Annotated in this window: 52 protein-coding genes, 1 tRNA gene and 1 pseudogene (2 of these 54 cut by a window edge); 35 read left to right on the top strand and 19 right to left on the bottom strand. The window is 40.4% G+C overall.

All coding sequences use genetic code 11. The annotated features are described in order from the left end of the window. A protein-coding gene (locus BMX02_RS07315; protein WP_091690039.1) for an RNA-binding protein crosses the window boundary here: on the bottom strand, positions 1-277 show its 5' portion. The gene continues 209 nt to the left of window position 1, outside the view; only the first 277 of its 486 coding nucleotides appear in the window; it begins with the start codon at positions 275-277; the stop codon falls past the left edge of the window. Positions 278-641: 364 nt separating this feature from the next. Here BMX02_RS07315 and BMX02_RS07310 point away from each other — a divergent pair, with 364 nt between their 5' ends. The 6 genes from BMX02_RS07310 to BMX02_RS07280 all read left to right on the top strand — a co-directional run bounded on the left by BMX02_RS07310 (position 642) and on the right by BMX02_RS07280 (position 10,321). Then, positions 642-1,958: a KamA family radical SAM protein gene (locus tag BMX02_RS07310; protein ID WP_091690038.1), complete on the top strand. Its 1,317-nt coding sequence runs from the start codon at positions 642-644 to the stop codon at positions 1,956-1,958. 176 nt (positions 1,959-2,134) lie between these two features. Beyond that, positions 2,135-5,311, top strand: coding sequence for an isoleucine--tRNA ligase (ileS, locus tag BMX02_RS07305; protein WP_091690037.1), 3,177 nt, complete (start codon positions 2,135-2,137; stop codon positions 5,309-5,311). A 15-nt stretch (positions 5,312-5,326) separates the two neighbouring features. Then, positions 5,327-5,950, top strand: coding sequence for a 6-hydroxymethylpterin diphosphokinase MptE-like protein (locus BMX02_RS07300; protein ID WP_091690148.1), 624 nt, complete (start codon positions 5,327-5,329; stop codon positions 5,948-5,950). A gap of 429 nt (positions 5,951-6,379) precedes the next feature. Beyond that, positions 6,380-7,903: a catalase gene (locus tag BMX02_RS07295; protein ID WP_244624957.1), complete on the top strand. Its 1,524-nt coding sequence runs from the start codon at positions 6,380-6,382 to the stop codon at positions 7,901-7,903. Positions 7,904-8,411: 508 nt separating this feature from the next. After that, positions 8,412-9,539 carry a DUF373 family protein gene (locus BMX02_RS07285; RefSeq protein ID WP_091690034.1) on the top strand — a complete coding sequence of 376 codons (1,128 nt, stop codon included), beginning with the start codon at positions 8,412-8,414 and terminating at the stop codon, positions 9,537-9,539. 17 nt (positions 9,540-9,556) lie between these two features. Next, the gene (locus BMX02_RS07280) at positions 9,557-10,321 is read left to right on the top strand and encodes an MTAP family purine nucleoside phosphorylase (protein WP_091690033.1); all 765 of its coding nucleotides are present in this window, start codon (positions 9,557-9,559) and stop codon (positions 10,319-10,321) included. Between the two features lie 69 nt (positions 10,322-10,390). Here the strand turns inward: BMX02_RS07280 and BMX02_RS07275 are convergent, their stop codons facing one another. Beyond that, a complete protein-coding gene (locus BMX02_RS07275; RefSeq protein ID WP_091690032.1) occupies positions 10,391-11,326 on the bottom strand; it encodes an RAD55 family ATPase in 936 nt (311 codons plus the stop codon). Positions 11,327-11,496: 170 nt separating this feature from the next. Between BMX02_RS07275 and BMX02_RS07270 the strand changes: the two genes are divergently transcribed. The 5 genes from BMX02_RS07270 to BMX02_RS07250 all read left to right on the top strand — a co-directional run bounded on the left by BMX02_RS07270 (position 11,497) and on the right by BMX02_RS07250 (position 15,371). Next, positions 11,497-13,974 carry a DUF5814 domain-containing protein gene (locus BMX02_RS07270; protein ID WP_091690031.1) on the top strand — a complete coding sequence of 826 codons (2,478 nt, stop codon included), beginning with the start codon at positions 11,497-11,499 and terminating at the stop codon, positions 13,972-13,974. Between the two features lie 94 nt (positions 13,975-14,068). After that, the gene (locus tag BMX02_RS07265) at positions 14,069-14,440 is read left to right on the top strand and encodes a DUF3467 domain-containing protein (RefSeq protein WP_091690030.1); all 372 of its coding nucleotides are present in this window, start codon (positions 14,069-14,071) and stop codon (positions 14,438-14,440) included. 177 nt (positions 14,441-14,617) lie between these two features. Continuing rightward, entirely contained in the window at positions 14,618-14,842 is a 225-nt protein-coding gene (locus tag BMX02_RS07260; protein WP_091690029.1) for an LSM domain-containing protein, read from the top strand. A 26-nt stretch (positions 14,843-14,868) separates the two neighbouring features. Then, on the top strand, positions 14,869-15,222 hold the full coding sequence (locus tag BMX02_RS07255; protein WP_091690028.1) for a helix-turn-helix transcriptional regulator: 354 nt from the start codon (positions 14,869-14,871) through the stop codon (positions 15,220-15,222). A 71-nt stretch (positions 15,223-15,293) separates the two neighbouring features. After that, positions 15,294-15,371: transfer RNA gene (locus tag BMX02_RS07250), tRNA-Glu, on the top strand. A 723-nt stretch (positions 15,372-16,094) separates the two neighbouring features. Here the strand turns inward: BMX02_RS07250 and BMX02_RS07245 are convergent. Continuing rightward, the gene (locus tag BMX02_RS07245) at positions 16,095-16,385 is read right to left on the bottom strand and encodes a GIY-YIG nuclease family protein (protein ID WP_167879262.1); all 291 of its coding nucleotides are present in this window, start codon (positions 16,383-16,385) and stop codon (positions 16,095-16,097) included. A 174-nt stretch (positions 16,386-16,559) separates the two neighbouring features. On the opposite strand from BMX02_RS07245, the gene BMX02_RS07240 reads away from it, so the two are divergent. From BMX02_RS07240 to BMX02_RS07220, 5 genes are all read left to right on the top strand, one after another. Further along, positions 16,560-19,865: a DEAD/DEAH box helicase gene (locus BMX02_RS07240; RefSeq protein ID WP_091690026.1), complete on the top strand. Its 3,306-nt coding sequence runs from the start codon at positions 16,560-16,562 to the stop codon at positions 19,863-19,865. A 2-nt stretch (positions 19,866-19,867) separates the two neighbouring features. Then, positions 19,868-21,790: a hypothetical protein gene (locus BMX02_RS07235; protein WP_091690025.1), complete on the top strand. Its 1,923-nt coding sequence runs from the start codon at positions 19,868-19,870 to the stop codon at positions 21,788-21,790. Further along, a complete protein-coding gene (locus tag BMX02_RS07230) occupies positions 21,787-22,596 on the top strand; it encodes a phospholipase D-like domain-containing protein (protein ID WP_091690024.1) in 810 nt (269 codons plus the stop codon). The genes BMX02_RS07235 and BMX02_RS07230 overlap by 4 nt, the downstream gene beginning before the upstream one ends. Before the next feature lie 188 nt (positions 22,597-22,784). Beyond that, entirely contained in the window at positions 22,785-25,904 is a 3,120-nt protein-coding gene (locus BMX02_RS07225; protein ID WP_091690023.1) for a hypothetical protein, read from the top strand. 320 nt (positions 25,905-26,224) lie between these two features. After that, positions 26,225-27,673, top strand: a complete 1,449-nt coding sequence (locus BMX02_RS07220) for a radical SAM protein (protein ID WP_091690022.1) — start codon at positions 26,225-26,227, stop codon at positions 27,671-27,673. Between the two features lie 460 nt (positions 27,674-28,133). On the opposite strand, the gene BMX02_RS07215 is transcribed toward BMX02_RS07220, so the two are convergent. Beyond that, positions 28,134-28,607: a recombinase family protein gene (locus tag BMX02_RS07215; protein ID WP_091690021.1), complete on the bottom strand. Its 474-nt coding sequence runs from the start codon at positions 28,605-28,607 to the stop codon at positions 28,134-28,136. Here BMX02_RS07215 and BMX02_RS07210 point away from each other — a divergent pair. Together BMX02_RS07210 and BMX02_RS07205 are read left to right on the top strand one after the other, a co-directional pair. Continuing rightward, positions 28,580-28,954, top strand: coding sequence for a hypothetical protein (locus BMX02_RS07210; protein WP_167879264.1), 375 nt, complete (start codon positions 28,580-28,582; stop codon positions 28,952-28,954). The genes BMX02_RS07215 and BMX02_RS07210 overlap by 28 nt on opposite strands. Before the next feature lie 9 nt (positions 28,955-28,963). Then, positions 28,964-29,281, top strand: a complete 318-nt coding sequence (locus BMX02_RS07205; protein WP_143052426.1) for a hypothetical protein — start codon at positions 28,964-28,966, stop codon at positions 29,279-29,281. 144 nt (positions 29,282-29,425) lie between these two features. Here the strand turns inward: BMX02_RS07205 and BMX02_RS07200 are convergent, their stop codons facing one another. From BMX02_RS07200 to modA, 3 genes are all read right to left on the bottom strand, one after another. Then, positions 29,426-30,115 (bottom strand): hypothetical protein, encoded by a 690-nt coding sequence (locus tag BMX02_RS07200; RefSeq protein WP_091690018.1) that lies wholly within the window; start codon positions 30,113-30,115, stop codon positions 29,426-29,428. A 67-nt stretch (positions 30,116-30,182) separates the two neighbouring features. Then, positions 30,183-30,815 (bottom strand): recombinase family protein, encoded by a 633-nt coding sequence (locus BMX02_RS07195; protein WP_091690017.1) that lies wholly within the window; start codon positions 30,813-30,815, stop codon positions 30,183-30,185. A gap of 501 nt (positions 30,816-31,316) precedes the next feature. Further along, positions 31,317-32,129, bottom strand: coding sequence for a molybdate ABC transporter substrate-binding protein (modA, locus tag BMX02_RS07185; protein WP_091690016.1), 813 nt, complete (start codon positions 32,127-32,129; stop codon positions 31,317-31,319). Positions 32,130-33,182: 1,053 nt separating this feature from the next. On the opposite strand from modA, the gene BMX02_RS07175 reads away from it, so the two are divergent. Further along, entirely contained in the window at positions 33,183-33,923 is a 741-nt protein-coding gene (locus BMX02_RS07175; protein ID WP_091690014.1) for an SH3 domain-containing protein, read from the top strand. A gap of 67 nt (positions 33,924-33,990) precedes the next feature. Here BMX02_RS07175 and BMX02_RS07170 read toward each other — a convergent pair whose 3' ends face one another. From BMX02_RS07170 to BMX02_RS11645, 5 genes are all read right to left on the bottom strand, one after another. Continuing rightward, complete coding sequence (locus BMX02_RS07170; RefSeq protein ID WP_091690013.1) at positions 33,991-34,518, bottom strand: hypothetical protein; 528 nt, start codon at positions 34,516-34,518, stop codon at positions 33,991-33,993. 263 nt (positions 34,519-34,781) lie between these two features. After that, on the bottom strand, positions 34,782-35,258 hold the full coding sequence (locus BMX02_RS07165; protein WP_091690012.1) for a hypothetical protein: 477 nt from the start codon (positions 35,256-35,258) through the stop codon (positions 34,782-34,784). A gap of 190 nt (positions 35,259-35,448) precedes the next feature. Further along, positions 35,449-35,889, bottom strand: a complete 441-nt coding sequence (locus tag BMX02_RS07160; RefSeq protein WP_135643958.1) for a hypothetical protein — start codon at positions 35,887-35,889, stop codon at positions 35,449-35,451. A 1,151-nt stretch (positions 35,890-37,040) separates the two neighbouring features. Further along, positions 37,041-38,375 carry a DNA primase family protein gene (locus tag BMX02_RS07150; protein ID WP_091690009.1) on the bottom strand — a complete coding sequence of 445 codons (1,335 nt, stop codon included), beginning with the start codon at positions 38,373-38,375 and terminating at the stop codon, positions 37,041-37,043. Continuing rightward, positions 38,369-38,584, bottom strand: coding sequence for an AbrB/MazE/SpoVT family DNA-binding domain-containing protein (locus BMX02_RS11645; protein ID WP_135643961.1), 216 nt, complete (start codon positions 38,582-38,584; stop codon positions 38,369-38,371). The genes BMX02_RS07150 and BMX02_RS11645 overlap by 7 nt, the downstream gene beginning before the upstream one ends. A gap of 311 nt (positions 38,585-38,895) precedes the next feature. Here BMX02_RS11645 and BMX02_RS11880 point away from each other — a divergent pair, with 311 nt between their 5' ends. Then, on the top strand, positions 38,896-39,036 hold the full coding sequence (locus BMX02_RS11880) for a hypothetical protein (protein ID WP_167879266.1): 141 nt from the start codon (positions 38,896-38,898) through the stop codon (positions 39,034-39,036). Between the two features lie 39 nt (positions 39,037-39,075). Here the strand turns inward: BMX02_RS11880 and BMX02_RS07140 are convergent, their stop codons facing one another. Both BMX02_RS07140 and BMX02_RS07135 read right to left on the bottom strand, forming a co-directional pair. After that, on the bottom strand, positions 39,076-40,299 hold the full coding sequence (locus BMX02_RS07140) for a tyrosine-type recombinase/integrase (protein ID WP_135643963.1): 1,224 nt from the start codon (positions 40,297-40,299) through the stop codon (positions 39,076-39,078). Positions 40,300-40,469: 170 nt separating this feature from the next. Then, a complete protein-coding gene (locus BMX02_RS07135; RefSeq protein ID WP_091690007.1) occupies positions 40,470-40,922 on the bottom strand; it encodes a DNA-deoxyinosine glycosylase in 453 nt (150 codons plus the stop codon). A 225-nt stretch (positions 40,923-41,147) separates the two neighbouring features. On the opposite strand from BMX02_RS07135, the gene BMX02_RS12385 reads away from it, so the two are divergent. From BMX02_RS12385 to BMX02_RS07110, 5 genes are all read left to right on the top strand, one after another. Next, positions 41,148-41,300: a DUF3795 domain-containing protein gene (locus BMX02_RS12385; RefSeq protein ID WP_091690006.1), complete on the top strand. Its 153-nt coding sequence runs from the start codon at positions 41,148-41,150 to the stop codon at positions 41,298-41,300. 198 nt (positions 41,301-41,498) lie between these two features. Further along, on the top strand, positions 41,499-42,365 hold the full coding sequence (locus BMX02_RS07125; RefSeq protein WP_091690005.1) for an EamA family transporter: 867 nt from the start codon (positions 41,499-41,501) through the stop codon (positions 42,363-42,365). A 226-nt stretch (positions 42,366-42,591) separates the two neighbouring features. Then, positions 42,592-44,886, top strand: a complete 2,295-nt coding sequence (locus BMX02_RS07120; protein ID WP_091690004.1) for a CDC48 family AAA ATPase — start codon at positions 42,592-42,594, stop codon at positions 44,884-44,886. A gap of 179 nt (positions 44,887-45,065) precedes the next feature. After that, positions 45,066-46,340 carry a Glu/Leu/Phe/Val family dehydrogenase gene (locus BMX02_RS07115; RefSeq protein WP_091690003.1) on the top strand — a complete coding sequence of 425 codons (1,275 nt, stop codon included), beginning with the start codon at positions 45,066-45,068 and terminating at the stop codon, positions 46,338-46,340. Between the two features lie 204 nt (positions 46,341-46,544). After that, a complete protein-coding gene (locus tag BMX02_RS07110; RefSeq protein ID WP_091690002.1) occupies positions 46,545-46,763 on the top strand; it encodes a hypothetical protein in 219 nt (72 codons plus the stop codon). A gap of 209 nt (positions 46,764-46,972) precedes the next feature. Here the strand turns inward: BMX02_RS07110 and BMX02_RS07105 are convergent, their stop codons facing one another. Further along, positions 46,973-47,146: a PLDc N-terminal domain-containing protein gene (locus BMX02_RS07105; RefSeq protein WP_091690001.1), complete on the bottom strand. Its 174-nt coding sequence runs from the start codon at positions 47,144-47,146 to the stop codon at positions 46,973-46,975. A gap of 125 nt (positions 47,147-47,271) precedes the next feature. Between BMX02_RS07105 and BMX02_RS07100 the strand changes: the two genes are divergently transcribed. Continuing rightward, the gene (locus BMX02_RS07100) at positions 47,272-48,477 is read left to right on the top strand and encodes an MFS transporter (RefSeq protein ID WP_091690000.1); all 1,206 of its coding nucleotides are present in this window, start codon (positions 47,272-47,274) and stop codon (positions 48,475-48,477) included. A 13-nt stretch (positions 48,478-48,490) separates the two neighbouring features. Here the strand turns inward: BMX02_RS07100 and BMX02_RS07095 are convergent, their stop codons facing one another. The 4 genes from BMX02_RS07095 to BMX02_RS07080 are packed head-to-tail and all read right to left on the bottom strand — an operon-like array spanning position 48,491 to position 51,125. Next, a complete protein-coding gene (locus tag BMX02_RS07095) occupies positions 48,491-49,327 on the bottom strand; it encodes an MBL fold metallo-hydrolase (RefSeq protein ID WP_091689999.1) in 837 nt (278 codons plus the stop codon). Positions 49,328-49,340: 13 nt separating this feature from the next. Then, positions 49,341-49,967, bottom strand: coding sequence for a class I SAM-dependent methyltransferase (locus BMX02_RS07090; protein ID WP_091689998.1), 627 nt, complete (start codon positions 49,965-49,967; stop codon positions 49,341-49,343). A 33-nt stretch (positions 49,968-50,000) separates the two neighbouring features. Then, positions 50,001-50,744, bottom strand: coding sequence for a DNA/RNA nuclease SfsA (gene sfsA / locus BMX02_RS07085; protein WP_244624959.1), 744 nt, complete (start codon positions 50,742-50,744; stop codon positions 50,001-50,003). 33 nt (positions 50,745-50,777) lie between these two features. Continuing rightward, positions 50,778-51,125, bottom strand: a complete 348-nt coding sequence (locus BMX02_RS07080; RefSeq protein WP_091690145.1) for a DUF5518 domain-containing protein — start codon at positions 51,123-51,125, stop codon at positions 50,778-50,780. Positions 51,126-51,482: 357 nt separating this feature from the next. On the opposite strand from BMX02_RS07080, the gene BMX02_RS07075 reads away from it, so the two are divergent. The 9 genes and pseudogenes from BMX02_RS07075 to BMX02_RS07040 all read left to right on the top strand — a co-directional run. Further along, a complete protein-coding gene (locus BMX02_RS07075; RefSeq protein ID WP_091689997.1) occupies positions 51,483-52,004 on the top strand; it encodes a DUF367 family protein in 522 nt (173 codons plus the stop codon). Positions 52,005-52,027: 23 nt separating this feature from the next. After that, entirely contained in the window at positions 52,028-52,483 is a 456-nt protein-coding gene (locus BMX02_RS07070; protein WP_091689996.1) for a TIGR00725 family protein, read from the top strand. Between the two features lie 94 nt (positions 52,484-52,577). Next, entirely contained in the window at positions 52,578-52,799 is a 222-nt protein-coding gene (locus BMX02_RS07065; RefSeq protein WP_091689995.1) for a sulfurtransferase TusA family protein, read from the top strand. A 33-nt stretch (positions 52,800-52,832) separates the two neighbouring features. After that, the gene (locus tag BMX02_RS07060; protein WP_091690144.1) at positions 52,833-53,252 is read left to right on the top strand and encodes a DsrE/DsrF/DrsH-like family protein; all 420 of its coding nucleotides are present in this window, start codon (positions 52,833-52,835) and stop codon (positions 53,250-53,252) included. Between the two features lie 20 nt (positions 53,253-53,272). Then, positions 53,273-53,434, top strand: coding sequence for a rubredoxin (locus tag BMX02_RS07055; protein WP_091689994.1), 162 nt, complete (start codon positions 53,273-53,275; stop codon positions 53,432-53,434). Positions 53,435-53,470: 36 nt separating this feature from the next. Next, on the top strand, positions 53,471-54,961 hold the full coding sequence (locus BMX02_RS07050; RefSeq protein WP_091689993.1) for a glutamate synthase-related protein: 1,491 nt from the start codon (positions 53,471-53,473) through the stop codon (positions 54,959-54,961). A gap of 86 nt (positions 54,962-55,047) precedes the next feature. Continuing rightward, positions 55,048-56,022 (top strand): annotated as a pseudogene (locus BMX02_RS07045) (lyase family protein); the annotation flags it as partial. After that, the gene (locus tag BMX02_RS12120; RefSeq protein WP_342707211.1) at positions 56,002-56,403 is read left to right on the top strand and encodes a hypothetical protein; all 402 of its coding nucleotides are present in this window, start codon (positions 56,002-56,004) and stop codon (positions 56,401-56,403) included. The pseudogene BMX02_RS07045 and the gene BMX02_RS12120, both read left to right, overlap by 21 nt. After that, positions 56,400-57,671, top strand: partial view of an FAD-dependent oxidoreductase gene (locus BMX02_RS07040; RefSeq protein WP_091689992.1) — the 5' portion only. It continues 405 nt past the right edge of the window; only the first 1,272 of its 1,677 coding nucleotides appear in the window; its start codon is at positions 56,400-56,402; its stop codon lies off the right edge, out of view. Before BMX02_RS12120 ends, BMX02_RS07040 begins: the two co-directional genes overlap by 4 nt.

Here is a 57,671-nt window from a genome sequence, read left to right as displayed (position 1 = left end):
TGACAACGAACTTCACTGCTCCGGCATCCACTGTCACTTTACAACAGTCAAGCTCAAGCTCCAGTACACCTCTGACAGTTGGGAAAGGACGATCATCCTTTTCCTGGAAGAACAGGATATCACCATCCACTATTATGATATTAAACCAGTCTGCTGTAGCACTTTCTAACTTTCGCTCTTCGATCTTGTCAATGACATCGCCAAAGGAGGACCTAAGGGAAGTCAACAATTTGTTCTTTGCAGATTTTCGTAGTTGAACTCTGGACTTTATTTTCAACTTACCACCTTTGATAAGAAAATATTAGCTTGCACCACATTAAGCATCATTTATCCTTAAACGTTTCGCGCAGGCGATGTCGAAAGGAGCAAAGAATGAACTGAACACACAATTTAAGGAAGCATTCCAATTCCTTTCGAGCATGAACAAAAAGAACCATGGCTTATATCATATGATAGAAATACCGGAACTGTCACGATCAACAAGAAACTACAGACATCGTGAATGTTTAGCATGAGTGGCCGAATGATACATATAGTACATTGCAACTAACCCACTGCAATTAGCATAAACTGAGAAACTCAAGATAGACATATCATAGTAAGTACACCATAACCGTTCAACTTGATCGGTTTTCTAAAAAATGATTTATGGAGGTCCTAGCATAAGTGATGCTGAGAGAAAGAAGTATTCTGCATACACTCTTTCGAATTACAAAGACATTCCCCAGATAGAGGATCTAAGCCAGCAACATCTGGAAGAGATAGAAATTGCTGCACGCATACTACCTTTCCGTGTCAACAATTATGTGATCGAGGAACTCATCAACTGGAATGATGTTCCAAATGACCCGATATTTACATTGACATTCCCTAACAGGGACATGCTGCTTCCCCAGCATTATGAAAAAATGGCGGATCTTTTACGAAATGATGCCACGGAAGAAGACATACAAAATGAGATCCAGAAGATACGCCTGAGCCTTAATCCACATCCTGCAGGGCAACTGGAGAAGAACGTTCCGGAACATGATGGAAAGATCATCCATGGAATGCAGCACAAATACGATGAAACGATCCTTTTCTTCCCTGCACAGGGCCAGACCTGCCATGCATACTGTACTTTCTGTTTCAGGTGGGCACAGTTCATAGGCATGGATGACCTGAAATTTGCCAGTAGAGAGATCGAACTTCTAATATCATATCTGCAGGAACATCCGGAGATCAAGGATGTGCTTTTCACAGGCGGGGATCCCATGACCATGAGTGCAGGCCTTCTCAAAAAATATATCGAACCTGTCCTTGAAGCGGACATTCGCAGCCTTGAGAACATAAGGATAGGTACCAAATCATTAAGCTACTGGCCTCAGCGTTTTGTTTCTGATAAGGATAGCGAAGATATACTTTCTCTATTCAGCAATGTTACAGAACACAAAAAGCACATGGCACTCATGGCACACTTCAACCATCCTAGGGAACTTTCCACTGATATTGTGAAGAAAGCAATACAGAACATCCGTGCGACAGGTACACAGATACGAACCCAGTCACCCCTGATAGCACACATAAATGATGAACCTGCACTCTGGGAAGAGATGTGGAGCGAACAGGTTCGCCTGGGTTGTGTACCCTACTATATGTTCATGGTAAGGAACACAGGTGCAAAGCACTATTTTGACGTACCTATGGCAAGGGCATGGGAGATCTTCCAGAAGGCATACCAGAACGTCAGCGGTCTTGCAAGAACGGTTCGCGGACCAAGCATGTCCACCGATCCCGGAAAGATCAATATTCTCGGAGTACAGGAGATAAACGATGAAAAAGTATTCCTTCTTGAGTTCCTGCAGGGACGTGAAAGCAAGTGGGTGCGCAAGCCGTTCTTTGCGAAATATTCCCCAACGGCTTCATGGCTTAATGATCTTGAACCTGCTTTTGGGAAAGAGAAGTTCTTCTTTGAATAAGAAGAACTTGTTACCTGTATTGGTCGATGTTTAAAGGTGCACGAACTGTGCACATATACATTTTATTTTAATTTCTATTGTGGCAGTATCATACAATAATATTTAAATTGGTTACTGCATTAGGATGGTATCTATAACGTAGCCAAGAAACTGGACCTATCCGGGAGGCCACCAGCATGATAAAAGAAGTTACTGATCAGTACAATGCTAATGAGATCGAAATGAAGGTTCACGAGTTCTGGGAAGCAAATAATGCATACAGAGCAGTACGTGAACACAGAAAAGGCGCCAAGAAGTTCTTTTTTGTGGACGGACCACCATACACAACAGGTCACATCCACCTCGGTACTGCCTGGAACAAGATAATAAAGGACTCCATCCTGCGATACATGTCCATGAACGACCATGACATCCTTGACAGGGCAGGATGGGATATGCATGGACTCCCTATCGAAGTAAAGGTCGAGGGTGCGCTTGGTTTTGAGTCAAAGAAAGACATCGAGGCCTATGGTGTCGGTAATTTCATTGAGAAATGCAAGGAGTTCGCACTTCGCCAGAAGGATGACATGACCGGTCAGTTCCGTACACTGGGTGCATGGCTTGACTGGGAAGATCCATACATGACACTCAAGGATGAGTACATAGAAGCTGCATGGTGGACATTGAAGCAGGCACATGAAAAAGACCTGCTTGATACCGGAAAGAGAGTTGTCAACTGGTGCCCCAGATGCGAAACAGCTATCGCTGATGCTGAAGTCGAATATGAGGACCGCGACGATCCTTCAATTTACATCAAGTTCAAGTTAAAGGATGAAGAGAATGCATTCATCGTTATATGGACTACCACACCGTGGACCATCCCATCCAACATCGCTGTGGCAGTACACCCTGAGTTCGAGTATGCCAGAGTGAAGGCATTCAACACCGAAGGTGACAGTGAAACACTGATAATGGCTACTGAACTTGTAGAAAACGTACTTCGGATAGGAAGATATGCAGACTACGAGATCATTGAGACCATGAGCGGAGAAGACATTGCTGGTCTGGCCTATGAGCATCCTCTTGCAGACCTCGTGCCTCTCCAAGCTGAGATAGAACACAAGGTCTACAATGCAGATTATGTTACAGCAGAGAACACCGGTTGTGTCCACATTGCTCCCGGACATGGTATTGACGATTTCGAGGTCGGTGTCAAGAACGGGCTGCCCATCTTCTGCCCTGTGGGTTCCAATGGTAGCTACACAGATGAAGCAGGAAAATACACCGGCATGAACATCCGTGACGCAAACCGTGTTGTTATGGATGACCTCCTCGAGAAGGGACTGCTTATCTCCGAGAAGACCATCAGCCACAGATACGGTCACTGCTGGAGATGCAAGACACCTATAATCTACCTTGCAACCGAACAGTGGTTCCTGAAGATCGGTGAGCTCAAAGAAGCTATGCTTGAGGAGATCAAGAAGGTCAACTGGACACCCGACTGGGCAGGTTCTGCAAGGTTCAAGGACTGGATCGAAGGTGCACGTGACTGGTGTATCTCCAGGCAGCGTTACTGGGGAATCCCAATTCCAGTATGGAAATGTTCAAAGTGTGCAAAGATCGATGTGATCGGCACAAGGGAAGAGCTTGTGGAGCGTTCCGGTGCAGATGCAGATATTGAATTGCACAGACCGTATGTTGACAAGATCACTATGCCTTGTGATTGCGGCGGCACCATGGAACGTGTGGAAGATGTTTTCGACGTATGGTTCGACTCTGCAGTGGCATCCTGGGCTACACTCAGGTTCCCGCACACAAAGGAACAGTTCGATGAGTGGTGGCCTGCTGACTTTATCACAGAGGGACACGATCAGACTCGCGGATGGTTCTATTCACAACTTGGCGCCAGCATGGTAGCATTTGGAAAAGCACCATACAAGAACGTGCTCATGCACGGTTTCACTCTTGACGGCAGCGGAAAGAAGATGTCAAAGAGCATTGGAAATGTTGTGCAGCCAGCAGAGGTCATCGAAAAGTTCGGTGCTGACACCCTAAGAGCATACGTACTAGCCTCCAGCGCACCATGGGAAGACCTGAAGTTCAACTGGGACGAGATCGCAACAATACACAGGACAAACAACATCCTGTGGAATGTCTATCGTTTCCCACTTCCATACATGGCACTTGACAAGTTCGACCCACAGGAAGTTTCATACGAATCCGTTGAAGCACATTTAAGAAGCGAGGACAAGTGGATACTTTCACGCATGCAGTCCGTCATTGCAGATGTCAACAAGGCAATGGAAGAGAGATTACTGCACAAGGCAATGCGTGCTGTTAATGAATTCGTACTTGAGGACCTTTCAAGATGGTATATCCAGCTTATCAGGCCAAGGACATGGACCGAAGCAAATGATCCAGACAAACTTGCAGTTTACAGGGTGCTCTATGATGTGTTCGTGACAACTGCAAAGGTGATCGCACCATTCATGCCACACCTTGCAGAAGAGATGTACCAGAACCTTGTCAGGAATGTCGATGAGAATGCTCCTGCGACCATCCATCTTTGCGACTGGCCAACTGTCAACGAGGCACTTGTGGATACGGACCTTGAAGCACATATGAAAGCGGTACGCTCTATGGTTGAATCTTCTTCGAACGCACGCCAGAAGGTCGGACGCAAGCTCAGATGGCCTGTATCACGCATCGTGGTCAGCCCGACCGATGAGAACACCGTTGCAGCCGTTGAACAACTTCGCTATGTCCTTATGGACCAGACCAACGCCAAGTATATCGAGCTTATAGAGATAGGCGAAAGCTGGAACGAACTCGGAGTTGAAGCTGCACCAAACCCCGGAGCTATCGGACCTGTCTTCAAGGGAGATGCCGGCAAGGTGAATGCAGCTATCGCTTCAATGGACGCTATGGAACTAAAGAAGGGACTTGCAGACGGCGAAATGGAGATACCCCTTGCAGATGGCACAAATGTCACCATCACAGAGAAGATGGTGAACTTTTCCGAAACACTTCCGGAAGCTGTAGCAAGTGCTGAATTTGCAGGCGGAGTTGTCTTTGTAGATGCAAACCTTACCCGTGAGATCGAATCCGAAGGATACTCAAGGGAAGTTATCCGCAGGATACAGGACATGCGCAAGGAGCTTGACCTTGATGTTGATGACAGCATAAAGGCACACATCCAGATCGACGATGAAGGGGTCCTTGACCTTGTACTTGACTTTGAGAACTACATCGCAAAAGAAGTTCGTGCAAATGTTCTTGTGATCGGCTTAGATGTCGATACGACCGGTGAGCTTGCAAAGGACTGGAATGTCGAAGGCATTTCAATGCACATCGCGATCTCAAAGGAAGAATGAGAACGAGGTGGAATGATGGATTTTAAGAAGTGGGAGCCAGTCTACCAGAAGATCCTTGAGGACTTCGGGTTTTCCAGGGAGGATGACGAGAATTCCGCCACCCTCCTTTCCCATCTTTTAATTGGACCGAGTACTGTTGATACAGACGCACTTGAGGAACTGATCAGCGGAAAGGACGTCCTGGTATGTGGCAATGCACCAAAGCTTCTGGTCGACCTGAAGGAAGTGAACGTAGACGACTACGTGATCATAGCAGCCGATGGCGCCACAGCACACCTTATCGATAAGGGTATTGTCCCACACGTTATCGTCACAGACCTTGATGGTGATGTGGAAAAAGAGATACAGGCAAATCAGCAAGGTTCGATCATGGTTGTCCATGCACATGGCGACAATACTGAAAAGCTGCTAAGATACGTTCCACAATTCAAGAACGTCATCGGCACCACCCAGGCAGAACCTTTTGCAAACATTCATAACTTCGGTGGTTTCACGGACGGAGACAGATGTGTATTCCTTGCTTCCGAGTTCAATGCTGAAAGCATAACCCTTGTGGGTTTTGATTTCTATGATAAGAATGTGACACCAATGAAGGAAAAGAAGCTCAAGTGGGCACAGAAGCTCTTAGGGGCTTTCTGAAACTTTCTTTTTTGTGTTTACCCTTGGTGGCATTATAGCAAAACCTATACATTTTTTATAAGTAATAAACAGAGGGGGTGGCCAGGTTTTGCTCTAGCAATGCGCCACCTATTGAAACCTATAAAGAGTTGTTAACTGTTGCTTACGTTTTTTGCCATATACCCCCTGCTTACAGAATAGATAAATAATATGTAAACATAAATTTTATATCAGACAATTGGGGGCAAACTGTCTGAACATTAGAAATTAGAACACAAATAATTACTGAATAGTATGAGCGGTGGGTATGAGTTCGCTCCCCGTATCCTCGAGACAGCGGGAGAGATCGATATTATACTATTCTTTCAAGAAAGGTGAAGCATAAGAGAGATCCTTATTCTTCTCTTGCGAACACCAATTGAAGTTAGATCAACAATGGGGGAAACAAGATTGAGTGATACAAATGAGAAAGCTCCAAAGGTATTAACTACTGCCTTTGGGATCCCGGTCGGGGACGATCAGAACAGTTTAACAGCCGGAGAGCGTGGGCCTGTTCTCGTGCAGGATGTGCATTTGCTGGAGAAACTTGGACATTTTGACCGTGAGCGCATACCTGAGCGAGTGGTACATGCAAAAGGTGCAGGTGCCGGAGGTTACTTCGAGGTGACCGCCGACGTTACCAATTACACAAAAGCCAAATTCCTTTCAGAGATCGGGAAGCGTACCGAGGTCTTTGCCCGCTTTTCCACAGTGGGTGGGGAGAAGGGTTCTGCCGATGCAGCACGCGATCCACGCGGGTTTGCTATTAAGTTCTACACAGAAGAGGGAAACTACGATCTGGCAGGTAACAATACCCCTGTGTTCTTCATTCGGGACCCCTTGAAGTTCCCTGATTTCATCCACACACAGAAAAGGAATCCTGCTACCAACTGCAAGGACCCGAACATGTTCTGGGACTTCCTTTCCCTCACTCCGGAATCTATCCATCAGGTCACGATCCTGTTCTCGGACAGGGGTACGCCTGCAACTTACCGCAACATGAACGGCTACTCGAGCCACACATACAAATGGTACATTGAAGATGGGGATTACGTCTGGGTACAGTACCATTTCAAGACTGACCAGGGGATAAAGAACCTGACCCGCGAGGAAGCGGATAAATTAAGCGGCAGCGACCCGGACCATGCTACAAGGGACCTCTATGAAGCTATCGAGAGGGGAGACTACCCTTCCTGGACACTTGAGATGCAGATCATGACACCGGAGCAGGCCAAAGAATACCGGTTTGATATCCTTGACATAACCAAAGTCTGGCCACACGGTGATTTCCCGACAATCAAGATCGGAAAGCTGGTGCTGAACCGGAACCCGGACAATTACTTTGCAGAGGTGGAGCAGGCAGCCTTCAGTCCCGGTAACCTGGTGCCGGGAATCGCGATCTCGCCAGACAAGATGCTGCAGGCAAGGGTATTTTCCTACCACGACACTCACATCCACCGACTTGGGCCTAACTACCACCTGATCCCTGTGAACAGACCAAAGAACGCACCTGAGCTTAATTATCAGCGTGACGGATTCATGCGCATTGATGCCAATGGTGGTAGCGGACCCAATTACTGGCCCAACAGTTTTGGCGGACCTGAGCCATATCCGGATGCTCTGGAGCCGGAATTTGAAGTATCCGGCCCGGCAGCACGTACGCCTTATAACCATCCCAACGATTATTTTGTACAGGCAGGCAACCTGTATCGCAACGTTATGGACGATCAGGCCCGTGCGAATCTGGTAGGCAATATTGTATCACATCTATCAGGTGCACAAAAGCGTACCCAGTTAAGGCAGACAGCTCTGTTCTTCAAGGCTGACCCGGATTATGGAAGCCGGGTGGCCGAGAGGCTGGGACTTGATATAAAGGAAGTAGAGCGTCTTGCTGATATGACCAAAGAGGAACGTGCAAAAGCGACTGAAAAGTAAAACTGCAGTACGATGAAATGTTTTATAACCACCGTGAAACTGAAATATCCTGATTTCCAATCAATTCTGGTTTCACGGTGGTTACTACTACCGCTGCTATTACTTCTACTGCCATTGCCACTACACTGAAGAGAATAGCAGGAAGATTTCATTCCCAGACCTCCTTATGAGTATGCTTAGGACTTATGCAATTGGTTCAAACAATTCTTATTATTGCCTTCAAGGCAACTGATCAAACTGCTAAAGATCTTGATCCAGACATAATTAATAATTCCGGTGAACGTTACTATTTGAATTCTCAAGGTTTATTTCCTGAATCAAGAGCAGAAAAAATAATCAAGTGTATCATCAGGCATAATAATACAACATCAGATGCAATATATCAAGGCTGAGATAGCATCCTTTATATTCTTTTAATTGTAATACTTCTAAAGTCAGGTAGTGAATTTTAACACAATGGACAGAATTGAAGTGTTATTCGTACAAAGTTACATCATAAAGAGGTTTCATGCAAACTTTAGTCATATGCATTGACAGGGACAATGATCTTGGTGAAAAAGCAAATGTTATCACTCCACTCATAGGACGTGAAGATAACATCGATGCAGCAGTGAAACTTGCAACTGCAGATCCGGAGGATTCCGACAGCAATACGATATTTGGCGGTGTCAATGTTCTTGATGAACTGCTTGCAAAGGGACTGGATGCCCAGATCATCACATTTGCAGGTGACAAGAATGTGGGCGTTATATCAGACCAGAAGATATCTGCCCAGCTGGATGCATTCCTGAGCGAGAATGAGATCACAAATGCAATATTCATATCTGATGGAGCAGAGGATGAAACACTCATCCCCATCGTTCAATCCCGTATCAAGATCGATTCGGTCAAGCGTATCGTGGTAAAGCAAAGTGCAAACCTCGAAAGTACTTACTATATCCTGAAAAATGCACTGAACGATCCGAAAATATCGCAGACCTTCTTTGTTCCGCTGGGACTTGCAGCACTTATCTATGCAATTTTTCTGCTGGCAAGATACCCCGAAGGTGCAATTATTGGCATTTCGGCTGCGATCGGCATGTACATGCTTTACAGGGGATTTAACCTCGACCAGCCATTCGCTCTTTTGAGAGAGAAAATGAAGGATTCCTTTTACGAAGGCCAGATGACCTTTGTCACTTACACAATAGCTGCTATCCTCGGAGTGATCGCCACTATGATAGGAGCTGTGACGCTCTGGCAGTACTACATTACAGGAGGTAGCTGGTACTATGGAATAGTTACCCTCATTACCGTTTTCATTAATGTCACCATCTGGTGGTACGTTATAGCCATCCTTTTTGCAGACATCGGGAAAATGGTCGACCAGAAGATCAGCGAAAGTTTTACAATAAAAGAGATTTCTCCAGCCCTTTTCATAATAGCAATTGGTCTGCTTTTCTGGGGTGCAAGCACCTATATTCTCTCAGTAAGCGCTTTTACCGGCGATACGACAAGCAATGAACTGAGCCTGCAGTATTTTGTTTATTCCGTAGTCGGCGCTATACTGATCGCCCTTCTCGGCATCAAGATATCCATGACCAGTCCATCACCTGAGAAGCTCCCGAAGAAAGGAAAGGGTAAAACTAAAAAATAATAAGACCGAGTACCACAATGAAAATCGATGCAGCAGTACTTGGTGGTGTTGGATTCTCATCTTTTATAGAAGGATCTGCAAAGATCGTTAATACACCTTACGGGGATGTTGGTGTATACATCATCGAACTGAATGATAAGACCATAGCAATAGTCCCGAGGCATTCCGGAGCTGTTGAGCATGTTCCTCCCCATATGATCAATTACCGTGCTAACATCTGGGCGATAAAGGAGCTTGGTGTGGAAAAGATAATAGCCACCAATTCAGTAGGAACCATGAAAGGTCACAACATTGGCAGTTTTGTCATCCCTGATGATTTTATCGATCTCACCAAGAGCCGCATATCCACATTCTATGACAAGAACACAATTCATGTTGATATGACAGAACCATATTGCCCCCAGATCAGCAAGTGTCTTATGGATACACTTGAGAAGAAAGGGCTTGACTATACCAGAGGGACATACGTTTGTACCGAAGGACCACGCTTTGAGACCCGTGCAGAGATCAAAATGATGAGCATGATCGGGGATATTGTAGGCATGACAGGACTTCCGGAAGTTGTCCTTGCACGTGAACTGGAACTATGCTATGCATCCATTTGCACCATAACGAACCAGGCATGCGGACTGACCGAGAACAAGATAACAGCCGACGAGGTCGTTGTTGAGCTTGGCACGACGCAGGACATCCTGCTGGAAGTGCTAACCGATGTCATTGACTGCATTCCTGCAACACGTGAATGTGAATGCATGAACGCTACGCAAGGAGCACGTCTTTAAGTTAATTCTAGCCGAATTGAAGCTTTAGAATAACTAAAAGCAGAAGAAGAAGAAGAAAATAAAAATGGATTATGCAATATCCTTTGATGTATCAATATTGATGCCTTCTGAGACATTGAACTTGATAACATCTGTTTTAGGTGCCATTCCACGTATCTTTGGGATCGAAAGCTTGCTCATGATCTTATCAGGATGCCTTTCAACATCTACATCAAAGATAACATCTGATGCATTGAGAATCTCATTTTCAGCCTGTTCATCATGACTTCCTTTCAAAGAATAAAGGAATGTAATGCTGTTGGCCTCTTTTGTGGTCTCATAGAGAAGATTGATCAGACGCTTGAGAAGTCCCGGATTCACATTGAGGTTCATGAAGAACGAGAAATTATCAAAAATGATGTTGATCTCTTCGCCCTGTGAATCATTCAGGATGGTGCGTAAGTTATATTCGGCGTACTCTATGATCTTGGAATCAATGTGCCCATTACCCAGATGATCGACCATGTCTCCCATGGAAGTGAAATAATACTCACTATAGATGTCCACAAATATGACATTCGAAGGATCAAGGTTCTGGTTCATGATATCACTGCGGACATATTTAGGTCTGCGTCCAGTGGTAAAGTAATAGGTTTTACGGGACTGTGTGAACTCGTAAAAGAATACTTCAGACATGGATCTTGGATCTGCAGAGAAATAGACCATGGAGTTTAGAGGAAGGCCACCTCCAAGGGTCCTGTCCAATACGTAGATACCAGTTGGAACAACAACAGGACCATTATAGACATTCTTTTGGACGTCCCTTACCTCATTTGTTACGCGGATCTCCCCGACGGCCTTTGTTTCAGTTACAGGAGCAGTTTCCTTCGGGACGGTACGTAGCTCAAGCTTCCTGCGAACCTGGGACTCTTCTGCAAGAGATATCTCCTGTTCTGCCGCTACTTTATGTTGCGACGTCCTTGGAGTTATTATTATTTCCGTACCTACAGAAAGCTGGCTTGACATTGTTATCCCACTCCGAAATTATACGACCAGGTTAGATATACTCAATTGAATGTAGGCATGTACATGCATATAAAAGGTATGAACACATATGGCCACATGAAGTACACTCATTGTGAAATTACAAGGATTAACATTGTTTATATACAAGTACATCTCTTTGAAACCCGAAAATGACTCTGTGGACATTTCTCAAGGCTGAAAAGGCCAAGGTCATTGTAATGGCCATTAAAGACAGGAAACGTCTTCCCCAGTTTACCGGAGAGCTTATCCTGAGAAAGACAGACGCAGGACCGCGTCCACATAAGTTCCGGATCTTCAGGGACGAGAAGGATGAACTAAGGCCACCTGAAGAGTTCATAGACCTGCTACGGATGTCAGAGCGTATTCTCATCGACATCGAAAGCGAGAAGAAGGGAGAGGGAGATGTTAAGGAACTGCTTGCAGGTTTCCATCTTGGTTGGGAGCATGCACATGTGTGCAGGTTCTGCCTTTTGAAAAAGAGATTCAACTTTATCAATAAAAAATCCATCAAATACCATCATGAGCTTATTTGCGAGGAGTGTGCAAAAGAAGAACTGGACCGTGCACTTCGAAATGCCCATAGCTATTTCGGAGATGAAGCAGCAGAACGAATCCAGCAGATCATGCTCAACACACGGGACCTTGACCGCACAATAGGCATGTTGAGTCCGGAGGACCTTGACCTTGAGTACACACGGTTTGATACGATAGAGGCCCAGACACAGCTCACGCAGATCAGGATAAAGGACATCCCCCTGTCAAATAAGTTCAAAAAGATACTATTAAAGAAGTCCGATACCCTGTTGCCGGTACAATCTCTGTCGGTGGAAAAAGGACTGTTAAAGCGTAAGAACCAGCTTGTGACATCGGTAACTGCTACCGGAAAGACGCTCATTGGAGAGATAGCCGGTATTGAGAACATCATACGTGGTCAGGGGAAGATGCTATATCTTGTACCGCTTGTGGCATTGGCGAACCAGAAGTATGACCAGTTCAACAAGAGGTATTCTGAACTCGGCCTTAAGGCTTCCATAAGAGTGGGAAGTTCCAGGATACGGACATCGAAGACAAAGTCCATGCGAAGAACACTTGATTCGGACATCATTGTGGCCACATATGAAGGTCTTGACTACATACTAAGGTCAAAGGATTCCGACCTTCTGGGCCAGATCGGCACTGTTGTTATCGATGAGGTCCACATGATCGAGGATTCCGAGCGTGGCCATAGGGTGGACGGACTTATCGGAAGGCTGAAGTACGTTGCATCGGGAGCACAGTTCATCTATCTTTCAGCCACCGTGGCTAAACCGAAACTGCTTGCGAAAAGACTTAATGCCGAGCTTGTGGAGTATGAATACAGGCCTGTGCCCATTGAGCGCCACCTGCTGTTCTGCCCGGAGAGCAACAAGATCAGGCTTATGTCAAAGCTTGTGCGGGACGAGTATGCCAAAACATCCTCTAAAGGCCATAAGGGCCAGACGATAATTTTTACGAACTCACGAAGGAACTGCCATCGAATAGCTCAGGCACTTCCAATATCGACCGCCCCTTACCATGCAGGCCTTTCCATGCAGGAGAGGAAGAAGGTAGAGAGACGTTTTGAGAAAGGAGAGCTACCTGTCGTGGTCACAACAGCTGCACTTGCAGCAGGTGTTGATTTCCCTGCATCACAGGTGATATTCGAATCCCTTTCAATGGGTATCGAATGGCTTACCATGCAGGAGTTCCTGCAGATGCTGGGACGTGCAGGAAGACCGGATTTCCATGACAGGGGTGTGGTAGTGGTGCTTGCTACGCCACAGAAGAGCTATACAAGCGAGCAGAACGGCACTGAGGAAGAGGTTGCCATCAAGCTCCTTAACGGAGAGATGGAGCACACCGATGTGGAATATGGCGAAGAGGAACAGATGGAGGAGATCCTGGCTACTGCTGCGGTGACATCGTCCAAGCGTGACCTTGAGGCGATACACAAAGCTATGCTTGCAAACTATTCATTGAAGGCACTGCTTTCAAGGCTACAGAAAAAGAAGTTCCTGAACATCAAGGGGGACAATATCGCACTTACGAAGTTCGGAAGCATTGCTGCCGGACATTTCCTTTCCGTTTCAAAGGCATTCCTGATACGGGATGCAGTGCTTTCCGATCACAGGCCGGTGGAGATAATAACCAACCTGGAGTTCTTTGAAGCGGTCTATTTCAAGTACGCAGCCCAGATATCTACTGCACTGAAGATCAACATGCCTTCAAGGGTGTTCCAGGGCGCTTCCATGGACATTGTGCTTGAGGGTGAGAACCTTTCCAGGCTTGAGATGAAGATGCAGGACCAGATCCTGAACTTCGCTACTGATTTCCTGACCTGCGGTTGCAAGGAAAGTCCTTACTGCGGTTGTCCTGAGAGATTGTTCTCGGAGAAGATCATTGACCTGAGGGTTGACGGTTATGACCCAATACAGATCGTGAACTATCTTGAGGATAAGTACGGCATCACTGCCTACCCGGGAGACCTGCTGGGATACCTGGATGATGCGATACGCAACCTTGATGCTGTTGAAAGGATCGCAAAGGCTTATTCCAAAAAGGACCTGGCAAATTCGGCGAGGCATCTTAAGAAGCTTATCGTGGGATGAAGACCGCACTTTGAATTAATGATAACAAAACCTTTTAATGTATGTTAACAATTACTTTTCCAAATTAGGTACGGCTTTTGAAGGATATATGACCATGACAGAAGAGAAAAAAAATCCTGAAGGTAAAGTGACAAAGAAGTTGAAGATCGAGATCAGGAAACCTGAGGACTTCAAACAGGTTTATGCCATCGGTGCACTTGGCGGACACAGCCCTTATGATTTCAGGATCGGCTTCTACAATGACAGCCCAAAGGGATTCGACAAGTCATCTAATTCACAGGTGGTCCAGAGAAGCATTGAGACAGAAGTGATACTCTCACCTCTTGCGGCACTGGAGCTTTCCCACTGGCTTGAGCAGCACATCCGCGACTACGAGGCGATGTTTGGACCGATCACCAGAGTGCAGAAGCAGCCACCAAAAATGAAGCAGCCTGAGGATACATCCGAGATACAGGGATACATCTAAAACTAAAGCTAAACTTGAAGAAGTTAGCTGCATACTACTATAAGGACAGTTGATAAGGGGTTCTAATCGGCAGTAATAAATAGTAGGTTGGACAGTTTACCTTTTCCAATACGTAGTAATACATATTGCAGATCATATTGTTTATTATCTTTGAATAATGAGTGTGAGGATACGATCTTGTTCCCAAATAAGAAAGTTCAGAAATTGGTAGGATCTAAGGTCCAGGTAGAGATGAAAGGCAACCAGCATATTCTTGAAGGTACATTAGAAAGTGCTGACGATTACCTTAACCTTCACCTTGTGGACACTGTTGAGATAGCTGACGGACAGCGCCTGCGCTCTCTTGGTTCCGTTGTATTGAGAGGTAACAACATAATCCTGATCATCCCTGTAGAGAACTGAAAGCTTTTATTTTCCGGACATAAACCATGGAAATAGAAGAAAGAACTCTTAAACTGATAAGCGATAGCAAAGACGGTGTCTACCAGAACGAACTCTGGAAGATGCTGGAGATCGACAGCCGCAAGTGCTCAAGGGTCATCACCAAGCTGATGAACTCGGATCTGATCATCCGTGAGTCTGCGGTCAATAACGGCGCAAGGACCTATTTGATCAAAGTAGTTGCACCAGAAGAGGAATCCTATGATCTCCTTCTCGCAGGAGAGATGTTCTCCCCCTGCGCAGGCTGCAGATTAGCCTGCCAGCCCGAGATCTGCGAACTACTATCCACCTGGATCAACCAGTTAACCCTGGAAGACGAGATAAAAAAAGACGAAGAATGACCCTTCGGCCGAAAGCTTTATATTGCTAACGTACCTACTAGGGTCGCTTCAAGGTAAGCAAAAAACAGCGTGCTCCGGTAGTGTAGTCCGGTCAATCATTCCGGCCTTTCGAGCCGAAGACTCGGGTTCGAATCCCGGCCGGAGCACCAACTTCTTGTTTATAATCCCACTTATTTTGATTTAAGTTACATATTGATATGATTTATATTCTATATTAAGCATTGCTTCATTAAATTATTCTTCTCGATCAGTTTAACATATGGCATCTGATTATTGCACATGCGCGCACGCATAACTTATTCCCAAAATGCTGCGACATATTACATTTATACCTTTCAAAGTTTGAAGTATCCCAAATACCGTGATATTAAACTTATTTAATTAATTTTATAAAGTTGTAAAAAGCAAGCAGTTTTAATTTATTCAAACTGAAGGCAATACCTATTGAAAAATTGAATTTTTTACCTCAAACTATTGGGTATCCGGTTATATTATACTATGACGGATTGCTTTTTGATTTTTTTCTACATGATAGTATTCTTTCTTCTTTACATTTTTAAATATTTGATCCATATTCTGTATGTCTGTCAAACCAACTTCATCTGTGTGTTGCAAACCCATCTCATAGCTAAAATAAACCTCTTCACTGAAAATATCTATTCATTACCTACTTTTCCATGGATAAAGAACTTTAGATCTCTTAAAAGCCTTTAAATTGGATATTAGCAAAAAAGAAAACGGAATTTCTATTTCAATCAGCAATGAACTTCATTATCTAAAAAAATGCCATAGTTCATGCGCATTCTATCTCAGTCACTGCTAATGGAAATATTACTCTTATTAGCAAAGGACAATTTTACAGAAAGTACCTATCAGTCAGCATCCGGTCTTTGACCATTGCAAATGGGTATAGAACCATATTTATTCGCAAATTGGTTTATCATATATGCCTCATGTCTTTCCAGTTCAGATTTATGATACACTTTCCTGAGATAGATATTCAAAGACAGCCTCTTCGCATAGCCCGCCAAACCAAGATTCTTCCCAGAAGATTTGTGTTGCTTAAGCCTTCTACCAATATCTTCTGATTCACCAATGTAAATGATATCACTCTTACCATCAGGATAATCTAATGTCCAGTCCCATCCCCTTACATTTATCACATATACACCTGCTTTTTCAGCAAGTTTTTCATATATTGCACCGTTCCAATCAAATGGGCCTTCAAGTTTTTCAAATAAGTTTTTTAGGTGTCATGCATGGCATCTGTTTTATGTACGGCACAACTTCAATAAATTTATATGGAATGGGCCTAATTAAGTTTTGAAGGTAGTTTTATGATTGATATACTTACCCAAGACAAATTTGCTTCCGACCTCTCACATTATATAATATCCAAAGTTTCAGGAACTCATCTTAAAGATGAAACTGTTTCTGAAAAACCAAGCCGTATGTACCTTGTTGGAACTCTTGCAGCAAGAAAGAGTAGTGATGATAAAGTAGAAGATGAAAAAGCAGCATCTATACGTGCATCGAAACTAAAAGTGTCTTTTTTGGTAAAAAATAATAAAATTCAAAATAAACCTAAAATTACTATAAATGCACTTGGGAATGTTTACTATAATATCAAAAATATATCTGATGCTGAAGAAAATTTTGGCCCCAACTCAACCAAACAGGGTAAACAAAGCAAAAATCTATGGAAAAGATTGCCCTTTTCTAACACATACAAAATAGACTTATCAACTGAAAAAGAGATGCATCTCGATTTTTTTGATGTTCGTGAAAAAGCAAATTCTGATCCTTTGATTATCAGAAGTATAAATGACAATTTGTGGGCTGCAAAAGTATCGGTAAAGATTTCCGAATTTGACGATGAAAATAAATTAATTACTTTAAGCTATGAAAATACTGGAAAAGAACTTGTTAAAGATGAATCCTCAGAAAAAGCTTCGGATTCTACTAAAAAAAATGCGTTTGAAAACACTCTTTTCGATTGTAGACTTGAAGTTGATATCGACAACCTATCTACTGAAGAATTTGTTGATAATTATTCTTATGAAGGACATAAGCAACGATATTTTTATGATTTTCGAACGATGAATTGTCAGGCAAGTTGGGTGGATGAACAACAAAACAAATTTGTTACTGATCATTTTGCTCGCTTTGAACAAAAAAACATTTTACCAAGATCTAATATTTCGAATTTAAATCTCACATTTTCTAATTTGATGGAACTGGACACTTCAATAGGAACTCTGGATGCATTTGTTTCTGAAATGAAAAAATATAATGAGATCTACAAAAACAATATTCCTTCAGATGTATCAATAGATGAGTTTGAAGTTAGAAAAAGCAATGAAAATAGGCAAAGTACTTGGGGAGAACGAATATTTTATGCAGACAATTTTGAAAAACTCATTGCTCGGGTTGAAAAAGGAATTGAACTAATAAAATCAAGTAAAGATGTTCAACAATCTTTTCTTAAAACAAACAAAACATTTAACAATTACTATTCAACTAAAAATCCTTCAGTACCAAACGCTGGTTGGAGGTTGTTCCAGCTTGCCTTCTTCTTATCAAGCATCGAATCAATTTCGGAAGAAACTGATCTAGATACAACAGATGTTCTTCATGTGGATACTGGTGGAGGTAAGTCTGAGGCGTATTTTGCTCTTGTAATTTTTACTTCTTTTTATGAAAGAATTACTGGTAAAATAGAGGGAGTAAGCGCAATTGTAAAATTTCCACTTCGAATGTTATCGATTCAACAGCTTGAAAGAATCGCAAGCATCATAATTCATGCTGAAGAAATTCGTAAGCAAAATAATCAATTGTTCCCTGGTGTTCCATTCTCACTTGGGTATTATGTAGGCAGTAAAAGTGATGATTTTCCAGATTTGTATTCGAAAGTGAGAAACAATCTTTATGATCATAACAAAATAATATCTCCTGCGCCGATTTCTTCAATTTTGTCTATATGCCCATTATGTTCATCAAATTCAAAGGGCAATATTCAATTAAAGGAAGACTCTGCAAAAAAAACAATTATTCATCAATGTGATAACTGCAACAAACAATTTTCTATATACCAAAGTGATAGGGAGATTTTTAGATGGAGACCAACTGTTATTGTCTCAACCGTTGATAAGTGGGCAAGTTTGTCACAACAGAGAAGAGCTCGTAACCTCTTGGGGGGAGCTGGAAGTATGTGTCCAGATAATCATGGATTTATTCCTTCAGGGGACAAATGTGAAGACAAAAAGGAAGAAGAATTTCAATGCACTAATATTGGTGAGTTTACACCTAGTATGAGTGGCCCTCGTCTTTCTATCCAAGATGAAATGCACTTATTAAAAGAAGGATTTGGCACAATTTCTTCTCATTTCGAAGGATTGATTGAAGCAATAGTCGAGGAGAGATCTGGTCGTAAAATGAAGCATATTGCAATGAGTGCAACTCTAAACGGAGCGGAAAAACAGATCAAAGAACTTTATAATAAAAAATTCTTTGTAATTCCTGGTAGATGTCCAGAAGGTGCAGGCAGTGAAAACGATTTTTTCTTTGAACAAAGAGATGGCCCAAAAAGAATCATTTATGGCTTAAAACCAAATTTAAGGGATAACCATTATGCTTCTTTGAGAACATTGTTGCACTATGCAGAATTTATAATTACTTCACAAAAAGAACTTAATTCTAATTCATCTAAATTTTGTGCTAAGTATGGAATAACAAATAGTAAAGAGGCACAGAAACTTTTGAATCATTATCTTGTACCACTTACGTATCACATTAAAAAACAAGATGTTTATGATATGGGACGATTAAAAGATGCAGTTGTTAATGATGCATTAAAAAAGAACGAGTTTAATAATTCTGATATTCAGGGTATAGTATTGACAGGTGATAGTGAGCTCGAAGATTTAAAGAAAGCAATTGATAAAGTTCGTGATTTTGTCTTCAATTATAACCCTTCTGCAGTTGATATGGATGGAATTCAGTTTGAACCAATATATTCTAATTCTGTTGTTTCACATGGGGTTGATCTAGATGAACTTAATTTTATGGTATTCCAAGGCTTACCATATTCAACTTCAGAGTATATTCAAGCACTTTCCCGTGTAGGAAGAAAGCATTTGGGTATGATTTTACTGTGGTTTTATCCTAATCGTGTCAGAGATGAAAGTTTTTATCGAAACTTCAATAGATATCACAATTCTTTAGATCATGAAGTCCGTCCAATTCCAATAAATAGGTTTTCAAAATTAGGTTTGTTGCAGACAATGAATTCTGTTTTTTGTGCAGGTATTCTCAACTATCTATCAAATGAAAAAGGTAAACCACTTTACAAGAAAAAAGATATTTTAAATTTAAAAGATGATGATATTGAAGAACTAATAAATTTTATATACAATGTTTATGGGGATCGTATATTAGATATTGACGTTCGAACAGAGGTCGAAGAAAGACTAAACGAGATCAAACTTGGAAAAGATAAAGAGGATACTTTTTTCCCAAATATTCTCACGAAAACGGGCCATCCGTACTACCGTACACAATCTGGAATGAGGGGTATGCAAAAAAATGTAGCACTTGAGCTAAATAACAGGGATAAGATGCTGTTGGACAAAATGGAGGTGTAAATATGAAAAATAAATATATTCATGACATCGCCGAAAGTAGTTGCTTTTTTCAAGGACATAAAGGACAATTTTTTTCACGAAAATATGGTCAATATTTGAGTTTTGAAGTAAGTCTCAACTTTTATGATTTTGTAAATGATTTTAATTCTGAGAGGTATAAACCTATATTTAGTAAACTTATTAACAAAAAAATTTCACAGAGAAAGGCAGACGGTGGAATGTTCCATGAAATAATTCCTGATGATTTAATAATCAAAAAAATTAAACTTGTTGATGACGTGGATGAAGAAGGTGCATCAGGTGTTTTCAAAATTTCACCATCAAGTGCTATTTGTAAAAAAGACGGCTGCTATCAATATTTTGAAATGAATAAAGGAAGAACGTGTGGTCACAAAAACAATGATCCTTGGGAACAATTTACATTTCTTGCTTTTTGTGATGAATGTGGAAGACTTTTACCTCTTCACTATATGACAAATATTAAAGATGATTGTAAGAAATGTGGTGGTAAGGGAACACTTCTAAAGTTAGGATGGAAAGGTAAAGACAAAATTGGATCATATAAAGTACAATGTACAAAATGTCATGATGAACAAGGTCTCTATTTTTATAAATGCGATCACACAATTCGTAAAACTGGAGAAGTTTTGTCAACAAAAAAACCAAAACAATTCCGTGGGGTTCCTGCAAGATCTGGAGCAATTGTTCATCCTTATGTGATTTCAATTCCTGATTTATCAAAGAAAAGCAATACCGATAAAAAAAGTAATACTAATGACATATTATTGTCTGAAGCATTTAATTACTTTTTTAGTTCTTTGAAAGAGGAATCAAAATTAAGTCTTCCTGAATTCAAAAGTGCATTATCAAATGAAGAAGAATTTTGGAACATGTCAAAAATTAAAGAGATTTTTGAGGATGTTTGTGATGATCTTGATTTGAATCTAAAAATTGAAGAGCACAATCAACTTCATCATAACCCATTCTTAACATTTGTTCAAAGAGTATTAAAAGAGTCTAAATCTCGAATTGATGATGGTGCTGATGAGGTCAAAATTAAAAACAGATATGGCATTATCTATATTGAAAAGGTTCTTGAATCTGTACAAAACATACATTTTAGTGAAAATGATCTTCAATGCTCAAATTTACTTTATTCTGTAGATCGAAGCAAAAAAGAAGAACCTTCTTGTAAACCAGACGATTTTTCTACTTGGTTGAATAAGTTTGGATTATACAAAATTGTTCATTTTTCAGATATAAAAATTATTCAGGCACTTTTAGGAATAATTGAAGGTTCAACTAGAAGAGACCCTGTTCTTTTTAGGACGATTGAGACTGGTGCCTCAAATAAGCAGAAGCCTACCGTTTTTGCAAGGGATTTCATTACAGAGGGTGTATTGTTCCAACTTGATTTTGATAGAATATTGCAATGGTTACATGCTAATAAAGAACAAATAGGATCTACATGTGACATACAAGTTCCGAAAGGAGTTGATGCATACACACATTTCAGAAATACTGTCCTAAATGATGACAAATGTAAAGAAGCAGTTAACACTCTATTGCATACATATTCTCATATGTTGATCCAACAATCAACAATTGATACTGGGTTGGATATCAGCAGTCTTTCTGAAATCATTTGTCCGTATACCAGTTCAATTTTCATTTATTCTACAAACAGTATCAATATTGGTGGTTTAGAATTTACATACGAATACCACTTAGAAGACTGGTTTAGTAGAGTGAAAGAGTTGGCAGAAGATTGTCCTCAAGACCCTGCTTGTATGTATGATGAAGGGGGAGCATGCAATTCGTGTAGTTACATTCCTGAATTTGTCTGTTACAATTTTAACCAAGGGCTTGATAGATCGACATTGGTTGGGAACTCTGAACGCTTTGGGAAAGGTTACCTGTTATGATTATTAATCCAAATATCGAAGAAGTAATCTGTAATCATATTCAGGATTTCTTATGCGATTCAAAAGCTAGCAGCATTAAAGATATTCGTCAACAATATACTTCTTCGATACCGATTACCAAAGCAGAGTTCATAAATACTGTCAAAAATGGAATTGATAGTGGTACTCTTGCTATGGTTATTAAAAAAAATCCTTGGGAAGACTCTGTTGTTAGGCTCATAAAACCCTTTCAACTACCAAATTTTAAAACTAAAACATCAATTGTAATTTCCAGACCACGATTAAGGGAATTAAGCCTTGAAAGCATTGAAAAAAGGAATAATCAGATAGATAGTGTTGATTGTTTTCGTAAAATAATTCGTTCTACTAAGACATGTCTTCGAATTTGTTCACCATTTATAGAAGAAAATGTTTTAGATGACTCTTCTTTTCCAGATTTAAGAAAGTTGTTGTCTGATGCACTAAAAAGAGATGTGGAAATTAGATTACTGACAAGAGAACTATTCAAACGACCTAAAATCCGTGGAAATGAAGTTCAATGGTTAATTGATATGGCAACAGATCTGGGAAAAGTGGATAATTTAAAAATTATAGACTATCACTTTAGTGAAAAGCATGTAATTTCTAGTACTCATGCAAAACTCATAATTGCTGATTTTGATATGGCATATGTTGGAAGTGCAGAATTACGCATGAACAATCTCGTTGCGAATTTTGAAGTCGGATGTTTAATTGAAGGTATTCAGGTATTTGGAATCTGTGAAGTTTTTGATTTTATGTTTTCGCAAGGGAGTGTTTGGAAATGAATCAAGATGAGATTTGTTCTGTGGAATATAAATGTATTTTAGGTAAAGAAAACGAACTCCAATAGTCGATTATTTCTAAAAATACAGAGGATAAACTGTCTCCGATTTCACTGAGCATTCTTGATTCTATATTATCAAAAAAATCATCAAAAAAAGTAACCATTATATTTTCACAAGGGCCTTTCAATATGTCTGCCCTTGCATCATGTTTATTTGCATATGATTCAAAAAGTGATGTTTTGATTGGAACTTCGAGATTTCAGTTCAATGAATCGTTCAATAAAAGTACGGATGTTTATTTTTCTTTAATGTATAAAAAACTCGTTAATGGTTTGCAGTCTAGCTCATTATATTTTTATCACGATGTTTTGTGGTGTAAAGGGATTATTGATGAAGACACAAATGAAATAACTGAATTTGAAGTTTCAAAGAGGCCAAAATATGGAACTAGAAAATACAAAAATGAATATGATTCTAATGTAAGTAACAACTTATCAAATGGCAATTTTCAGACAATGCCTAAGATTGTTTCGATTCCAATTACAGATATATCTCCAGCATCTGTTATTTCTGAAAAAACGATTAAATTCGAAAAAGACAACTATCAACTAAATAATTTCAATCCGAAATTGATAATATATGAATCAATAAACGAGAGGAAGTATAATTTTGAAAATCTTATTCGCTTAATAAACAGATCTTGTGAGATGGATACTAAACTGGTTTTACATTTTTCATGGCCTTATCTTAAAGGGTTAGCATCCTTTTTGGACAAGATCAAAGACAATAATGAAATAAATATAATTCATTTGGGAAAACAATTTTGTCTTGAATCACGTAATCGTTTTGAAAAACCTCCATCTAGTATTGTTAACTTATCGTTAGAAGGAGATCTATGGGATTTATACTATCCAGAAAACACATCATTATTGTATAGCATAATTTTACCTCCGCTAAATACTAGTTCGAACTACATATCTAAAGATGATATTATTCAGTGGGATTGGCCTCTTGATGTACAGCTAAAAAATATCCGTGATCATCTTAATACTGAAAAAATTGAGAAAAAGGAAAGAAATTTGATAAGTTTTCCGCCAATGCTCAATAGTTTTCTTTTACCATCTGAAATTAAAACCAGTTGTATTAAAAATGGATCTTGGATGACTCTTCCTATAGATCAAATATTTTCTACAACTATGAAAGAAAAGAATCACTCAGTTAGTACATTTTGTGGGCTATGCTCAGAATTGAATAATTCTAGGGATATCGGGTATGAATTCAGGAATTTATTTTCAACTTCTGCAATCTCAAAACGGACACTTTTTCAAAGTTACATAGTTGAAACATTGAACAAAGGGCTCGAGATTAACAATCCAAAAACAGATGTGAATGATAGTAATAAGTCCATTTTAGTAGCAAATTTATATCCATATTTAGCAACACAATCATCTTTTATTGATTCTATACTTTATCTTGTCAAATCGATGAAAAACCTGTTGAATGCACAAAATATTCCTAAATTAATGTATAAAAACAGTGAATTATATTTAATATTTGGAGACAAATCAAAGGTACTAATTTATCAACAAGGCCTCTTTCAAAGATCAAGTACAAAAAAACTAAAAAAAATGTTTGCATCTTCTTCGATTATCAGGTTAGAAACGTATTATGAAAATAATGAATTCAAAGTTATTATTTCCACAAAAAATTCTGTCAGGTATTTAAGGTATAATGAGGATGTCAAGAGGGCATGTAGGGATACATTTGATAGTTTTGTGCTATATAATTTGACAGTACAGAAAAACGGTTCTTTTTATGAAAAGACAGTATTAAATATCGATTTCGATCAAAAATTTAATAAATTCCAGAACAGTTTGAAATTAAATGTTGAATTACAATACAGAGATAGAGATGCTCGTTCAAAATCTTTGCATGAACTAGATATTTTGTATTGCAAGCTTTCAAAAATGTTGACCCTCCCAATTGGTTTAATCCAAAATACAGAATTATTAATTCCTGGTCCACTTCCTTTCCACACAGTTTCAGATAATGATATTTTGATTTCACAAGGGTATGATTCTCTCTTACTTCCATTCAAGAAGGTGACTTTTTTTGGATATCCTGGAGCAAATTTCAAACAATTATTGTATCAAATAAGTTTATATGATGCTCTTCTTTCAGAAAAACGAACTATTATTTCTGATAAAGATTTATCATTTTCAGTAAATAATACAAGTGAAAGTAAACGATTTCAATTGCCATCTACTCAAAATTCATTTGTGGACAATGCGAATGAAATTAACGATGATTCGCCAATTGACACTTTAATAAGGGATGAAATTTTGTCATCATTTGGCAACAATGATCTTGAAAAAGATGAAATTAGAACAATTCAAGATCTTTGGACTGAACTAAAATGGAAATCTAACACAGAAGGTATTCAGAATTCAGTTGAATCTCATGCTTGTAAAGAACAAATTGAGTTTCTTGTTAAGTATGACACAGATGAAACTGGCACTATCTCCTTCCCTATAAATACATTGATTAGAAAGAAAGTCAGTGATGATTACATTCTTTTACCTGTGGATGAACTCGTTGAAGGCGATTTAATATTTTATATCCAAGGTGTTGAAAGGGAAAGTATTGAAAATTACTTATTAAAGACATTAATGAGTGAAGATGAAATGGCTCTTGAAGCAATATTGGAGCCTTTGGTAAATCTAAAAACGTTTTATGATGTGTTGAATTCTTTAGACTACAGAAAGAAATATGATGAAACAAAAATGAAACGCTTATATTGGTTATCTCTTCAACAGAAAGAAAATTTATTTAATCTCGTGGGTTTTCTGTTAGATAAAAAATGTTTGTCAGAAGAAGAATTTAACAATTTATTCTTTAATAGCATTTGGAATGAAATTGGTCCTGAAAAGGTACTTGATATTTTTAGTGAAGGGAATAACAAAATCACTAAAAAAAAGCTATATTCTTTAGCAATGGAATTAGGTTTAGTTTCTTATAAAGAAGCGTCTTTTAAAGTATTGTGTTCTGCAAGAATCAATGAACAAAAGCACTATTCATTCCATAATGTGAACAATTTACTGGTAATTGGTAAATTAATTGGGAATTCAGATGTTATTGAAAATTATCAATTCATCAATAAAAAAGGGTCATTAATTGGTAGATTCTTAAGAATGTTTGGTTTTTCATTGAGAAGGGTAGCTAGTGGAAATAGTAGACTGTCTGATCCAATTGATGATGCTATCAGTGAAAAGCTTAAAAAGTGTTTAATCATAAAAAGAAACAGTTGATAATTGCCATATAATCCTTACCACATCAAAAATTGTATATTGGAGCAACTAGTTTACCCAATAGCACTTTTGTTTAATTCAGTCCTCAAAACATATTCATCAATAAGGGAAAAATAATGGACAAGAAATCAATTTTATTGGTGGAACCTAATTTTCCATACCCAAAGAAAAGTAAAAATAAGGCGAATTCAGTTCATAAAAACTTTATTCCAATTGGTCTCTTGAAAATAGGTAGCTAGTGCAAGAGTAGAGGATGCTATGTAAATCTGGTTAGGGGCAACAAGTCTAAAACAGAATTAAAGAGAGACTATGAAACGATAATGATCACGACTTTATTCACTTATTGGTCTGATAATGTTTGGAAGTGTGTTTCTCATTATAGAAATGAATTCCCGAAGTCTAAGATCATTATTGGTGGTATCTATGCCACTTTACATCATAAGATGGATTATTTCAAAAAACAATTAACACAATATGAAGCAGAAGTTTTTGTGGGACTTAATAGTGAAGCAGAAGAGGCTATGCCTGATTATTCTCTCATAGACAACGTAGATTATCATGTAATGCATGGGATGAGGGGCTGTATTAGAAAATGTTCATTCTGTGGTACTTGGAAAATTGAACCCAAAAGACTCGATAAAACACCTGAAAGAATCAGTGAAGAGATTTTGGCAGCTGGGAAAAATAAAGTTATCTTTTTTGACAATAATTTTTTGGCAAATAAGCACATAAAGGAAGTACTGGTAGCACTATCCGAAATACGAATCAATGGGAGACCAATTATTTATGAATCACAAAGTGGATTTGATGGTAGACTACTAGAAAATGATCCTGACATTGCAATTTTACTAAAAAAAGCAAGATTTACAAATGTCAGAATTGCGTGGGATGGTGCGATTTCTGACAAGCAAACGATTGCCATGCAGATAAAACATCTTATTGATGCTGGATACAACAGCAAAGATATTTTTGTATTCATGATTTACAACTATGAAATTCCGATTGATGAGATGATTGAAAAAATCAAATATTGTTTTAAGTGGGAAGTTCAGATTACAGATTGTAGATACCGCCCACTAAGTATTAAAAATGACAATTATGACCCTCACAAATGGAGATCTGGACAAAGCTCGAAAGATTATTTCATTCATGAAAATTGGTCTGACTCAGATGTAAGGCTTTTTAGAAAACTAGTACGTATTCACAATATTTCTGTGAGATATGTTTTGTCTAAACTTAAAAATCCTGACAAAATCTGGACCGAAATGAAAGGAATAAACAAGCCATTAGAATTGCTAGATTTCTACAAAGACAAAATAGGGTATAATAAAGATATGGAAAAATGGAGTGCAATTCGCTCAACTTACAAATTTTTTGGATTAGGAAGGCCAACGAGTTATGATCAAATTCAATCGAATGAAAAGATGATTGAGCACATCAAACTAATGAATCAAGTAAGAACCAGATGTAAAAAATTCGACTTAACACTTTCTTTAAAAAATCTGAACATTAAACAGCAAAGACAAAAGCTTTTGGATATGTATGATTGGTGTGATATTTATTCAACATACCGTTTTTTTGACCTTGATAGACCTCCTGAATTTTCTGCAATTCAATCAGACAAGGATATATTGGAATTGATTGAACGAATGAATAAAGCAAAGAGTTTTTGCGTTAAAAATGGGTTTGATATTTCTTTGAAGGGACTCGAGATGGAAGATCAAAAGGAATATCTTTCTATATTTTTATTATTTTCTTCTTTCCTTTGAAATCAGAAGGTTTTGTTATTAAGATTTTGACAAAATTAATCTTCTTCTGATTTAGAGTATTAATCAGGATTACTATTTCAGAAAAATACCAATGTTCATTAGTAACAAATCTAAGTTTTGGGTATCATGAAACAAAAATAAAAATTTTAAAATAAAATAACTTAAACTGGACTCATTCATTTGTAATATAGGAATAAATGGATTTCATTAATCCTTAAACATTCATTAGCTCGTGTCTTTTATCTTTGTTTAGAATCTAACATAGATACAAGGAAAGGAATCCGAGCTCTTTTATTCCATCTTCATTCCAATACAAACTAACTATATCTGATTTTCGTGTAGAAGCCTTACTTTTTCACTACCCCATCAAGCTCGTCACATGCTGCTTAATCAAATCCCTCTCAATGTTCAGTGTAATCCACATAATGCTTCACAGTAGTCATAATGTTCTACTATACTATCATTCAACAATACCCCTAACCTTCTCCACCCTGCTACGTTCGTCCCAAATATCCCTGTACTTATACAACGTGCTGGCAGGAATATTCATCACCCGTGAAATTTCAGCCCATGTCAAACCTTTTTTCCTATATTTCATGACTTCTTTCTTATCGGGTTCCTTTGTAGGTCTCCCCCACTTGTCATTTTCCTTCTTGTACCGCTCAATACCGACCTTGATACGTTCTTGTAAAATCCTCTTCTCATTCTCAGCTACCCATCCGAACAGTGATGTCAGCAGCCTTCTGTAATGTGAATCTTCAATCGTAGACCATGATTCACTGGGACTCAATGAAACGACCCTGATGCCTTTTTCTTCAAAATCCATAATCAGGTTCAAGGTATCAACAAATGTCCTTCCCAGCCTTGATATTTCATTCAAGCAAGAAATGAAATTATAAATAATGGTTGAGCAAAATAAGAAAAATTTTGTCATTATCTTTAAATAGTAAAAGAACAAAATTATTTAATTGGCATACAAAAAATTACAATTTAAATGGAGGAACTAGCAATATGTCGGACGATATAGAAATTAGAGTAATTGCTTCGTTAAACGAACCGGAATATGATTGGCGAACTGTCAGTGGGATTGCTAGAGAAAATTCATTAAATAAAGATGTAGTAGAACATGCAATATTTAAGCTTCAAATGAAAGGTGTGGTTGTCGAATCTTCTAACTTGGATGACAATGGACATGAAATATTTACAACAAAGAAAAAATATATGAGAAAGGGAAACTTCGCTAATCGCATATTAACGGCTTTATCTGATAAGGTAAAATAAAAAGACTGGATGATAAAAGGGGGTAAAACCATTTTAATGAAATTTGTTCTTTTAGCATATTTTGGTGGCTTAGCAATAAATTTTATTCGTCTTTTAGAGTTGCAAACTACTCCTAAAGCTAAACGTACTCCAACTTTTTCTGATTGGTTGTATACAGTACAGTTCTTCGGTGGACCACTTGTTGGAAGTTTTCTTGCTTGGGCATATTATGAAGGTGGAATGGAGTATTCGCCCATTTTAATCATTCATGTAGGAGTTTCTGCACCTTTAATTATGAAATCTTTTGCAGGCGCAATACCTACAGTTGGTAAACAAACAATCGATTAATCTTAATCCTTTTTACCAGGATAATGTAACAAAATGTATATATGTTGCATCGAAAAATCAATTAATGAGATTTATTTAGAACACAAGTGGTTGTTTGATGAGTTAGCAAAGGTGTAATTAAGAAGCAAAGTTCTTTTATCACCATTAATATTTCAAATACTTCGAATCTTTCATGCCGCTCCCGATAACGTAAATCCCACTTTTTGTTTCACCACAGATGTGAAAATCACCTTGATAAACCTGTTCTGGTGTAAGCTCATATTTGATGTGACCACGCTTAAATTCTGCATTGCTATGTGCAATAATTTCAATATCGCCTTTCCGTATGACATTTTTACCTTTCACCCGAACAGGATAGACACCCCAATCAGCAAAAAAAGCATAATCCAGAAAGCCATTTTGATTGTGTTTATACCAGTTGACCATTGACCTTCTTTTTTCAGCACTGATGTTCTTTTTAACACCAGCCTGCACCTTTTGTTCAACGATATTATTAACTTCAGGTGACGCTAATTTTGAATTTGTTTCTTTCAAAATAGCAACATCAAGCCGCAATTTATCTATTGTTCGATTCAAATTTTCAATAACCGATACAAATTTCTTAACTTTTTTCTGAAGATTATAATTAGCGCCATAGACACTAGTTACATCTGTTTCAAGGGTTTCATCGGGTCTGAAAATTAAAGTGTCACCATTTGCTCCTATGGGGGCTTGAACTTGATTTGAACCAGCAGGTTGATTGTCACTATCAGTCTGGTTCTGAAGTTCAGCGACCTCACGGACAAGTGAATTATTTTCATGTTGGAGATTGTGAAGGATATTTTGCATTTCCATGTGCTGTTCCACTCTCATCTGTCGGTATCGAATGGGATTGACAAGAGTAATGGAATGAAATTGTCATTTACCCATCCACACCCTTAACCTTCTCCACCCTACCCCGTTCTTCCCAGATATCCCTGTACTTGTACAACGTGCTTGCTGGAATATTCATCACCCGTGAAATCTCAGCCCAAGTCAGTCCCTTCTTTCTGTACTTCATAACCTCTTTCTTATCAGGTTCCTTTGTAGGTCGACCCCATCTATCATTCTCTTTCTTATACCGTTCAATACCTACCTTAATACGTTCCTGTAAAATCCTCTTCTCATTCTCAGCCACCCAACCAAACAAAGAGGTCAGCAGCCTTCTATAATGAGAATCTTCAATAGTAGACCATGATTCACTTGGACTCAATGAAACAATCCTGATTCCTTTATCTTCAAAATCCATTATCAGGTTCAATGTATCAATAAACGTCCTTCCAAGCCTTGATATTTCAAAAAGGTAGATAGTATCGATGTCATTGGATTCAATGCATTTCAACAATTGCTTGAACCCAGGTCTTTTTCCAGCAGGAATACTTCCACTGATACCTTCATCATAAAAGATGTGTTCAGCAGGCATTCCCTTGTTTTTCAGTTGCAGTATCTGTGTATCGATATTCTGGTCTTTGGTGCTTGTTCTGGCATATCCAACTGCGTTTTTCAATTCTTCCATAAAATATATTTTATGTTACACAGTATATATATCTTTACCGACCATATAATATGGAACGGAATACACCTGTATTGTGTGATTGAGTTCTGTCCAGCCATCATCTTGTGGGGAAGAAAAAAACGGTTGAATTCATGAAGCCTGTTTATGTTGGTAGGAGGAATGATACTGACCTGCTGAGGAAGAAGATGGGTTCTCTAAAGGCACATTGCATTATATGAAGCAGAACGCCAAGAGTGATAAACTATTTACTCCCAATGCTCATGTTAGGGAAAGGTTGGAGAGTTGGGGAGAGTGTTGTTAAAGGCTTTTGAAGAAAAAAGTAAAGGAAAAGGATTTGAATTTTGGTTCAAGGAATGTGGAAAGGATAATGAAAGCACTACAATGGAACTATAGACAATTTTGAATAAACCTAAAGGAAATTAATATATTTGAAGCTTCATCGTTATTTAGTGAAAAACGATGTATTGTAGGAAATCTGGCTAACCATAAAGAAGGGGCTTATTAAGTATCTTCTAAATCGTGTTTTGGAATTGTGAAACCGTACTGCTCCAATATTGAGCTACCTTTTTCTCCCGTGACAAAATCTACGAACATCTGAGATTCTTTCTGGTGTTGGGTTGATGTAACTACAGCTATAGGATAAAAAATAGTTTCACTCATCGGTACAGAAGTTATCACTTCTATTGTATCTGGTTTTGCAGTCTTGACATCTGTCATGAAGACAAATCCGGCATCAACTTCTCCTCTCTCTACATGAACCATTGCGGATTTTACCGTGTCACCTACTATCATCTTATTTTGCACGCTATTCCATAAGCCTTTTTCAATTAGCGATTGTTTTGCATACTTACCCACTGTTGAAATCTGTGTATCGGTGGAAGCTATCCTTTTTACTTCAGGCTTTGAAAGGTCCTCCATTGTTGTTAGGTTAAGAACATTGCCTTTTGGAACTATTATCACAAGGTAGCTACCTGCAAAGTCTTTTCGGGAATCGTTGTAAACGAATTCATCAGAAGCCAGAATATCCATTTGAACTCTATCTGCTGGAGCGTACACATCTATAGGTGCCCCTCCTTCAATTTGCATCCTTAGAGAACCAGCATTTGCAAAGTTCATTATGACATCTATATCAGGATTTTCAGCCTCAAACTCTTCTTCCATATCTGTGAAAACTTCAGTCAACACTGCTGATGCAGATATGGTGATGGAGGTAGGTTTCTGTTCGTCATCATTCGAATTAATTGAGAAAGCCGAAAGAACTATGACAATAATGATTGCTGTGGCAACCATTAACGTTTGATTTCTTTTATTCATAAAAAGCACCTTCATTTTCATATACTTATAGCATAGGGATTAAAATTTTATTCATCAGACTCCATACATTATTTCTATAAATAGTATCAAGAGCGTTATGTTCAACTGAACCGAACGCTAATTTGTAACTGTGCAATAGTATATATAAATTTTGAATTGTATCTGTGCTTATATAAAATTCAGAGGCTCCTTCAATGTAACTTATATGAATATATTTGAAAGTTACTAGACAAACTAGAAAATGAGTGGAATATCAAATATTCATACAGTTATCATTGTCAATCTAGCGTACAAAAAATTCGAGTTACCTATATCCCCAACATTACATGCGGGAGGTAAGATTCGAACCTATAAAAACACAAATGATTATGTGAAAACGACAAAATTCATTGAAAATTACTGAAACATCTTTCAATCACTATTTTTCAATATCAACTATTGATATTGTGGGAATTATGTGAATATATTGAATTTCACAAATCTATCACAAACTCAAAGAAATACAGGAAATTCCAACCACTCAAATATTATTACTAGTAATCAAATTTTGAAGATTATTATTAATAATAAAATCGATGCAAAATTCATATCCATCTTCTTTTTTACATATTCACCGAAGAGATTGCCATCAAAAACGCATTGCATTGACATTGTAGCAACACATATAACCATTGAAAGTTCCATGTTATCTATATAAGGGTAACTTCAATGAAGTTGCAATTTTGGACTTGATGAAAAATGGAAAATATTTCGGTAAACAAAATCTCCTCGAACGACTGTCATCTCAAGGCTATGGTTCTGCAAGCCTTGATTCCGGCACCATTGATATCGAAAGACATCTTTAATAGCATTCCATATGAAAATTATAATTCATTCAGGGTGAACCTGAATAAATACTGCAAGAACGGCTACATTCAGATGCAGGGAAAGAAGCCATATTATTATTCCCTGACTGAAAAAGGTTAGCTCCATGCCGATAATCCCTATCTATGCAGAGAAAGGTTTGCAAATAAGCTTGATGCCATTGTTTCCAGATATGGAACAAATATTGGAATGGAAATCGCTGTGAAGTACCTATCAGGTGATGAAACTGCGAGGGAGCAAATAGAAGATTATCTGAAGACCCTTCAGGACGATAAGCCTGAGATAGTTGAAACCGTCCAGAAAGTTATAAAAGTGTTACCTGTTCCAGAGTCCATCGAAGCCGTTGATGATGAATATGGGGAACAGCGTGTTCTTTCATATGAGGAATTAGTAGAGAGCAATGAGCTTTCCAATAAGAAAATTGATGAGCTGAAGGAAGAAATCAACCGCTTGCGGAATCAACAGTTGAACCACAACATTCAGATGGAAAAAATGAAGGTAAAGCCATCTGAATCTGAAAAGGAACCATCAAAGACCACTGCAAAGAAGAGTGTCAGTACCGACATGGTGAAGAGATTCGATCTGATCAATGAATATCATGGTCGATATTTGAAAAAGAAATTTTTCGATTCGCTTGTCCATTATCGCCCATACCGCATAATAGCATCATCCAATGTTGGGGAATTGATGAAAATGAAGTGGAAGAATGGTGAAGTTGTTGTATGTGATACCAGAACTGGAATCAAAATGGTCAATGAAGGGTTCTGTGAAGAGTTGGGAGCGAAGGACATACAAGAACACCGATTCCATATAAAATTGCAATATGATGGGATATGGGTGGTTTCAGAGGTTTCTGGAGTGAAGGGGTGCAGGATAATGAAGAAGACTGATTACAGCAAGTGCCAGGCACTGGCAAAGGATGGGGTTTGAGGGCGGCGCCCTCTGCTTTAGTGTATACGACAGTAAGGAACAGAAACAAGTAGATGGTGGGATTGGTTTATGCTCCACCTTTATCTTGATTCCACTCATTTCGAAGTACTTCCATTTCTTCGTGAAAAATCAGATATCGTTCTCTTTGATATAGATAGTAATTGTATACATCATTATCAAAAACCTCATATGAATTATTATGTACCTTTACAGCCATCGTACCCCTAGATTTTAGATATTCACACAACCTTACCAGCAACCATTGTTCATACCCCATTTCAATGCATTTTCCAAACCAATATATCTGTTCCAAGTCATTGATACTATACAATTCTTTGAACATTTTATCTTTCTTCATTTGGAAAAAATCGTCTGGTTCCAGATTAGAATCCTCTCTAATAACTTCAGTATTAGTATTATCTGATACCTTATAGCTATAGGAATACGTGTAGCCATCACCATTTTCTTCAAAATTTAAAGTATTAGCAAACGATGTGAATTTGTTTGTCATGTGAATTCTTTTTTGACAGTATTCCTTTACCATTGCATCAAACTCTTCATCAACTCTAATATTTTTTAGACTAATTTCATCCATTATTTTACCAATTTTCAAATTAATCAATTTTTGATTTTATTTGCATTCTTTTTGAATATTTAAGATTGAGTGAACCATACAATATGTCACATAAATAGCAAAACTCACAGCAAATCCTATTGGAAAGGATGATGATGACATCACCATCCACATTGACAAGTGCACCGAATGATGGTATTTCCTTACAGATCTAAGCCGCAGCCACCTGTATAATCCCACCATTCCTCTTGCAATTCTTCCTCTGATAGAAGTTATTGCCTCAATCAGTCTTCAGATTCTTCATAATAAACAAGATTTTCAAAATCAACAGAAAGATCAGGCAAAAACTTCACCATTCCACCTTCTTGAAATTCTGGTGATGCAAGGTATTCTGCAAGATGGAATTGTGCATCTCTCTGTTCAGGTGTTATTATCAAAAGAGACAATATGCCGTTCAGAAGAAGACGCATGCATTCATAAGCAGGTAATGATGTATTGTCATCAAAATTTTCTGTATCAACGAACACATTTAACATAGCTAATGTATCTGCACATAACAAATCACATGAAAAAGGTGTCTTGACTCTAACATAAACAGACTTATCAGCCACCGCAATATTATTTCCTCGATGGAATGTAATCTCCGTATCACCAATTTCAGCCAATTCCATAAGAGCAGGCGTGGACTGTACTAACAGTCCAGACACCTTTTCTATCACTTCTTGACAATAACCAAACATAATTTCATTACGATTAGTCATATTAATATCTCCATATTCTAAAGTCCGTAAAATTTCCCATTGACAAATGCATTTAAGAGAAGAGGGCTCCTAAACCGCCTCTCTCTTCAGTAGCATCCCTATGAGATTCCTCCTCCTCGTTTCGACGTGCTTCTTCTTCCTCTCTGCAAATCTTACAGAATTCCGTCCTAAATATTTCGAACTCGTTTACCTAGGTTCTATAGCATCTGTAGGAATCATTATCCATGATATCTTCAGGAGATTGATCGACCACTTCTCCTCTTGCAATTTGATCATGAAGCCACTGACATTTAATGCCCTGTCTATAAAAATCACGTTTTAATTCCACGATTTTCTCTTCTTTATAGACTTCTTCCAACTCCTTGATGTTATAACATCCTAGCAAAATTTCAGCCATTTTTTCCCTGAAAAATTCACTCATTGGTAGCGTAGATTCTTCTTCTATTTCCTCAAAAGAGGATTCATCACCCGGGACCATCTGGGCATAAGAATAGGAATAACTACCGTCCTTCTCTTCAACCTTCAGGGACTGTATGGAAAGCATTAATTCTTGCAGCCTTTCAATCGCATCGCCAATTTCCCAGACGTGATGGTTTATTTCCCATTCATCAAAATCTTCACCGATGTCCATATTTTCAAATTTGTTGTTAAACATATTTTATCACTCATTGTATTTTTTCGATGTGTTTCTATTCGACTAAGTCCCGAATTATTGTAGATATAACATCATTTTCTCTAACAAGTTGTGGAAAATCAAAGGCTACCGCTCTTGGTGATAACCAGCTTATCCATAGAAACAGCTCAAGGTATGAAATAATTAATATAGGAGATTTCACATACCTTTACCTTGCTTACAGGTGCTATTCCATGGTAGGATCTACTCACAATAGTCCTACTTATGGATATGCCATGATTTTTGCATTTAATCTTGTCTTATGATATTATTCTACTAATTCATTTCAAACTTGCAATCGCATCATCCACATTAATTTTCTAATATAAATAGGGTAGCCAAAATAAGTAGATGTCTGTCGAAATATATAATATATGTTGGTTTATAAACCCGAAGCAGTAGGCATTAAAATATACCCAAGTATACCAAAGTATTTGGAAAAAATAAAATACTGGAGGAACATCAAATAATTCATCCATCGGTATTTTCTTCAGTTTCACAACATAAAATGACTCATATACATTAATTTCAGTAAGTTCTACAAATTCATCATATATGTGATCAAATGCCGCACCTATGCAATCAGGTGCCGCGCCGGTTCCAAGCATGGTGACATTTTTCAATCATCTTTCAATTTCACCTTATCTGCGAGATTGTTAATGTTCCATATCCTTGGGTCATCCGTTGGCAAAGACTGGTTTCTATGGATCAAATTCAACCGTATTTGAACTTTCAAGGGCATATGAATGCATTCCATGATCTTGAGATCTAAAAGCGAATATAAGCCGATATGAGCTTTCAGATATTACACTATAAAACTCGATAGCTATCAGGATACCCAGGACTATTCACCATATCAACATAAAAATACACATAGTCAGATCAATTCTATCTTTCCATCTATCTTTCCATGAAAAAAACTGAAAGGGGACTTCCATTGGAAAGATAGAGCCAAAATTTGTATCTTTTATTATATATCTATAATAAAGTAGTAAAAAATGAGCCTATCTTTCCTTCTGCAGTTTGATCGCATTTTTTTCTGTGGAAAGATAGATGGAAAGATAAAATGCGACTATCCGAGGATGATTCCAAAAAAAAGAAAAAGGGAGTTAATATTCCCCTTTTAAAGAGCAATTATGCCATTTATTTTTATCTCCATTGAAACTGCAGCCTGAAAAAGCCCTTCCAAATCCAATCTTTGAAGTTGGTACCATCAAAGAACTATTACACCAGTTCGCATATGCAGCATACATATCACTTTTGTAAATTGAATGTCCTTTTTTCCGAGTTACAACATCCTTGACAAATGATTGGACTGATGCTGTATCACTACTCAGTGCATCCAATATCTTTGCGGACTTGTCGGCATGCTTGAAGTAACCACGCTCTCTCAAGCCTTTTAATGCATTTAAGACCAAATTTAATAGTCCTGATAATTCATCCGGTTTGTTGAGCTTGTCAATAAGATCAACATCAGCATCCTTGCCTTTGTACTGATGTTTGAGATTAATGACCAACCATCTGTCCAAAAATACAGAATCAAGGTATTTTCCATGTGGCAGACGGCTTGCAGCAAACATGTGTTTAGTCATGTTGTTAAACTCATATGAAGTGCCATATTTCTCTTCGGCATGCACAAAACGTTCACCAGTTACTTCCTTAAAAACTGATAAGCTGGAAGTTTTCTTCCAATCGATATCAGAATAGCAGTTTAACAATGTACCATCAAATCTGGAAGTGGCATATTTGTCATATGACATCTTTTGAAGCGAAATACGTGATGTATTATCCACTCCAAGGAAATATGTCGCCAAGTCCATTAACACAGATTTACCAGTGTTTTCCAAACCCAAGAGCATCAATGCCTTTTTCATGTTGGTCTTTGGTGTAAGACAATAACCTAAAAATTCCAAACATATCTGTAAATCTTCAGGTGGTAATAGTTCTGTCAGTGTTTTCATAATCAAAGGACATGACATGCCTGGTACATAAACCACTGGAATTTGTATTGTTGACAGGAATTCTGGACTATGTTCCCTGAATTCTCCAGTCTTCACATCATACAGAACATTTTCCAAGTTGATGACATCAGGGTCACAATCTAGATCATCTCTGGAGATTCGAGTTTCATCACAAATGTATGAAATAATGTCCCTTTTTGTTTTTTCATCAGCATAAGAACCGATGAGGCGTTGGATTTCTCTTCTGATAATCCATTCGCCACTTTTGACATACCTTCCATCTTTATAATACAAAGTCTCGCCTGTTTCTTGAATATGCAAGACTCTAATGTGTGACAAGATATCATCAGCTACAGCTTTAATGTCTATAGCTTCATCCTTGGAAACACTTTTAAGGTAAGAGTTACAATCAGTCATTGAATCATTCCTATTTCGCGATGCATCGAACTTGCACTTCTTTGCATCGTTGTTTTGCTTTAACATTTTATCTCCATAGCTTTTACCAATAAATCTGAAACGGGGGTAATGACAATCTTCCCGTTCTCTAAGTCCAATTGGACGTCTTCGTTACCTTTCAGACCTGCTAAAGTTGCAAGTACTGCAGGTATTTGCACGCGCATGCCGGCACCTGTTCTGCAATACAGCTTCCTGGTTATGACATTTTCATTTTTTTGTATATATTTTTCAGTCATTTCTTATCACTCTCGCGATATCTGGGATGTGCACGCATGGCACACTTCCACACTGAATACAAGAAATGAAGAAGTATATAAATGTACTGTGGTTGTCAACGCTGCAAAAAAGGCTTCACTGGCAACGATTGCTTTTTGAAAAAATGTATTGCCATCGAACTTTTTTCCGAAAAATAGCATTGACAACGACACTCCATTTATATAGTAGAAACCCAAACAGTCAAAAGTTTCAAATGAATTGTATCTGAATTAGTCACCATTCCAGATGCATGTGCTTTTGAAATGCGTACCTTGGAAATGAAGTGAAAAATATGGATATTGCAGAAGATACTACAATTCAGGAACTTGCTTCCTGTGATGAACAGTTTTTGAAGCTCTTCTCTCCAATAGAGAGAGCTGTTATTGAAACTTGTAAAGAGATCGTTGGAAAAAGATCTGTTGCAAAGGCATAAAATAAGAATTTTGGAGAAATGGAAGGGATTACCCTTCCTTTAAATCTCAGTGCCAGTTGTTATTTTACCCATCTTCTCAGCCAGTAGTGCCTGCACTTCAGGATCAGATAGTAACAAACTCAGACCTGTTGGAACTTTCGTCTTCATTTCATTCATTTTATTGTTCATCTCATGGTCAAGGACAAGATTACATTGGCTACAGAAGCGATCAGTCTCCTGTAAAACATTATTGCAGCGTGGACAGTTGCTAAGGGTCACATGACGTTTATCTTTAGTCTTAAGACCATATTTTTCATAAACCAAATCATTCATTTCTTGGTCAGTGAAATTGGCATATATAGTGTACATCTGTTTGCTGTTTTTAGCCCATCCCGCTCTAAAATTGATCATTTGTTCACTGAGACCATCCAATATCCAACAGGTTATAGCATAATGCCTAAACACGTGTGCGTGAATGTTTTTAGTAACACCTGCCCTTTTAGCAATTCTTTTGAGGGTCACTCTTATGGAATTGTAGCTTATCGGTTCCTTCTTGACCGTGAGTGTCACCCATAGAGGTGCTTCAGGGTCTTCCCTTAGTGGATGCAAAGCCATCCACTGTTGCAGATAGCCGGATGACCATGTCAGTGGTAGACCTTTAGGTGGAGTTGTCTTCTTGCTCCTGCTTGTGGTGCTGATGTATATCATTGAACCATATTCGTTGGATTCAACGTTTTTAATCCTGCAAGATGCCAGTGCTCCAATGCGCAGACCTGCATCACAAAGAATAGCTAAAAATGCTCTGTCCCTTGCATTTTTGCAAGCTTTTAGCATTGCATCGACTTCTTCCTTTGTCGGAAGGTCTGAAGGTTGCACCGGCGTTTCAATGGATTTTAGTTTAAGGTCATGTACCCAACGCGGCACACCATCCTCATCCATAATCGTTTTGAAGAACTTCTTTACGCATTTTTTGTAATTGCGTATCTCACCCTTTGATAACTCACAATCATCCTCCAGATGGAACAACAAGTAGTCAAAAGTCTCCTGGTCGAGCTTATCAAGGTCGTCAGTGTATCCAATATCTTCCAACCTTTGAATCATTCTTTTTAGTAGATTTATGTAGTTAGTAATGGTACTTTTCGCAAGTTCATTTCTTCTGCAAGAACGAACGAACTTTTCTACCAGTGTTTTGTTTTTGTCACTGGTAGTAAGCTTTTCAAGCCTAATCAATGCATTTTCATAGCCACTATCGTATGAGTGGACATCATCTACATTGCGGGTCATTCTATTACACCTCTTATATATTTATATAAGGGGTTATAAACCTTTTGCAGATACCCCCGGCCGGAGCACCATTCTAACTATTTTTCTAAGTTGTTATTTATGAGATGCGAAGCTTTGAGTTTTTGAGAAATTTTATTGATTAAAATTAAACTTTATTCTATTGACATGAATTAAATAACAATTTCTTCCCCCCATTCTTTTAATTTCTCAGAAAATTTTATGGCTCTCGCCGGGCTTGAAGAAGGAACTGATGAAATAGAAACACCATCTGGTACATTGCAATGTTTGATAAATTTCATTGCTTTGCTTCCATTGCATATGATCTTCTTGATGTTGGTCAGATGAGAAAAGTCATTATACTCTTCATTGCGAATACTCTGATCTGAACTTCCTTTTATCTGGCAACTTTTCACAGTGTCCCACAATCCTATTTTGTGCTCCTGTAAAACCCTGATTCTGCCATTATATTCCAATTCTTGTAAATTGATATCAAGTATACTGCCCAACAATTTCCAGAACTGGTTTCTGGGATTGCCATAGTATTGACCTATATCCCGAGATATTTGTGAAGGAAAAGTTCCAACAATTAATAATGTTGTGTTTTCATCAATTATAGGTTCCATTGCAAGTTCTCTTTCTTTTTGTTAACAGTATATCTGAGATTCTCCCTAATTCAACAGGATCGACCCTTATAGACGTGAGATTAAAAAATATTAAAAGTTGTTGCTCATTCATACAACCATTGAACCATAAAACAAACCAACATCTACACCTCCGCATACTCGCATCGATCAATTTAATTAACTTTCAGAAAAATTGTAATTGGGGAGTTCGATTTCAAACAATTTATGCAGGGATTAGAATGGTTCATCGATAATGCAACATGTCCAGAGTGCCGACAGTGTGGAGGACCACCCTGGTGTGAGGTAAGGGAATGCTGTACTGAAAAGGGGTTACCCATCTGTTTTGAATGTGAAGAGTTACCATGTTCCAGGACCTAGGACTATGCCGACCCTGACACCATGGACAGGTATGAGCGATTCAAGGAGATCGGATCTGAGCCATGGGTTGAGGAACAGGTGCAAAAAGCCAGGGAAGGTTATGAGATACATCTGCAGAAAGTACCATCGTTAAAACCATAGCAACATTGATCGACATTTGCGGAAAGTCTGATAAAGTATCACCAATCATTATTTCATATGATCTGGTTCCTTTTTGCTGTTCTGGGTGCCTTTTTTGACGCCACTTATTTTATGCTGGTCAAGAAACTGCTCAAAGAGGTTGACCAGTATGTTCTTGCCACCGGAACGTTCTTCTTTGGTTTTGTCATCCTTTTCACCATTTCCTGGTTCAAGGGATTTCCGCCCCTTGGAGATGCTTTTTTTCAGTCTGTGTTCTCGACCACACTGCTCAATGTCATAGCCGTTGTTCTATCGTACAGGGCACTGAAGATCACAGACCTGTCCCTGACCGTCCCGATGATCTCCTTTACACCTGCTTTCCTGATAGTAACATCATTCATCATGCTTGGTGAATTTCCTTCCTCACAGGGCATTTTCGGTATAATGCTGATCGTTGCGGGCTCTTATGTATTGAATTCGACCACCGACCAGCAAAATATGTTAGACCCACTAAGGGCGATCATCAGGAACAGGGGTTCTCTCTACATGCTGATCGTTGCGTTCCTGTTCAGCATCTCATCGAACTTCGACAAACTGGTTGTTCTAAATTCAGACATCTTCTTTGGCACATCGATCGTATGTTTGCTGATCAGCGTAACGTTCCTTGTAATCTCCCTATGCAAAAGGCCCAGCAACATAAAAATCGCATACTTCAATGATCTGCCCGTTTTCATCCTGATCGGCATAGTGATAGCCCTGATCGCTGTATCAATAAATATTGCATTGAGCATGCAGATAGTCCCATACGTCATTTCCGTGAAACGATTAAATGCACTGTTCAGTGTGGCATACGGGATACTGATATTCAAAGAGACAAACGTTCGGAGAAAAGGTTTTGGAGCTGCTATAATGACACTTGGTGCAATTATAATTTTTTCATTTTGAATGTGAAGAGTTCCCATGTTCCAGGATCAAGGACTATGCCGACCCTGACACCATGGTCAATTATCATTTTCTTATCGGTATTTGTTATCTGGCAGGTCATCGATAGCATGTCTTTGAAGTAATTCCTGCAAAACCATTTGAAAAATCCCCCACATCACTTCCAAACAATAATAAATACTGGAAGTTGTTATATTATATACTAAGATTATCTGTGGGAGATAGGGATATGGCAGCAATTGTAGAGAAAAGCAATTCGAACGGGGATAGTATTAAATTAAAAGTAGCTGAGGCATCCCAGGAAGATGTGGGTAAAGGTATTGTGCGTATCGATCCGGCACACAGGGAAAAGATCGATGTTGGGGAGTATGAGGTTGTGCAGATCGAGGGAGGACGTGCAACATCAGCACTTGCGATAAATACAGATCCGACAGACGTCGGCCTTGATGTCATCCGAATGGATGGCCTTATGCGTGCCAATGCAAAGATCAGCATTGGAGATTATGTAGAGGTCAGGAAAGCAGAGTGGAAGGAAGCACTTAATGTCACTCTTGCACCTGTGAGCAAAGGTATGCACATTTCAGCCTCAAGTGACATCCTTACATCCGTTTTCAGGAACAGGACCGTATCAAAAGGGGATTTCATCTCTACTACACATTTCAAGAGATCAAAGGACAGCCCTGCCAGAAGTATGATGCTCGAGGATATGTTCAGTGATATTTTTGATTACTCGTTCGGCCTGGGTGAGATCAAAATGCAGGTGGTCTCAACATCCCCAAAGGGCATCGTCAAGATCACTGATGTGACAGAACTTCAGCTTCTACCCGAAGCTGTAGAGCTCCCGCCGGAGCAGTCTATCCCTACGGTAATGTATGAGGACCTTGGAGGCATCAAACCGGCTATTTCCAAAGTAAGGGAAATAATCGAGCTTCCGTTAAAGCACCCGGAGCTATTTGACAGGCTGGGAATCGAACCTCCAAGAGGTGTGTTGTTGCATGGCCCGCCCGGGACCGGCAAGACCATGCTGGCAAGAGCAGTTGCCAATGAGTCCGATGCGTATTTCATATCGATCAATGGTCCCGAGATAATGTCCAAATATTATGGTGAATCCGAACACCAGATACGTGAGATATTCGATGAGGCCGAACAGAATGCACCAGCCATCATATTCCTTGATGAGATCGATTCCATTGCACCGAAGAGAGCAGAAGTTACCGGAGAGGTCGAAAGAAGGGTCGTCTCACAGCTTCTTTCATTGATGGACGGCCTGAAGGAGCGGAAGAACGTCATCGTCATAGGTGCAACCAACCGTCCGGAAGCCCTGGACCTGGCCCTGCGCCGTCCAGGAAGGTTCGATCGTGAGATAGTGCTACATGTACCTGATCAGGATGGACGGCTGGAGATATTCCAGATACACACCCGTGGAATGCCACTGGCAGATGACGTGGACCTTAAGGCACTGGCTGAAACAACATATGGTTTCGTGGGAGCGGACATAGCAGCACTTTGTCGTGAAGCAGCAATGAGCTCTCTTAGGAAGGTCCTTCCCCATATCAACCTTGAAGAAGAACATATCCCTGCAGAGATCCTTGAAAAGCTGATCGTCACATCAGAAGATTTTAAAATCGCTCAGAAGGATGTGGAACCATCCCCCATGCGTGAGATCATGATCGAGACGCCAAATGTGGGATGGAACGATGTCGGAGGACTGGAAGATGTTAAGGAACTGCTCAAAGAAGCTGTTGAGTGGCCTCTTAAAAATCCGGAATCGTTCCAGCGTATCGGAGTGGAGCCTCCAAAGGGAGTATTGCTGTATGGGCCGCCGGGAACCGGTAAGACAATGCTGGCAAAAGCCATCGCCCATGAATCTAATGCTAATTTTATAACCGCAAAGGGAAGTGATCTGCTTTCAAAGTGGTATGGGGAATCTGAAAAGCACATCTCAGAGATGTTCGCCCGTGCACGCCAGGTAGCACCATCCATCATTCTCCTTGATGAACTTGATGCACTTGCTCCCATACGGGGCGGTTCAATGGGAGAACCACAGGTTACCGAACGTATCGTGAACCAGCTACTCTCAGAGCTTGACGGTCTTGAAGAGCTCCACGGTGTTGTGATCGTAGGTGCTACGAACAGACCAGATATCATCGATCCGGCACTGATCCGCCCGGGAAGATTTGATGAACTTATACTTGTTCCGGTACCTGATCTGGTCACCCGACGTAAGATTTTTGAGGTCCATACCAGAAAGATGGCACTTGCAAGTGATGTCAATATAGATGAACTTGTAACTGCAACAGACAAGTACACAGGAGCTGATATTGCAGCAGTCTGTAAAAAAGCAGGACGCTTTGCTCTTCGTGAAGACCTAATGGCAAAAGAGGTCTTACAGAAGCATTTCCTGAAAGCGATCGCTGAGACGGGAGCATCGGTCACGTCTGACACCATGAAATATTACGAAGACCTTAAAGGCGACCTGAAAACCAAGAGATCCAGAGAGATAGAGGGGCCTGCCTATGGCTGATATTTAAAGAACATCAGTTCAGGTTATAAGTTCTAAAAACAATGAACTATTATACCTATTGCAAATTGCCATAGGTCTACCTGCCAGCCTGAACATCGATACAGTACTGGCCATTTCATTTTGACAAAGGAAAACGGTTACTCGAATATTAGCATAAGGGAAGATCAGGAAGTGCAATTTTGAAAGAAAACAAAATCGAAAGGATCCATTCAGATAGTGCAATGACCTGCACACTGTGCATGCAGGAAATGGAAATCCTCTATGATCACCTTGCCATGTCAACAGAGGAGATAGATCTGCTCGACATGCCAAAACGTTCTTTTACAGTACATTTCCCTGTTCGCATGGATTCCGGGAGAATGAAGATGTTCGTGGGTCACAGGGTACAGTACAATGATGCCCGGGGCCCCACTAAAGGAGGGATACGATATCATCCGGACCTTACCATTGAATATCTTCAGGACCTCGCCTTCCTGATGTCTATAAAATGCGCCCTTGTTGACATACCATTCGGGGGAGCAAAAGGCGGCATCGTCACCAATACCAAAGAGCTCAGCCGAGGTGAACTTGAAAGAGTTACCAGAGCCTATATTCGGGAGATCGCTGACTACATCGGACCATTGAAGGACATTCCTGCACCTGATGTGTATACCGATGAGCAGATCATGGTATGGATACTTGACGAGTTCGAGAGAATAAAAAGGGAGCACACCCCTTCGATTGTTACCGGTAAGCCAATAGAGTTAGGAGGAAGTCAGGTCAGGAAATATTCCACATCCCTTGGAGGCGTTTACATACTTGAAGCAGCCATGAAGAAGCTCGAACTGGATAAGTCCAGCCTTTGTGTTGCCATTCAGGGATTCGGAAAAGTAGGATTGAACGCTGCACGGATTCTCTATGAGAACGGATTCACAATATGTGCAGTAAGCGACTCAAGTGGTGGAATTTTCAAGGAAGAGGGTCTTGATATCATGGAGGTCATAGACCACAAGTACAAGACCGGAAGTGTGATCGATTTCCCGGAGACCAGGAATATAACAAATGAAGAATTACTGGCAACCGATTGTGAAATACTCATCCCTGCAGCTCTTTCAAAACAGATCAAACGCGAGAACGTAAATGACATAAAAGCAAAAATAATCCTTGAACTTGCCAATGCTCCTGTTACAATGGACGCAAGCCGGATATTGCTTGACAGATCCGTAATAATTGTACCTGACATACTTGCCAATGCCGGTGGCGTTGTTGTAAGTTACTTTGAATGGATACAGAACCTCAGCCAGGATTACTGGGAAGAAGATAAAGTTCTGGAAAGGCTCCAGCAGAAGATGATAACTGCGTTTGATAAAGTATATGAGATCTGCATGGAACAGGATTGCAGTATGAGGCGAGCAGCATTGCAATTCTCAGTTCGCAGGATACTATACGCTGAGAGACTGCGTGGGAATCTTTGATCTCGTTCATATTCCCACATTCATTTTTGATCTTACATTTCCTTTTTTCTTTCTTCAGACACTGCAATTAAATACAAATAAAGACCATTTAGAGTGAAAGATCGTTAACTCATTAAATTAAAGATGATCGAACACTTGAAGCAGCCGGTTCCAGTTAATGAACAAAAACTTCGAACTAATGACCGAATTCATGGATGATCAATTATGGGAATAATCGACAAAAACCAAAGTATTATAAGTGAGACAGCAGGATTCGCATTCTTCATTGCCAGTATAAGCAATTTCCTTGGTATTAACATACCAGTTCTATCTAACAGTGGTCTTACAATCACTCAAAATATAATATTATTAATCCTTGGAATATATTTGATGACCTACAAGATACTTTCAAGAGGAGTGGCTGCTCGAGCCAAAAATAAGTAAATTAATCATTTTTCTATAAACAGATAATGATACTCAGGAAATACACTCAATGAAGATCATTTCCTTTTTTATCCATCGAATTTACCATTGATATTTCACAGATTCGATTTGAATTGCTGCTTTGAAGAACTATGTTATTATTTCATATCAGCACTGCTGTATTTTCAAAGCATCTCAAAAAAAATCAAAAAACAAAACTGGCAGAAATCTTATTTTCTGCCTAAGAAGTAATATGCAGCGGCGCCAAAGATATTAAATATAACTGCAACAAGTATCCACACAACTTTCATTGCACCGCTTAGTCTCTTATTCTGTGTCACTACATCATAGATGACCCAGACAACTGCCAATAATTCAAAAAGACCCCATATTGATTCGATCATTTTATAACCTCCAATATTAGATTGACATAATTAATATTTAACAGTTCTTAGAAAAATGTATCAAAATCCACAACAAGATACCACCCTACTTCCTTTTATACCATACATTATAAATAAATGAATATATGGCACCCTCGGACCATCCAATTAAGCGCCAGCTTTACGTCCTCTCCATATCCAAGCTCTTCAAAGACCTTGCTACCGGAATGCTGGTGTTCATAATACCTTTGTACGTTGCGAACATGGACTCCCTGATACTGCAGGATATGCCGGTTGTTCTCAAAGCAGGACTCGCAACAACTGTATTCGGGCTGGCGAACTCCATATCCCAACCATATATGGGAAGGCTAAGCGAACGGCTTGACAGGAGGAAGCTTTTCCTGACCATTGGTTACATGATTTTCGCAATTATCTGTTACATCTATGCCATCTCAGGGTACTTTGAATCAATACTTTTCTTCAGGATCATCCAGGGAATTGCAATAGGTGCAACCATTCCTGCCATCATTACAATGGTCACACACCTATCCGCTTCAACGGCCAGAGGTCAGGCAATTGGCATCTACTTCAGTCTCAGGGGAGCAGCCTTTGGAATAGGTTCAATGGTCGGCGGTGCTGTTGTGACCTACTATGGATTCGTTGCCGGATTCTACATCAGTGCAGCCCTTGTTCTGTTAAGTACTATCCTCATAGTCCTTTTTGTGAAAGAAACAAAAGCACCTGAGACCAAAAACCCGGATGAAGCTTCTACTGACGGACCTTTCATCATTAAGATACTTGCCATTGCCATGTTCATGATGCTTGTAGGCATAATGCTCATACTTTCTCTCCTGCCTGCCTATCAGACAAGGCTTGAAGCAAGTGAGTTCCTGCTCGGGATAGCACTATCTGCTTACGTGATCTCAAGGATCGTATTCCAGGTGCCAATAGGCATCCTCTCGGACAGGTTCGGAAGAAAGCTTCCCATACTTGCAGGCATCTTCTTTAACGCGATCATAGTCTATGGCCTCGGGCATGTAGATGACATAAACTCCCTCATCCTGCTGAGGTTACTACAGGGTATAGCCATGGCAGCAGTTGAGACACCCCTGCTCGCTCTTGCAGTGGAACTATCAGGCGAGAAAAAAGTTAGCAGCAAGGTCAGCACCATAACCAGTGCACAGGCAGCAGGAGTAGCAATGGGACCTCTGATCGGAGGTGTTTTTGGAGGGTATGTCAGTTTTGAAACTCCTTTCCACATAAGCAGTTTACTGATCGTCCTATCAGGAATTTTGGTATGGGCTGCATTAAGGAAGAACAGTGACAAAAATAGAAATACTGGAATCCATTGAAAGAACAGAAAAGTCAGGAAATATCTACATCCTCTTTCAAATGAGCCTCAAAGGTTCTCACGACCAGTGGGTTGACAGGCACACCTTCCAATCCAATCTCTTCCAGAACCTTTTCCCATGAAACCGATGAGAAACCCAGAACAGCCTCATGAACCCTTTTGACATAGTCAATACCCTCATCAATTGCCTTGTAGACATCATCACCTTTGACCGGATCATCCCAAGAGGATAAAAGCAACTTCACACCACCAGTCTCCCTGAGCTTCCTGAGAGATGAGATGACCTCTGCAACATTATCATAGATCGGAATATCTCCCGGCAGAGGAATGGAATCACCGGAGAAAAGCACATGGTCAGGGGACAACACCAATGAGATCGAGCCATTTGAGTGACCGGGAGTGTGAATTACTCTAATGGCCATACCCTCGCCAAGGTCGATCACATCCCCATCCTCAAGCACACGGTCCACTTTCACCGGACCGCCTGAAAGTGTATCAAAATTCGGTATTGGACGCTCCCTGAACTGTACATCAGGATCTTCGATCCACTCTAGAGCATCACTGTGAGCAGCAACTTCGCATCCAGTCAGTTCCTTTATCACAGGAGTAGCACCTATGTGGTCCGCATGGGAATGCGTCTGCACTATCAGTGAGATCTCCTGCGGATCCCTGCCTGTCTTTTTCATGTAGTCAAAGATGATCTTCTCAGAGGATGCAACACCACAATCCACAAGGCAGACTTCCCTGCCATAGATAAGATAGGCATATACGAAGCGCTCGATGAGCATACCTGAGTCGCTGGTCAGGCTGAAAGGTATCTTTATGGCATGCACATGTTCTGTTACCTGCATGTTCAACCCCTGCTCATTTCTTTGCGATCACGGTTATCCAGTTATTTTCCGGCACCTCATCGATCTCAACAGAAGAGAAACCTGCACTTTCAAGCATATCCCCGTAATCCTGAGGTGAGAAGATGTTCATTCCACCCACGTCAGTGAAAGGTGAGTTCCTTTCCCCAAAGTTGCTATGCTCGTACATTTCATTGACTATCAGAAGCGTCCCATCATCTTTGAGCACACGCCTGACCTCTTTGAGATCCTCCACAATATCCGGCCAGAAATAGCATGTCTCAAAAGCTGTGACAATATCGAACATATCATCAGGAAACGGCAACTCTGAGACCGGGGAATGGATTATGGTCACATGTTCACTGTCAACCGCATCCCTGTTCAGCTCGGTAGCAAGACCGACCATCTCACTGGAATGGTCAACGCCATAAACTTTACCAGCCTTTACCAGGTCTGCAAGTATACTTACAGCACGACCACCACCACAACCAACATCGAGTATCCATGAATCCTGTCCAATGGAAATATGCCCAATGCCCCATTTCCATAGTTCATAATGATGCTCGTTCATTTCAAGACCCACGTTTCTCCCATCTTCCCCTGAAGGATTTGCATGAATTCTCACAACTTCCTCGATATCCAATCACATCAACTCCTTATAAGTAACAATAAAATATCAGCTCCAACCATCACACAAAGGAATTCTTCCCCTGTAGATAATTTCCCGGCCCTCATAGCTGAATACCAAAGGGCATACCTTTACACCAGCACCGATCGCATCCCTGAATGCGGCTGCAAGGTCAGGATCAATAACCTCATTTGGTGCGAAACATTGTGCATCAGGCCTGAACACAAGGATGAGCAGAAGTGCTTCATCACCACCCACAACTGCCTTGATCAGCTCCCCAACATGCCTTCTTCCCCTTGATGTTGGTGCATCAGGAAATATTGCTCTCCCATCATCTATGAGAGTGCAGCCTTTTACTTCAACCCATATCCTCCTGTCACCTTTCCCGAGAAGGAAGTCCAACCGGCTTTCTCCGAACTTCTGCTCGGCTGCAACTGAATCCAGTCCTTCAAAGAAAGGGCAGACCTCATTCCTTATGGCCCATTCCGCGATCTTGCGATGGAATGCTGAATTTATAAGGATCCATCCATCATCAGCTTTAGCAGCAATGACATCCCAGCCGGTCTTTCTGTTAGTATTGGAAGCTTTTTTCAAAAGCAGGTCGTTCCCTGTATAAAGCAGGTCTTCAAGTCTTCCGGGATCATGTATGTGGACCTTCTCTTCCTGTATATCAGCAGGAGATCCGGAAATTGATGTGATGTCCACTATTCCCAAGAACCTGTTAGGTCTTGACAATAATCTCCCTTCAGCGTCCCATGGGATCTCCATGACTACTTCTTTTTCAGGTATCATTTAGCTTCCCGGATAAAAAAGAATAAGGACAGATCAGTTGTTATCCGCTACTGCTCCACCTACAACACCACCGATAATCCCGAATATCGCAGTGTAGATGACAATTACGAATGTGATAAAAATACCTGATCCTGCCAGAATAGCACCCAGTACAGGAACATCTGCAAGCAGAAGTGCCAAAGCACCTGAAAGCATGAATCCGGGAATAGCTGCCAGTAAAGACATCAACACACCTACTTTAAAGCCACCGAAAGCACCTTCGGAAGCAACATACCCTCCGAGAAAACCTCCGAAGAACGGAGAAAGTGCATTTATCAACGGCACCATATAGAGAACGACCGTGCAAACCAGTCCAATAATTGCTCCTTTTATAATATTCATAAGAACATATCCTGCTACTATATCATGCATTATAACAACTGAACATTTTATTTAGTTATCTATTGAAGAGAAAAAGTGCATGGGGGATACAAATAAAGAAATGGTTTTAATATTTCAATACCTGTTTTTTACAATGTTTGCGCTGTTAACATTTAAATAGTATAGTGCTGATTAGCAAGTACTCAAAAGCATTATTAAAACCTATTTGAGAATGTCTTTGAGGAAAAACGAATACTACCACCAATTTGAACCTGATACAGGGTATTCTCGGTATCAGGCTTCATACCTATTTTTCAACTTTTGTGATGGGGGTTGTAATCCAAAAAGTATAACCTTAAACACAACAATTAATGCTTCATGGATAAACAGAAAGAGAAAAAGTACCACCTTCATATTTATCACGCTCGCCAGTGTGATCCGAAAAAATGCACCGGGAAAAAGATGGCACGATTTGACCTTGCACGCCTTTTCGACAAGGTCCAGAAGATCCCCCGTGGAAGCATTCTGCTTGACCCAATGGCAGAGCAGGCACTTTCCCCGGCAGATCGGAACGAGCAGAACATAACTGTACTTGATTGCTCCTGGGAGACAGTTGAGGAAGTTTTTCCACAACTTTTGAAATTGCAGCTCAAACACCGTGCACTTCCCTATCTTGTAGCTGCCAATCCTGTGAACTTCGGCCGACCTTTCAGGCTCAACTCCGTGGAAGCATTTGCAGCAGCCCTTTATATACTTGGAAATAAGGAACAGGCCGAGGAGATCCTGTCAAAGTTCAACTGGGGACATAGTTTCCTTGAGGTCAATAAAGAACCCCTTGAAGATTACTCCAGAGCAAAGGACAGCAAGGACATCATCAGGATCCAGGGCGAATACATCTGATCGACAAAAAGGAGCATGATGCATTGATACAGATAGGAGTCATAGGTGCAGGTTCATGCAATAATAGGGTAGCCGGACTTGCCGAGGCTGTCGGTGCTGAGATCGCAAAGAACAACGCAATACTCATTTGCGGAGGTCTGGGTGGTGTGATGGAAGCCGCAGCAAAGGGATGTAAAGCAGAAGGCGGACAGGCCATAGGCATCCTTCCGGGAAACAGGAAAGAGGATGCGAACGAGTATATCGATCTTGTTATCGTGACTGCAATGAGCCATGCAAGAAATGCGATCATTGCACAATCATGTGATGCGCTGATAGCTGTAGATGGGGAATACGGTACACTTTCAGAGATAGCTCTTTCACTTAAGATGGGAAAGCCCGTGGTCACACTGGAATCAAAATGGGATGTTGAAGGAGCACGGGTTGCAGCAAGTCCACAGGATGCGGTTAAGATCGCAATGCGGCTATTTTTGACAAGGTAACAATACTTTAATAGTATAATAAAGATAGCTTATTTGGGATCAATTTGTGGTGCTGCATCACATTTATGATCTACACAAATTTATGGGGAAAACCATGGCAGAAATAGAAATCGACACCAGAGGCGAAACATGCCCGGTACCTCTTGTAGAATGCCGCAAAGCTTTGAAGAAGGCATCAGCAGGAGATGAAGTCACGATTCTGGGAACACATCCCGCATCAAAAAAGGAGATACCAATGGCCTGCAAAGCACTGGGACTTGAGATCATTGGTGTTGAAGAAAAAGATGAGGAATGGAAGATAAAGATACGCAGGTAACAATTGGGGGTTACTATGACCGATACGGCAGATATTACCGATAAGGCTGTCATTATTGTCCATAGTGGGGATATGGACAAACTATACAGCGCCCTTATAGTTGGCAATGGAGCACTTGCAATGGGAATGGATGTTTCCATGTACTTTACTTTCTGGGGACTTCAGCGACTTAAGAAAGGCGGACTTGAAAAGGGGCCTTTGTCCAAGATGCACATGCTGGGACTTGGAAAGTGGATGATAAACAAACGCATGAAAGCAGCAAATGTAGCTCCTCTTGAAAAGCTCATGAACGACTACAAGGAACTGGGCGGGAGAATACTCGCCTGTGAGATGACCATGGAGATCATGGGAGTCAAAGTTGAAGAGCTTCGCACCGAATGGATCGATGAATACGGTGCAGTGGGCACCTATATCAATGAAGCAAGGGATGCGAAAATAACACTATTCATTTAACAAAAGGAGTCTGAATTGAAATGACAAACTATCGGTGCAATGTTTGTAACGTTTTTGAATACGATGACACAGAAGGCAACGCTGAAATGGGCATCGAGCCGGGAACAAAACCGGAGGATTTCCCTGACGACTGGAAATGTCCGATATGTGGTGCTGACAAAAGCCACCAGATGCCAGTCTGATATTTTTGATGATAGCAAAAGGGGTGTGCTTTCAGGATGACTGAATATCGATGCAATGTCTGTGGTGCTTTTGAATATGATGATACCAGGGGAGACTCGAATACCGGCATAAAACCCGGAACAAAGCCGGAAGATTTTCCTGACGACTGGCGCTGCCCGATCTGTGGTGCTGACAAGAACCACCAGATGCCTGTTGAAAAAGAGGAGATCGAAGAGATAACCTCACAGGAGATCGTCACCTGTCCTAAATGTGGTCAAAAGAGCAAGATCACGGTATCAGAATTTGAAAAAGTAGACATTAGCGGCTACCTTGGAGAATGGAGAAGGACCTCTGACATTACTGAACCCTACATGGAAGATATCCATAAAATCTCTGTTACCGGTGAATCGATCCTCGAACCGATGAGAACAACGCAGGATGTGATTTCATGGAACGACATCCTTGTCAAAGGAGCACAGCTTGCAAAGATGCCTCTTAACGAGGATGAAGCTGTTAACACGACAACCGTCATCGGACCAAAAGCAAAACACCCGCTTGTTATTGAAACTCCTGTATTCATTACCCATATGTCATATGGCGCATTATCCAGTGAAATAAAACAGGCCCTTGCAATGGGAAGTGCTGCTGTTAAGACTGCAATGTGCTCTGGAGAAGGTGGGATCCTTAAGGAGAGCATGGAGAAAGCCCACAAGTACATTTTCGAGTATGTACCAAATAGATACAGCGTCACCGAAGAGAATCTCAAAAAAGTGGATGCTATTGAGATCAAGATCGGTCAATCCGCAAAGCCTGGCATGGGCGGACACCTGCCTGCCGAGAAAGTAACAAAGGAACTGGCAGATATAAGAGGATTTCCCGAAGGCACAGACATCGTAAGTCCGGCACATTTTGATGATATCCGGAATAAGGATGACCTGAAAGCAAAGGTCGACTGGCTGAGAGAGACATCGGGAGGCAAACCCATAGGCATCAAGATGGCAGCAGGCAATATTGAAGCTGATCTTGAAGTTGCTGTTTATGCAGGGGCTGATTTTATCACCATTGATGGGAGACCCGGAGCGACTGCTGCTGCATTGAAATTTGTCAAGAACACAACATCGATACCCACGATATTCGCACTTTACCGTGCAAGGAAGTTCCTTGATGAGAAAGACATAAAGGATATTTCCCTGATCATCACAGGCGGTCTGCGTGTATCTTCCGATCTTGCAAAAGCACTGGCACTTGGTGCAGATGCCATTGCCATAGGCACAGCAGCGCTCATGGCATGTGCCTGCCAGCAATACAGGTTATGCGATACCGGAAAATGTCCGGTCGGTGTCACAACACAGGACCCTGAACTTCGTTCCAGGCTTAAGATCGACATTTCTGCAAAGAAACTTGAGAACTTTCTGAGAGTATCCACCGAAGAACTTGAGAATTTCGCAAGACTCACAGGAAATGATGATGTTCATAAATTAAGCATTAATGATCTTTGCACTACAAATTCCGAAATTTCAGATCATACGGAGATCGAACATGTCTGAGATCTGATGTATATAATAGAAAAGTAAAACCATAAAATAAACCTGGGGGGGGTTATATCCGTTTAGAGAAAGATACACTTGGGGAAGTGGAAGTGCCTGAGGACGCCTATTACGGTCCTCAGACAACAAGGGCAGTTAATAATTTCAAGGTCAGCCGGCAGAGGCTGCCTCCTTCTTTTGTAAAAGCACAGGCTGCAATTAAGATGGCATCCGCACGTGCAAATATGGAAGCAGGAAAGCTTGACACCACAAAAGGAGAAGTCATAATAAGGGCTGCATCCGAAGTAAGAGAAGGGAAGTTCGATGACCAGTTCGTGGTAGATGCGTTCCAGTCAGGTGCAGGGACCTCACAGAACATGAACGCAAATGAGGTCATTGCCAACAGGGCACTTGAGATCCTTGGGGTTGAAAAGGGACATTACGACATAATACACCCGAATGACCATGTGAACATGTCCCAGTCCTCAAATGATACAACACATACTGCCATACACATTGCAGCTGTGGAGACCATTAATTCAGAGCTCATGCCTGCACTTGTGGAAATGCTGACAGTATTTGCTGAAAGGTCGGCTGAGTTCATGAAGATCGTCAAGCCTGGAAGGACACATCTCCAGGATGCTGTGCCGGTCACGCTTGGACAGGAATTCTCAGGACATTCACATATGCTTGAACTCGGGATCAAACGACTTGAAGTAGCCATTGATGGTCTTTAGGAGCTGAACATGGGAGGCACTGCTGTCGGTACCGGACTGAACACACCGGAAAATTTCGGCCAGCTGGCGATAAAAGAGATGGAACTGATCACAGGTCAGGATTTCAGACTTGCTAAAAATGCATTTGAGGCTACGCAGTCTGCAGAAGCCATTCTTGGAGCATCAGGTGCACTACGAAGTATTGCTGTAACCCTTATCAAGATCGCAAACGACCTGCGTCTTCTTTCAAGCGGTCCAAGAACAGGTATCGGAGAGATCAACCTTCCGGCAGTACAACCGGGGTCTTCTATCATGCCCGGGAAAGTGAACCCCGTAATGGCCGAGATGCTGAACATGGCATGTTTCCAGATCATCGGGAATGATACAGCCATAACTATGGCAGCACAGGGAGGGCAGTTCGAGCTCAACGTATTCACCCCCGTGCTTGCCTATGATCTTCTTAGTTCGATAGAGATTCTCACAGGTGCATCGATCTCCTTTACAGAAAAGTGCCTTCGGGGGATCACTGTGAACAGGGAACGATGTGAAGAACTATCAAAGCAGAGCCTTGCTCTTGTCACCATACTGGCAACAACCATAGGTTATGAGAAGGCGGCAGAGATCGCACACACTGCACACCGGGAGAACAAGAGCATAACCGAGGTCGTGAAAGAGATGAACATAATGGATGAGAAAGACGTAGAAGAACTTCTTGATCCTATCAACATGACCGGGGTGAGAAAATGATTACACATGATGTGGTAGTGATAGGAGGCGGTCTTTCAGGTCTCAGATGTGCTATTGAGCTTCATGAAAGGGGAGTGGATGTAGCTATCGTTTCAAAAGTTCCTCTGATACGCAGCCATTCCGGAGCTGCACAGGGAGGTATTAATGCATCCATTGGTTCCGATGACAGCTGGGAATCACATGCATTTGATACTGTAAAGGGAAGCGACTACCTTGCTGATCAGGACACTGTTGAGATATTGTGCAAGGAAGCTCCTGACAGGGTGCTTGAAATGGAACACTGGGGCACCAATTTTTCAAGGAAGGATGATGGCACCATAGCACAACGTCCTTTTGGAGGTGCAGGATTCCCAAGAACATGCTACGCCGGAGACAGGACCGGACATAACATTCTTCATACACTTCATGAAAGGATATTACGTGCCGGTATCAAGGTCTACAGGGAATGGCTTGTAACAAGACTTGTCATCGAGGATGACAGGTGTCTGGGTTTTGTAGCTATGGACCTGCTGAACTCCGAACTTGAGGTTTTCAAAACAAAGGCCACAGTGCTTGCCACAGGAGGTTACGGGCGGATCTACCAGAAGTCCACCAATGCCATCATCAACAAGGGATTTGGCATAAGCCTGGCCTATCGTGCAGGAGTGCCACTGCAGGATATGGAATTCGTACAGTTCCATCCCACAACATTATGGGGCACTAATATACTGATCACCGAGGGTGCAAGGGGTGAAGGCGGGTACCTCTACAACAAGGACCATGAAAGGTTCATGAAAGACTACGCATCCTCATCAATGGAACTGGCCCCCAGGGATATCGTTGCAAGGTCTATCCAGCAGGAGATCGACGAGGGAAGGGCGTTCCCCGGAGGATATGTCCATCTGGATATAACTCACCTTGGAAAGGACCTTATCGAAGAAAGACTGGGCGGCATACGGCAAATATGTATCGATTTTGCAGGTATTGACCCGGTTGAGGAGCCCATCCCGGTGCAACCCGGACAGCATTACTCCATGGGTGGAATCAGCTCGAACAAGGATGGAGCCACTCCTGCAAGCGGTCTCTATGCAGTTGGCGAATGTGCCTGTATAAGTGTTCATGGTGCGAACCGGCTGGGAGGTAATTCCCTTCTTGACACTGTGGTCTTTGGAAGAAGGGCAGGAGTACATGCAGCAGATTATGTTACATCACTGGGAGAAACGAGCGATGATCCTCTGACACAGGCACTTGACAGTGAAAAAACTGCTATTTCCGAAATGATGGGAAAT

The sequence above is a fragment of the Methanococcoides vulcani genome, from assembly GCF_900111645.1.
GTDB classification, from domain to species: domain Archaea; phylum Halobacteriota; class Methanosarcinia; order Methanosarcinales; family Methanosarcinaceae; genus Methanococcoides; species Methanococcoides vulcani.
The sequence above is the reverse complement of the archived record's forward strand: the minus strand, read 5'-3'. Positions and strand labels throughout refer to the sequence as shown.

Excerpts from the sequence above, each read along its gene's own strand:
- BMX02_RS07310 (WP_091690038.1), top strand. The coding sequence starts at position 642 with ATGATTTATGGAGGTCCTAGCATAAGTGATGCTGAGAGAAAGAAGTAT.
- ileS (WP_091690037.1), top strand. The coding sequence starts at position 2,135 with ATGATAAAAGAAGTTACTGATCAGTACAATGCTAATGAGATCGAAATG.
- BMX02_RS07300 (WP_091690148.1), top strand. The coding sequence starts at position 5,327 with ATGGATTTTAAGAAGTGGGAGCCAGTCTACCAGAAGATCCTTGAGGAC.
- BMX02_RS07285 (WP_091690034.1), top strand. The coding sequence starts at position 8,412 with ATGCAAACTTTAGTCATATGCATTGACAGGGACAATGATCTTGGTGAA.
- BMX02_RS07280 (WP_091690033.1), top strand. The coding sequence starts at position 9,557 with ATGAAAATCGATGCAGCAGTACTTGGTGGTGTTGGATTCTCATCTTTT.
- BMX02_RS07275 (WP_091690032.1), bottom strand. The coding sequence starts at position 11,326 with ATGTCAAGCCAGCTTTCTGTAGGTACGGAAATAATAATAACTCCAAGG.
- BMX02_RS07270 (WP_091690031.1), top strand. The coding sequence starts at position 11,497 with ATGACTCTGTGGACATTTCTCAAGGCTGAAAAGGCCAAGGTCATTGTA.
- BMX02_RS07265 (WP_091690030.1), top strand. The coding sequence starts at position 14,069 with ATGACAGAAGAGAAAAAAAATCCTGAAGGTAAAGTGACAAAGAAGTTG.
- BMX02_RS07255 (WP_091690028.1), top strand. The coding sequence starts at position 14,869 with ATGGAAATAGAAGAAAGAACTCTTAAACTGATAAGCGATAGCAAAGAC.
- BMX02_RS07240 (WP_091690026.1), top strand. The coding sequence starts at position 16,560 with ATGATTGATATACTTACCCAAGACAAATTTGCTTCCGACCTCTCACAT.
- BMX02_RS07235 (WP_091690025.1), top strand. The coding sequence starts at position 19,868 with ATGAAAAATAAATATATTCATGACATCGCCGAAAGTAGTTGCTTTTTT.
- BMX02_RS07230 (WP_091690024.1), top strand. The coding sequence starts at position 21,787 with ATGATTATTAATCCAAATATCGAAGAAGTAATCTGTAATCATATTCAG.
- BMX02_RS07225 (WP_091690023.1), top strand. The coding sequence starts at position 22,785 with ATGTCTGCCCTTGCATCATGTTTATTTGCATATGATTCAAAAAGTGAT.
- BMX02_RS07220 (WP_091690022.1), top strand. The coding sequence starts at position 26,225 with ATGATCACGACTTTATTCACTTATTGGTCTGATAATGTTTGGAAGTGT.
- BMX02_RS07215 (WP_091690021.1), bottom strand. The coding sequence starts at position 28,607 with ATGACAAAATTTTTCTTATTTTGCTCAACCATTATTTATAATTTCATT.
- BMX02_RS07205 (WP_143052426.1), top strand. The coding sequence starts at position 28,964 with ATGATAAAAGGGGGTAAAACCATTTTAATGAAATTTGTTCTTTTAGCA.
- BMX02_RS07200 (WP_091690018.1), bottom strand. The coding sequence starts at position 30,115 with ATGGAAATGCAAAATATCCTTCACAATCTCCAACATGAAAATAATTCA.
- BMX02_RS07195 (WP_091690017.1), bottom strand. The coding sequence starts at position 30,815 with ATGGAAGAATTGAAAAACGCAGTTGGATATGCCAGAACAAGCACCAAA.
- modA (WP_091690016.1), bottom strand. The coding sequence starts at position 32,129 with ATGAATAAAAGAAATCAAACGTTAATGGTTGCCACAGCAATCATTATT.
- BMX02_RS07175 (WP_091690014.1), top strand. The coding sequence starts at position 33,183 with ATGGAAATCGCTGTGAAGTACCTATCAGGTGATGAAACTGCGAGGGAG.
- BMX02_RS07170 (WP_091690013.1), bottom strand. The coding sequence starts at position 34,518 with ATGGATGAAATTAGTCTAAAAAATATTAGAGTTGATGAAGAGTTTGAT.
- BMX02_RS07165 (WP_091690012.1), bottom strand. The coding sequence starts at position 35,258 with ATGACTAATCGTAATGAAATTATGTTTGGTTATTGTCAAGAAGTGATA.
- BMX02_RS07160 (WP_135643958.1), bottom strand. The coding sequence starts at position 35,889 with ATGGACATCGGTGAAGATTTTGATGAATGGGAAATAAACCATCACGTC.
- BMX02_RS07150 (WP_091690009.1), bottom strand. The coding sequence starts at position 38,375 with ATGTTAAAGCAAAACAACGATGCAAAGAAGTGCAAGTTCGATGCATCG.
- BMX02_RS11645 (WP_135643961.1), bottom strand. The coding sequence starts at position 38,584 with ATGACTGAAAAATATATACAAAAAAATGAAAATGTCATAACCAGGAAG.
- BMX02_RS11880 (WP_167879266.1), top strand. The coding sequence starts at position 38,896 with ATGGATATTGCAGAAGATACTACAATTCAGGAACTTGCTTCCTGTGAT.
- BMX02_RS07140 (WP_135643963.1), bottom strand. The coding sequence starts at position 40,299 with ATGACCCGCAATGTAGATGATGTCCACTCATACGATAGTGGCTATGAA.
- BMX02_RS07135 (WP_091690007.1), bottom strand. The coding sequence starts at position 40,922 with ATGGAACCTATAATTGATGAAAACACAACATTATTAATTGTTGGAACT.
- BMX02_RS12385 (WP_091690006.1), top strand. The coding sequence starts at position 41,148 with ATGCAGGGATTAGAATGGTTCATCGATAATGCAACATGTCCAGAGTGC.
- BMX02_RS07125 (WP_091690005.1), top strand. The coding sequence starts at position 41,499 with ATGATCTGGTTCCTTTTTGCTGTTCTGGGTGCCTTTTTTGACGCCACT.
- BMX02_RS07120 (WP_091690004.1), top strand. The coding sequence starts at position 42,592 with ATGGCAGCAATTGTAGAGAAAAGCAATTCGAACGGGGATAGTATTAAA.
- BMX02_RS07110 (WP_091690002.1), top strand. The coding sequence starts at position 46,545 with ATGGGAATAATCGACAAAAACCAAAGTATTATAAGTGAGACAGCAGGA.
- BMX02_RS07105 (WP_091690001.1), bottom strand. The coding sequence starts at position 47,146 with ATGATCGAATCAATATGGGGTCTTTTTGAATTATTGGCAGTTGTCTGG.
- BMX02_RS07100 (WP_091690000.1), top strand. The coding sequence starts at position 47,272 with ATGGCACCCTCGGACCATCCAATTAAGCGCCAGCTTTACGTCCTCTCC.
- BMX02_RS07095 (WP_091689999.1), bottom strand. The coding sequence starts at position 49,327 with ATGCAGGTAACAGAACATGTGCATGCCATAAAGATACCTTTCAGCCTG.
- sfsA (WP_244624959.1), bottom strand. The coding sequence starts at position 50,744 with ATGATACCTGAAAAAGAAGTAGTCATGGAGATCCCATGGGACGCTGAA.
- BMX02_RS07080 (WP_091690145.1), bottom strand. The coding sequence starts at position 51,125 with ATGAATATTATAAAAGGAGCAATTATTGGACTGGTTTGCACGGTCGTT.
- BMX02_RS07075 (WP_091689997.1), top strand. The coding sequence starts at position 51,483 with ATGGATAAACAGAAAGAGAAAAAGTACCACCTTCATATTTATCACGCT.
- BMX02_RS07065 (WP_091689995.1), top strand. The coding sequence starts at position 52,578 with ATGGCAGAAATAGAAATCGACACCAGAGGCGAAACATGCCCGGTACCT.
- BMX02_RS07055 (WP_091689994.1), top strand. The coding sequence starts at position 53,273 with ATGACAAACTATCGGTGCAATGTTTGTAACGTTTTTGAATACGATGAC.
- BMX02_RS07050 (WP_091689993.1), top strand. The coding sequence starts at position 53,471 with ATGACTGAATATCGATGCAATGTCTGTGGTGCTTTTGAATATGATGAT.
- BMX02_RS12120 (WP_342707211.1), top strand. The coding sequence starts at position 56,002 with ATGCTGAACATGGCATGTTTCCAGATCATCGGGAATGATACAGCCATA.